Origin of the sequence: Metabacillus sp. YM-086 (assembly GCF_048059995.1) — a bacterium.
Lineage (GTDB): Bacteria > Bacillota > Bacilli > Bacillales > Bacillaceae > Metabacillus > Metabacillus litoralis_B.
This window is the reverse complement of the sequence record NZ_JBLUOI010000047.1, coordinates 1-42,181: the sequence shown is the minus strand read 5'-3', so window position 1 is coordinate 42,181 and position 42,181 is coordinate 1. Positions and strand designations below refer to the sequence as shown.

Here is a 42,181-nt window from a genome sequence, read left to right as displayed (position 1 = left end):
CGCCGCCAGCGTTCGTCCTGAGCCAGGATCAAACTCTCCAATAAAGAGTTGATATAGCTCATAAAAGTTTGTACTATATAGTACGTTGTTTTTGTTAATCGAAATTAACGTTGGCACGCTTGGTTTTGTTTAGTTTTCAAAGATCATTTCATGTCGTTCTCTCAGAAGCGACTTTATTAATATAACATCTTCAAACCGGATCGTCAACTCTTTTTTTAAAAAAGTTTTTTACCGTTAAGAAGAAAATAAGGACGCTGCTAACACTTAAGTAACAGCGACGTTTAATAATATATCACCTATAAAAATTAAAGTCAATATTTTTTCTCAAGAAAATATATACGATGATAAATCCCCTTACCTTTTGTTTGTTTTCTTTCTATAGATATGTATTGCTTCTCAACCAAAAATTCTAAAAGAACACTTAAGTCTACAGAGTAATACTTCAATTCTGGATGTTGATATAGCTCATCGAAGTACCATGAATCTTTTTCAGACATAACAGTTAAAATATGTGCTGCACCAATTTCTATCTTAGAATGAATTAGGAAATCACTTGCTAAGAATAGTAATTCTAATCTTTTCTCTAGTGATTCTTCACTTTCCACTAATTCCTTATACAATTTATAAATTTGCGGTTCTATTTGTTTTACCTGGTTCCATACCGTTACCTCAGGATAGTATCCCCTATCAATCACTTCAAGTCTTGCTAGATGATGTAACGCGTGAACAACATGATTATAAGTATCTAACAGTTGCATTGATTCGAAGAACTCCTTACCCTCCAGATATCTTCGAACCAACTTAGCAAATTCAATACCGATTTTCATTTTCCTTTCACTAAAAGGAAATGTTTTTAGTCGGTCTATTAGTTCTATTATGTATTCATTACGATCAAAAAGAATTTTTCCGTTCAGGATCCAATCTACAATCCTTCTATTTGTACCTAACAGGATGGACTCGTTCAGGTCATCTTTCGTCATCACCGTTAAAGATGCTTTTTTTTCTTCATATTCATAATGTTTAACAAATAAAGCCTGTTCAGCTTCATTTACGATAACCAGGAGAGCTACATCTAAATTATCAGTTAAAGGGGAGGTTTGATTCCGCTTTTCAATCATGATAATGGCTAAAGTATTGGTATGACTTGCTCGTTCTTGATAAATAGGACGGAGAATATTTTCCATCAATCTTCCTCCCTTATATGGGCTTTACTAAATGTTTCTACATCTCATTGTCAAAACCCTTTACTTTCAGAGTCACTTTAAAAAAACAAGTTTTTATGTAAATTTAGTAAACAATTTATCTATTATATAACCTGTGCTATATTTAAAAAAGCGCAAGTATCTTATGACCAAAAGAGGCTTGTTACTTATATCTTTCACTTTAAAGGTGACATTTGCAAACGAACTTAAAAATTAATCTATTCTAGGAGGTCAAAATGGCTCGTAAATATACTAGTAAAATAAATAAAATAAGAACCTTTGCTTTAAGCTTAATATTTATAGGGTTTATTATTATGTATATCGGGGTATTTTTCCGAACAAACATGTGGGTTATGACGATCTTTATGATGTTAGGTATGCTTTCGATTATTGCAAGCACCGTTGTTTACTTCTGGATCGGTATGCTCTCGACAAAAGCCGTACAGGTCACATGTCCATCATGTGGGAAACCGACAAAGATACTTGGTCGGGTAGACATGTGTATGTATTGTAAGGAACCTTTAACATTGGACAAGGATCTTGAAGGAAAAGAGTTTGATGAAAGCTATAATAAAAAGAGTTTAAACAAATAAAGAAGAACGGCTTAAATATTAATGAATTAAAAGACAAGAAATGACCATCAAATTGCACACACTGCATTGATGGTCATTTTTATTTATATAAAGAGTTTCCTCTTCAAAAAATATGCGTATGGTTTCATACCACCTATCCTATATAAAAGCATTCACATTCCTCTTTTGCGTATGCTTTTTACCCCTTTTTACTTCAAAACAATACGCAAATGGATAATTATCACATTCCCTACCACTTTTATTATCATTTTCCCCTTTTTCTGTATTTTACGTATGATTTCATTCACCTATCTATACAAAAACATTCACATTCCTTGTTTGCGTATGCTTTTCATCCCTTTTTACTTAAATACAATACAAATGTGGCCCACTTTCCTTTAATAGGGTTATTTCATATCTCGCGAACGTAAGCAAAGCCCATTTCTCCAATACGACTGACTGTTAAAACAAAAAAACAAGCTGTCCAAAAGACCAGCTTGTTTAATGTGTTTCTTTCTTTTCACAACTACTGCACACACCGTAAATCTCCATTCGATGGTGACTTACATTAAATCCCGTTACATGTGCAGCTAACGCCTCAACTTCATCAAGTCCTGGGTAAGAGAAATCAACAATCTTTCCACATTTCTCACAAATAACGTGATAGTGGTCTGACGTTACAAAATCAAAACGACTTGATGCATCGCCATACGTTAATTCCTTTACAAGTCCAACTTCACGAAATACCCTTAAGTTGTTATAAACTGTGGCAACACTCATATTAGGGAATTTTCCTTCTAACGCTTTATATATATCATCGGCTGTAGGGTGTGTCATGGAATCGACTAAGAATTCAAGTATAGCATGACGTTGAGGTGTAATACGTACTCCTGTTTGTTTTAAGGCATCCAACGCATCTTTTAATTGATGTTCAGACATTCGCCATGCACCTCACTTCTAAAAACATTCTTACTTTATAATCTTTATAATTAGTGTACATTGTGAGAATCTCTTTTGTCAAACTTTCTTTATATAAGAGTATTATTTACCAACAGCTTTCATTCATTCTCTTTGTCCTAATATCTTTTCTCTAATGCTATGATATTTTCCATGCTTGTTAATTGATGATGACAATAGTACTGAAGGTTTCTATGAAAGATCACCATTACTCTAGGCAGATAATTCTTTGTAATCCCTGAGAGATGAGGCGTAACCGTAACATTTCCCATCTCCCAAAATGGGTGGTCCTCAGCTAAAGGTTCTTTTTCAAATACATCTAGCACCGCATGTTTAATTCTATTTTCGTTAAGTAATGGAATGAGGTCATTCTCAACAACTACATCTCCTCTTCCAATATTAATAAAAACAGAATCTTGCTTCATCTTATAGAAAAAGTCTTTATTTAAAAGCCCCTTTGTTTTCACAGTGCTCGGAAGAACAGAAATCACAAAATCTGCTTCTGCTAGAGGAATTGAAATTTCATCCATACTATAAGCACTGTCAAAACGCTCTACTTTTCTTCCATCACTGTTGACGCCTATAACTTTCATTCCGAACGCTTCACATAGTTTAGCCGTTTGAGTCCCAATTGCACCGGTACCTATAATTAAAACAGTTTTTCCGTATAGCTCTTCCATCCTAACTCGTCTATTCCAGTTATGTTGCTTTTGATTTTCAATTAACACCTCAGCTTGCCTTGAAACCTGTAGCATCATGGATATACAATATTCGGCCATCGGTATAGCATGTACCCCTTTAGAGTTTGTTACAGTAATATTTCGCTCCTCAAGAATAGCGAACGGAAGTCGGTCAATCCCAGCGGAAGCAACCATAATCCATTTTAGATTATCAGCAGCTTTAATATGCTCCTCAGTCAAATCCTCTCCATAGGTTAAGATCACTTCAGCTTCTGGTATAAGACCCTTTGCTTCATCTATCTTTTTATCATGATGAAACGTGATATCCGGAAAGCTCTGAGAAAGTTCGTCTTTTAAATGATCTGGTAATTTCACAGTTGATAGTATTTGCACACTGAAATCCCCCTTTATGTATTAAAACTGTTATGGTTCGTGTTTCCTAATAACATAAAAAGAGTGCGGAACACGGGTCCGCACTTCAATCCGGCGCTAACATTTGAGGAGGTAATGCCTTCCCTAATACATTACGCTCTAATTCCTATTTTGGCTGGACGTTTGCCTTACCTTTTAAAAATAGGCTCATACTTTTCACTTAAGATTCTCCTGGTTCAATCCCTCGAGTTCAGGTAACACAAATTGTCCATCTTTACGGATTAACACATCGTCAAAATAAATCTCTCCTCCACCGTATTCAGGTCTTTGTATTAAGACCATATCCCAATGAATGGCTGATTTATTTCCATTATCCGCTTCTTCATATGCTTCACCCGGTGTAAAATGCAGGCTTCCACATATCTTCTCATCAAATAAAATATCTCCCATCGGCTCCTCAATAATAGGATGAAATCCAATTGCAAATTCTCCTATATATCTTGACCCTTCGTCTGTATCTAATATTTCATTAAGCTTTTCTGTTTGATCTGCAACAGCTTCAATGATTTTTCCATTTTCAAAGGTCAGCTTCACATCTCGGAACGTTGTACCATGATATGGACATGGTGTATTAAAGGAGATTGTTCCATTTACTGAGTCCCTAATTGGAGCTGTGAAGATCTCTCCATCTGGAACATTCGCTTCACCTGTACAAGGTACAACCGGAATTCCTTTAATGGAGAAGCTTAAATCAGTTCCAGGACCCGTTAGGCGTACACGGTCAGTTTTTTCCATTAACTTCTTCAGCGGTGCAACGGCACTTGCCATTTTCTCATAGTCTACTGTACAAACCTCAAATAAGTAGTCCTCAAACGCTCTTGTACTCATTCCCGCTTTTTGCGCCAACCCTTTAGTAGGGTAGTTTAATAGAACCCATTTACGGTTATTCACATAGAATTCTGATACTGGCTTCATGATTTCACCGCGTAACCGGTGTTTTTCCATTGGAATATCAGCCATTTCAGCATCATTTTCCTCGCCAATAATAATAATGACTGCATCAACATCTTTGTAAACTTGCATTTGCCAGCTAGCTTGCGTTTCTAATTGCTCTCTTTGATAATTTTTAGCTAAATGTAATGAAATTTCATCATCAAAAAGATCAACATAAGGGTATGCTCCTAATGAATACGCTTGATCAATTAACTCTGTTATTAAAGGCTTTGTGTTTAGATGACCACGTATTAATACCTTTTCACCTTTCTTCACTTTTACCGAGTGATTCAGGAGCACTGAAGCCAGGTTTGTTATTCTTTCATCTCTCATATGGACACCTTCTACTTTTAAATTTTCGTTATGTATTTTCAGCTCTGATCGATATCCATGTTTACCAATCTTAAGCTTTAACTTCCTGTATGTAATTCAAGGCTTCTTGAACATGATCCTTCACTTTAACTTTTCTCCATTCTTTTATGATTTTCCCTTCAGGATCTATAATAAAAGTGGAGCGCTCAATTCCCATATATTCTTTGCCAAAGTTCTTCTTTAGCTTCCAAACTCCAAAAGCTTCAGCTAGTTTATTTTCATCGTCTACTAATAGTTGAAAAGGAAGATCATGTTTTTCTTTAAACTTTAGATGTCTTTCTTGTGGATCTGGACTTACTCCCAAGATGACAGCATTCAAATCTGAAAAGCTTTGATGTTGATCTCTAAAATCACAAGCCTCCGTTGTACAACCTGGTGTCATGTCCTTTGGATAAAAGTATAATACAACGTACTTACCTTGATAATCAGATAACTTAACCTTTTCTCCGTTATCAGCTACTAACTCAATATCTGGTGCAGTGTTTCCAACCTCTATAGTCATATTTATCCCTCCAAGAAGTGTTTGTTACATTAAGCGTAACCAACTTTAGCCTTTCGTACAACTATTAACTATTTTTCGTTCCCAATAACTGTACGAGCTAAAAAAACAGCTGGAAGGATATAACCTATTAACGCCTCTAGGACAGCTAGAAAACGTCCCACTCCTACAGGAACAACATCACCATAACCAACGGAAAATAACGTAACCGCACTAAAGTACAAAGAGGTTAAAAGATTATCAAAGTAACCATCAGAGATTGGCATTCCAACTTCGTGAAGAACCGGAATATTGCTTTGAATACAAATCAAATAAATCATGCCAAATCCAATCAGTAAAGAAAGATAAAGATATGTAATCATAATAATTGTTTCAAAAGAGAGGAAATTTCTTTGAAAGCAAATGATAACAACACTTTTAAAGCTCATAAATATACAAACAGCAATACATATACAAAATATAAGTCCCACATTGCTCCCACCCTACTCAAGAACACACTTTGTACAATATATACAAGCTTCACGAACGTTATGAGAGAAAACTAAAAGGGCCAGACAAACAATGTCTGACCCTTCTAATATATTTAGTTTCCAGCACCTCTATATCTTTTAACTCCTGCGTTCCAAAGAAAAACAGAAAGACAAAAAAAGACAATCCCCATGACAGGAGTAAGAAATGAATACACATACCACTCATCTTTTCCAAGGAAAAAGGCTGCAGGATAAACCCCCACAAAGGCAAAAGGTAAAATCCACGTTAACACAAACCGAATAACGGCATTATAAATATCAACAGGGTAACGACCATAGTTCCCGATATTGTACATCATCGGCATAAGAGATGTTCGTGCATCTGACCAAAAGCCAATACTCGCTAATGAAACAAAAATACCTGCATAAACGAGTGCACCACTAATCACAAATAGAATAAACAAGATAAAATCATACCACTCAAAGCTTAATCCGAGCTGTACAGACGCATATCCCATAATAATAATTCCTGTGATTGCTCCAAAAAGTGACTCAAGCTCCATTCTCTCAAGAATAACCTGAAAAAGACTATGAATTGGTCTAGTTAAAATTCTATCCATCTCACCTTTTACAATATATCTTTCGTTAAAGTCCCAAATATTAAAAAATGCCCCAAACACCGCAAAAGGAACTAAGAAAAACCCATATATAAAGATAATTTCATCCCTGGTCCATCCACTTAAAAATTGAGTATGACCAAATACAACGAGGATAAAGACCAAGTTTGTTACTTGAAAAAGCATATCAGATAATAGCTCAACAACCATGTCCGCTCGGTATTGCAACCTTGTTTTCATATATTGTCCAATATATTGTGTGAACATTGTAAAGTAAAACATTCCCTCAACCTCCCTGTATGATCATTCGTTTTTTTGCTAATAACCAGAGAATTTGAATTGGAAGAAGTAACACAAGTGCCCAAAATCCTTGTAACAATATCGATTGCCATACTTCATTTCCTGTAATACCTTCCGTAAAGATCATGCTCGGAATATAACTAATTGCTTGAAACGGAAAATACACCATAATGTCTTGAGCCCACATTGGATAAAAGCTTATAGGTAGTAAAAGTCCCGAAAACAGATCAATAATAACCCGCTTCGCTCTCATTAATCCATCATTATTAAAAAGGAAAAAAGTTAGCATACCTGTTATTAAGTTAATTTGGGTATTCACAATAAAACTAAAGATTAGTGAGCTCGCAAACAAAAGCCATGTTGTTCCATTTGATGAAAGCTCCAACGGGAAAACAAGTGCAACAATGACCATTCCTGGTACTGAGAAGAAAAATAACCGAAAGACACCCTCACCAAATGCCTGCATTGTTTTCATGCCAAGATAATTATACGGCCTAATAAGCTCCACTGCCACCTTACCTTCCTTGATTTCAAGCGCAATCTCACGGTCAATATTATTAAAATAAAAAGCTCTTGCCATCCAAGAAACCGCGACATAAGTAGTCATTTGAATAGCAGATAAACCCTCAATTGACTCTTTACCACCGTAAATCGCTGTCCATAAAAAATAGTAGGCACCAATATTAATGCTATAAATTAAAATTCCACTGTAATAATTTGTGCGATAAGCAAGCATCATTAAAAAGCGAATTCTGATCATTTCAATATATTTATCCATTATGTCACCTCAGCTTGAAAGAGCCTCTCCCTTTTCATAAATGTTTCGAATAACCTCTTCTGTTGAGATTTCATTTACACTTAAATCTTTAATCTGATGTGTACCAACAACCCGACCAATTAATTCTGACATTTGTGCTTCTTTATCGCTTACAAGTGCTGTCCAAACATTTAGTTTATCTCCTTTTTGCCATTGAACATCAAGGTCCTGCGTTATAAAGGTTAGCTGATCCTGAACGATTTCTTCTGCAAACTGGAATTCTATTTGTTTTCCTTCTCCCCAGTGAGACCTTAATTTAGCTAAAGCTCCATCATATATGACACTACCTTCATCAAGCATGATGACACGTTCACATAACGCCTCGATGTCTGATAAATCATGTGTAGTTAGAAGAATGGTTGTTTTATATTTTTCATTCATTTCTTTTAAGAATTGACGGATTTTCAATTTAACTAGAACATCTAGACCGATTGTTGGTTCATCTAAAAATAAAAGTGGTGGATTATGAATAAGTGCAGCTGCTAATTCACATCGCATTCTTTGACCTAGTGATAGTTTCCGTACAGGTTTATCTAGCAATGGCCCTATATCTAAGGTGCTGATAACATGCTCCATATGCTCGTTATAATCTTTGTCTGATACTTTGTACACTTTCTTCAACAGGCGAAATGACTCCTGAACCGCAATATCCCACCAAAGCTGTGATCGTTGTCCAAACACAACCCCAATCGACTGTACAAACTGTTCACGTTCTTTATGTGGATTCATGCCGTTTACAAGCACCTGACCAGAAGTTGGCGTTAAAATGCCCGTTAACATCTTAATAGATGTTGATTTACCTGCCCCATTTTCACCGATATAACCAACCATCTCACCCTGACCAACAGTAAATGTCACATCATTCACTGCCGGGATGGTTTTATATTGTCTATTTAACAAATCACGAAACGCACCCTTTAAGCCTTGACGGCTGGAGTACGATTTAAATTCTTTACGTAATTGGTTTACCTCAATAATATTTGTCATTTTCGTCCCCTCCAAATTTGACCACAACTTATTAGTCTATCTAAAAACAACCATTTCAACAAATGGTATGCATTGGAATCTATTATAATCTGACGTTTTTTATATAGACAGATTTCATGATAGAATAAACAATGTTCCAAGTTTGATACATACTAGGAGGATAAAATGGAATTTACGAAATCACATGAATTACATGAAGAAGCACTTAAACATATTGTTGGCGGAGTGAACTCTCCATCACGTTCTTATAAAGCAGTTGGTGGCGGCTCTCCAGTTGTCATGGAAAAAGCAAACGGAGCCTACTTTTGGGATGTTGACGGAAACAAGTATATAGATTATTTAGCTGCATACGGGCCAATTATTACAGGACATGCTCACCCACATATAACAAAAGCCATTTCAAAAGCGGCAGAAAACGGGGTCTTATACGGTACACCAACTCCTCATGAGATTACATTTGCTAAGATGCTTAAAGAAGCTATGCCAGCTATGGATAAAGTTCGATTTGTAAACTCAGGCACTGAGGCTGTTATGACGACAATTCGTGTTGCTCGCGCTTATACTGGTCGAGATAAAATTATTAAATTTGCCGGATGTTACCACGGACACTCTGATCTTGTACTTGTTGCCGCAGGCTCAGGTCCTTCAACATTAGGAACTCCTGACTCTGCAGGTGTTCCTAAAAGTATTGCTTCAGAAGTTATTACAGTTCCATTTAATGAAATTGAACCTTTAAAAGAAGCATTGGACAAATGGGGAGACCAAGTTGCTGCAATTTTAGTTGAGCCAATTGTAGGGAACTTCGGAATTGTTGAACCTAAACCTGGATTCTTAAAAGAAGTGAATGAGCTAGTTCACAACGCAGGTGCGCTTGTTATATATGATGAAGTGATCACCGCTTTTCGTTTTATGTATGGTGGTGCACAAGACTTTTTAGGTGTATATCCTGACTTAACCGCTCTAGGTAAAATCATCGGTGGTGGGCTTCCAATCGGCGCTTATGGTGGAAAGAAGGAAATCATGGAACAAGTCGCTCCGTTAGGGCCAGCCTATCAAGCCGGCACAATGGCTGGTAACCCAGCATCAATCCTATCTGGTATTGCTTGTTTAGAAGTACTTAAGCAAGAAAATGTTTATGAAAACCTTGATGAATTAGGTGCCATTCTTGAAAAAGGTATATTAGCTCATGCTCGTACATATAATATTCCGATAACAATAAATCGTTTAAAAGGTGCATTAACGATTTATTTCACAGAGGAAAAGGTCACGAATTATGAGCAGGCAGAAGATACAGATGGTGAAATGTTTGCCAGGTTCTTCAAACTTATGCTTCAGCAGGGAATTAACCTTGCACCTTCAAAATATGAAGCATGGTTCTTAACAACTGCACATACAAAAGAAGATATAGAAGCAACTTTAAAAGCGGTAGAGGTTGCGTTCAGCAAGCTATCATAAAGTAAACGTGAAAGACAGAGTACATGAGTACCCTGTCTTCACTTTTCTTTTACCATTTTTCAGAATAGATGAACGTTTTAAATTTATGTAAAAAAGGGAAAGTGCATCTTGTAAATAGCACTAAATCGCTGTATAGTACGATATTGATTAAGTTCAAGAAAGGAATGTCATTAAACATACATGAAACTAGGTGCCCGTATCCTAAAAACAGGGATCGCTATTACACTTGCTTTATTTTTAGCAACTGTCCTACAGTTACCATCTCCGGCCTTTGCCGGTATTTCGGCTATATTCGCGATACAGCCGACAATTTACCGTTCTTATTTATCTATTATTGAGCAAGTTCAAGCAAATGTTATCGGCGCAGCGTTAGCAATTGGGTTCGGTCTAATTTTTGGTTCCCATCCGTTTGTTATCGGACTAACAGCGATCATTGTGATTGCAATAAATTTAAGACTAAAGATTGAAAGCACAATACCTGTCTCTCTTGTTACTGTTATCGCGATTTTAGAAAGTCCTGGTGAAAATTTCATTGAAGTAGCATCCATTCGCTTTTTCACAGTAATGCTCGGAGTATTGGCTGCTTTTATTGTCAATCTGGTATTTATTCCGCCTAAATATGAAACAAAGCTTTACAACCTTGTCACATCTAATACAGAGGACATTATTAAATGGATTCGAGTGAATTTACGTCATGCTTCAGAACATACTGTATTAAAAGATGATATTGAAAAATTTAAAGAGCAAATGATAAAGCTTGACCAGCTTTATTTAAATTATAAAGAAGAGCGAAACTATTTTAAGAGAGAAACCTACTCTAAATCAAGAAAACTAGTGCTATTCCGCCAGATGATCGTCACAACAAATCGAGCTTTAGATACCTTGAAGAAACTACACCGTCTTGAAAATGATCTCCATCATATGCCCGAGCACTTTCAAAAGGTCCTTGTTAAAGAATTGGATCATTTGTTGTATGTTCACGAAGAAGCATTACTTCGATTTATAGGTAAAACAAAAACAATTCAATCAACTGAGTTGTTAGAAGAAGATAAATTTAATAAACAACATTTAATGGATGCTTATATGGAGCTTCAACAAAATCAAAATTCCACTTACTTTTTTCATCTATTACCACTCGTTTCGACGATTATTGATTATAGTGAACAGCTTGAACACTTAGATACGCTTATTTACAGCTTCCACAGCTATCATAAGCAAGACAATGAAATAAAATTATCAGAAGAGTAGGGTTAGCAGATGCTGACCCTATTTTTTATTTAGAAAGTATAAAAGCACAACCTCCATAAGAAGATTGTGCTTTCACTAATCTAACTGTTGTATTTGAAATAATTTATAGTAGTGACTTTGCTTATCCATCAACTCTTGATGTGTTCCTTCTTCTAACACGTTACCATCCTCAATCACGACAATTTTGTCAGAATGAGTAATTGTTGACAGGCGATGCGCAACAATAAAGGTTGTACGTTCTTTCGCAAGGTTCTCAAGTGCTTCTTGAATAAGGTGCTCACTTTCTAAATCAAGCGCTGAGGTAGCTTCATCTAAAATAAGAATTGGTGGATTTTTCAAAAACACCCTCGCAATGGATACCCTCTGCTTTTGTCCACCGGATAATTTAACTCCTCTTTCACCAACTTTAGTATCATACCCGTTCGGCAACTTTGTAATAAAGTCATGAGCATTGGCTGCTTTTGCTGCTGCAATAATCTCCTCTTCAGATGCCCCAGGCTTACCGATCAGAATATTCTCTCTCACAGTATTACTAAACAAGAATGTATCCTGAAGCACCATTCCAATTTGTTCTCTGAGACTTTGCGCCTCATAATCTCTAATATCAATTCCATCAAGTAAAATACTTCCACCTGTTACATCATAAAAACGTGGAAGTAAGCTAACAAGAGTTGATTTACCTCCTCCACTCATCCCAACAAGTGCAAGCGTTTCACCTTTTTTCACCTTCAAAGATAACCCTTCAATAATAAGCGCTTCATCTTCCTGATAGCGGAAGGATATATTCTGAAATTCAATTTCACCTTTAACTCCATCTGCCTTTTTAGCATTTGGTTTATCCACCACTTCATACGGCACATCAATAAATTCAAACACGCGATCCATAGAGGCAAAGGCCTGAGTTAAAGTGGTTGAAGAATTAATTAGCCTGCGTAACGGATTATATAATTGTTCAATGTAAGCGATAAACGCAACCATTGTTCCTATTGTTAATTGCCCTTGAATAACTTGATACCCAGCAAAAGTGATAACAATTAACGGTGCAATATCAGTTAACGTGTTAACTATGGAAAAGGTTTTGGCATTCCAGCTAGTATGGGTAAGAGCTTTTTCAAGAAAATTGGCATTTTCCTTCGCGAACTGCTTCTGCTCAAAGTCCTCCGTTGCAAAGCTACGTATAACAGGCATACCCTGAACACGTTCATGTAAATGCCCCTGAACTTCTGCAAGAGCCTGTGAGCGAACTCTTGTTAAGTGTCGTAATCTTCCGTAAAAGTATTTAACAGACAAACCATAAAGCGGAAAAAGAACAATAGAAACCAATGTTAGCTTAACATTCATTGAAAACATAATACCAACAGCAATAATGATCGTCACAACATCAAGCCAAACATTCATCAAGCCTGTTATGACGAAATTCTTTGTTTGTTCTACATCATTTATAACCCGTGAAATAATTTCTCCAGCCCTTGTATTGGCATAATATCGCAAACTTAACTTTTGAAGATGGGTGAAAAGCTGATCTCTTATATCATATAAAATTTTACTTGCCGTCCATTGTGCATAGTATTGCCGATAGTACTCGACTGGTGGACGAATGACAACAAATAAAACAAACATAAAGCCCATAATGGTTAATAATTCTTTTGTTTTTTCTGCTTCTGTGCCGTTCCCGCCAATGATATTATCCACAACATGCCTAATTAACAGCGGCAATAATAACGGAATAGAAAACTTAATAACTCCAATAATAATCGTCCCTATAATTTGTAGACGATAAGGCTTTACAAAAGCCAAGTATCGTTTAACTACCCCCAAAAAAATCCCCCGTTTCTACTCTAAAGCCAAACATTCGGTTCACGACTAAAGCTGGTCACATTATGTCTTACTTGCATTGATACTCTTTCATCCAGCTCAATATGAATCGTTTTACAATAATTAAAAAGGCTGACCCTATGAGTCACCCTTATTACATTTACTATTTTACGTATGTTAAATATCGTTCATACCACTCGTCAATAAATTCAGGTGCAAACGGACCTTTTTTCTGTCGAATCCAACGAAGTAATGTTTCGAGGTTTTTTCTTAAGATGAGATCAATAACTTCTGGATAATTCATTAGCTTACTATGCTGTTCATATTCATCTTCATCCAAAATCGTATATGTCATATCTGGATAAACCTTCACATCAAGATCATAGTCAATATACTTCAAAGCTTCATCATCCCATACAAAAGGCGAGCTAATATTACAGTAATAATATACTCCATCTTCTCTAAGCATACCTATAATATTAAACCAATGTCTGGCATGAAAGTAGCAGATCGCCGGCTCTCTTGTCACCCATGTTCTACCGTCTGATTCCGTAACAATTGTTCTGTCATTCCCACCAATGATACAGTGCTGAGAACCCTTTAATACAGTTGATTCTTCCCAGACTCTATGAATGTAGCCATTATGTTTATAACTATGAATTTGAATTTTGTCTCCTTCCCTGGGAAAGCCCACTTTTCTCCCCTTCTTTCGATTGGTTGCTTCGTGAAATCTATTTCACAACGTCTTTACCTTATATAGTTCCTTTCATTATAACGTTTGTCAGGGAAAAAGGAAAATAAAAGAGTTATAACTGTAAGGTGATATACTGCTTTTCAGGTTCGTATTAGTATGCTAAGGAGTAGCTGGAAAGCTTTATTTTTCTAATAAGGCTTATTCATTTTCAGTTTTTGCCGTTCATACACTTGATGAACGACACTCCTCTCCCTTCTCGTCTTCGTTTTGTCGTTCATACACCTGATGAACGACACTCCTCTCCCTTTTCGCCTTCGTTTTGTCGTTCATACACCTGATGAACGACACTCCTCTCCCTTTTCGCCTTCGTTTTGTCGTTCATACACCCGATGAACGACACTCCTCTCCCTTCGCCTTTGTTTTGTCGTTCATACACCCGATGAACGACACTCCTCTCCCTTTTCGCAGTCGTTTTGTCGTTCATACACCCGATGAACGACACTCCTCTCCCTTTTCGCCTTTGTTTTGTCGTTCATACACACGATGAACGACACTCCTCTCCCTTTTCGCCTTTGTTTTGTCGTTCATACACCCGATGAACAACACTCCTCTCCCCTCCAGAAGCAATAAAAAATCCAGCATAAATAAATGCCGGAATCGGAGTTAATTATTTTATTAAGATCATGAAACAGTCTCAAACTTTTGATCTTCGTAAGATTGAATAACCTCTTCTGTTTGTCTTTCAAAGACTTGTTGAATTTTATTTAATTCTTCTTTCATTTGTGCGATTTCATCATGAATGGATTGGAGTTTAGCTTCGTCTTGTAGGGCAGCTAGTTGGGTTTTTATATCCTGACATCTTTCAATTTCTGACTGTAGATATAATAATTTATCCATGGTTTTTAATTGCTCACCTACTAGTTGATCAAAATTCATGTTTATTCTCCTTTCAATAGAGACTCATAATCACTTGTGTATATTAAATTCTTCATAAATTTTTTTGATCCTTTGACTAGTTATGTAGAGGAACCGAAACTTTTGTCGTTTTAGAAAAAATCATCCCCGATGATCTGAAGCCTTCCTAGCTTAAGCACAAAAGAAAAGACACCTCTCCACACTGTGGGAAAGGTGTCTTAGAGCCTTAGCTAATTAAGAGTTTTGGTTTTTGTTAGCTTCAGCTTGTTGGTTTTGTTGTTTTACTTGTTGTACGTTAGTTTCGCTCGCAAATTCAGTACCAAATTGACCTGCACCAGCTTGGCCACCTTGTGCACTTTGAGCGTTTTGTTGTTTTACATGTTGGATGTTAGTCCCTGATGCTGTTTTACCAGCTTGGAAATTGTTTTGTGCCATTCGATATCACCTCCACGAAATATAGATTGTCCTAGAGGTGAATTTAATATCCAACATATTTCAAAAAAAATTAAAATTAAATTTTTACTTAAAATCTCGCTTTTAGGGCACACGTTTCAGCCTAAACGAGTAAAGAGCGCCCCCCATCAACAATAAGAGTTTGACCTCTGATCATCGACGCTTTGTCCGTTAATAAAAACTCAATAGCATTAACCATATCTTCTATTTCAACCATTCTTCCTGCTGGAGTATTCTCCCTAGCATCCTCCAATAGCTCATTACGATTCGGGAAATGCTTTAAAGCATCTGTGTCAACAGCTCCACCTGAAACGGCATTAACAATAATGTTTTTCGGAGATAATTCAACAGCTAAATATCTTGTAAGAGCTTCTAATGCTGCTTTCGAAACACCAACTGTTGTGTAGTTTTCCAAATATCTAATCGAGCCAAGTGAGCTTGTACTAACAATGAAGCCCCCACCATTTCTCTCCATTAGCTTAGCCGCTTCTTGTGCACAGAAAAGAAGAGCTTTACTATTAATGTTCATTGTCCAATCCCAATGACTTTCTTCTAATTCCATTGCAGGCTTTTGAACACCTGATGCTGCATTATTTACAAATACATCAAGTCTGCCAAATTCCTCATCAATTTGTGAAAATAACTCTTTTATTTTTTCCGGCTTTCCTACATTAGCCTTAACCGCAATAGCTTTTACACCCAATTTTTCAATTTGTTCAACTACCTCTAATGCAGCTGTTTTGCTTCGTGCATAGTTCACAACAATGTTATAACCTTTTTCTGCCAAACGAATGGCTACTGCTTTTCCAATCCCTCTACTACTACCTGTAATAAGTGCTACTTTATTTTCTTGGGTCATTTTGTCAACTCCTTAAAATTAAACAATCGAATAGATGTTATTATTGTATCAGATAATATAATGAAACTTCTATGAGATAGAAGTCTTGCTTCAATCGAACACATCTCGTCAATTAGAGGAGGATGTTTATGTATGTTGGTCGTGATATGACTGAATTATCGATGATGTCAAAGAAAGAGTGGAAAAAAGAAGAACTTGCCCACTTCCACCATTCTCTTCAACAAATGGTTCCTTATCTTAATGTTGAAGGACAAACCATTCACCGCGAAATTATTGAAGAAATTGAAGCTCGTGGTGGCTTAAAAAGAAATGAAGCTGATTATACTCATGGAACAAGAGTTCAATATGATTAAAACCTTTCGGGTCTGACTAAGATTTGTCAGACCCAAGGTATATCTTATAAATTTTTTGATGTGATACAGGAAAGGCATACTTTTCTAGCTCTTTTTCTGTTACAGCAATAAGTTGGTCATTTGGAATGTTGTTCACTTTCCCAATATAAATAGATATATTCCAAATTAAATGCGAAAAAACATGCTCTACAGTACCAGATAACTCTGAAAGTTCAACATCTGCACCATAAGTTGAAAGTAAAAACTCTTGGAGTTGCTTCCTATAAGTATTACCTGCTTCTTGTTGAACTTCCATATTTGGATATTCCCAAAGGTTAGCTAACAAGCCTGTAGATGACCTTTTATGAATATATAATCTTCCATCATGATCATATAAAACAGCTGCCGCCATTTGAAGCGGTTTTGGTTTCTTTTTCTTACTTTTAATCGGCAGTTCTGCTTGAACCCCTTCTTCAAAAGCAGAGCAATGTTCCCTAACAGGACATAAAAGACATGAAGGGGAAGTTGGTGTGCAGATTAGTGCACCTAGCTCCATCACTGCTTGGTTGAATGATGAGGGATCTTCCTTTGATATTATCTGATAAGTTGCCTCATCAAAAATCTTCCTTGTTTTCGGTTTTGCAATATCTTCCCAAATCGATAAAATTCTCGAGAAAACTCTCATCACATTACCGTCGACAGCTGGTTCTGGAATATTATAGGCAATACTAAGAATTGCTCCTTTTGTATAAGGACCTACTCCTTTTAGCTTAGAAATTTCTTCAGAAGTATTTGGGACAATACCCGAATAAGATTCATTCACTTCTTTAACAGCTGCATGAAGGTTTCTAACCCTCGAGTAATACCCAAGTCCTTCCCAGGCCTTTAATACTTCTTCCTCATTTGCAGCAGCCAATGCTTCTATTGTAGGAAATTTATCGATAAATGCATTAAAATATGGAATAACAGTATCTACTCTTGTTTGCTGAAGCATAATCTCTGACACCCAAATTTTATATGGATCTTGGTCTTTACGCCAAGGTAAATCCCTTTTTTCAGCTAAATACCAGGTGATCAAATCTTGTTGAAATTCTTGAATCGAAAAATCTTTTAATTTATTTTGTAGTTCATTTACCATTAGATTTTTCCTCCAGATGTTAAATTACAGGTTATTCGGGAAAAGATAATAATAAGACTATTTATTAGAGGCTCTCTCCCTAAATGTAGGACAAGACTTATTATTATATAACGAATTTAAAAATCAAGAGAATTATTCACATTGGACAATTTTGTCACATATAAATTCAAGGAATCTTTAAGGATTTTTCTCTCAAAGAGATCTTCCTCTTGAGCCATTACAAGGAGGTACATGATTTTGGATACAGGAACTCATGTGGTTATGGGAATAGCCTTAGGTGGCTTAGCCACTCTCGATCCCGCAGTTGGAATAGATAACCCAACTGCACAAGCTGTTATGTTCGGAACAATTATCGGATCACAAGCTCCTGATCTTGATACAATATTAAAGCTTAGAAACAATGCAAAATATATAAGAAACCATAGAGGGATTACCCACTCCATTCCTGCTATCTTACTATGGTCATTTTTAATTACTGGATTGTTAACAATTTTTATTCCTGAGAGTAATTTACTCCATTTGTATCTTTGGACCTTACTCGCTATTGTTCTGCACGTTTTTGTGGATATATTTAATGCGTACGGAACACAGGCACTCCGTCCATTTTCAAAAAAGTGGATTGCCCTTGGAATTATCAATACATTTGATCCGTTTATCTTTTTTACACATGTAGTAGGAATCATTATTTGGGTGTTAGGTGGTCATCCAGGCTTCACCTTTCTAACTGTTTATGCCATATTGATTGCCTATTATATCATTCGTTTTAGCATGCAAAGAAATATTATCCACCGATTGCATAAGCTCATCCCAAATATAGAACAAATCATTATTTCACCTACAATGAGGTTCAGACAATGGCATATTGCCATTATGACGGATAAAAACTTTCACGTTGCCAGATCTGTTAATGAAGAAATCATTATTTTAGATGAATTTGAACGTGTACCTGTACCGCAGACTGATGTGATAAAGGCTGCTGAAGAAGATGATAATATTTCTGCCTTTTTATCTTTTTCTCCTGTGTATCGTTGGGAGGTTGATGAATTTACTGATCATTATGAGGTAAGGTTTATTGATTTACGATATCGAAGTAAAGGGTATTATCCCTTTGTAGCAATTGTTCAGCTTGATCAAGACTTAAATATCGTCAGCTCCTATACTGGCTGGATTTTTAGTGAAGAAAAATTACGAAAAAAATTGGAGCTTATACCTGAATAACGATTGAAAGGCTGACATCATGTCAGCCTTTCTTATTTAAACAAACGTTTAATTAATGCTTTAGATAATCATCATTGTTCAATAAGTGACTATATTTAGGGTTTGTTGCTATGAAATCGTGAAGTTTGTCGCCATAATGGGTAATTAACTGTCTAACAACCTGTTCGGTCATTTCTTTTCCTTTGTAAGTTCTACCTGCCTTTGCTTGGGTAGATTCGAAATCTTCCCATAACAGCTCCACCCATGTTCTTGCTTGTGCATACGAAAGGCTATTGTTTTTACTTAATAACTCATTTGTTAACCGCTCAAAGTATTCTTCCATTATTATCACCTCTAGGTAGGATTCGTTACTAATATTTAGGCTCTATAGGACCCATACTATAAATACGCTTCAATGATTGAAGCAAATGATGAATGGAGGGGATTGTGTTGCGTAACAAAGAATCAGGATTCCCAAATATGAATAACAACAAATTTGAAGGCGAACCAAGAGCGAAGGATGAGTTTGCATCTAAGCGAGCAAACGGCACGATCAATACTCATCCACAAGAACGAATGAGAGCATCTGGTCGACGTGAAAATCCTTATTCTTAATAAACACAATCATATTTTTTAATCAAACAGTGAATGGGGCTGACAAGTATTGTCAGCCCTTTAATAACATTGATATTGGCAGAGCTTCTTCATGTTCTGGTGAAGCCAACCGATACCCCCATGCAAAGATTCCATTCATATAATTTATTTTAAAGAATTCACCAGGTGCACCATCAATTTCATAAACTTCTTCAGACTTAAATTCATTTGGATCTAGAAGATATGATTTTGCCATAGTAATTTTCCGTTCTAAAACAGCAAACTCATTAACAATCCCTAACTGCTCTGCTTTCCTTGCTTTTTCCTTTAATGTTGCAATTTCACTTTTTAATTCATATTCAGTCATTTCACTATAACGCTTAGTATTCACAACCATTTCCCCTTGCTCTAATTATTCACTTAAAAACTTTTCAATTAATTCTATCGCAAAACCTTTTCTATATAAAAACTGCTTCATTTTCATTTTGTAGTGATAAGGATCTTCATTTTGATATTTTTTCTGAGCCTTTTCCGCATGCTTAACTAACGCTAACCACTCTTCAGATTCATCTTGCTCATAGTCGACTTCCTCTAACGCAGTTGAAATGATATTATAGGAAAACCCTTTTCTTAGTAGATGCTGCTCGATTTTTTGCTTAAGCTGAATCGTTGAAAGTTTATTATTTTTTTTCAAAAGTTTTTCAGCATGAGCAACGGCCTCTTCAATCTGCTCATCTTGATTATATTCCTCCAAGACCTGTTCTACTATAGATTGTCCAATTCCTTTCATAGCCAATTCACGAGTTAATACAGTAGGACCTTTCCCATTTGTTTGCTTCTGGGTCCGCACATAGGCTAGTGCAAATTCAAAATCATCTACATAGTTAAATTCTTTTAATTTAGCGATGACTTCCTTTATTACCGATTCATGATATTCCTTTTTCGCCAAATGATCCTCTACTTCTTTAACTGAGCGCATACGATAACTTAGGAACTCTAACGCCTTATTATAAGCCTTCTTTCTATCATCACCATATTTTATCTCAACGATATCAAATTCATCTAGTTCTTTGCCTTTTTGAAGATTATGTTTTATTAAAATGTCTTGATCAACGCTAAAAGCATACTTTTCCCCCGTACCATCATCGAGGAAAATATTGTATCTTTCATCAGATTGCTTTTGTGTAGTAATTTTTGTAATAATTGCCATGCTAATCACCTACTCATAACTTGTTATAACACATTCAAATGAGGTTATTTTTAAAAGAAAGGGTATAAATGAAAGAGATACGTTACTTTAACATATTTATAAAAGGAGTTGATTTTATGAAAATTGCCATTTCAGGTGGAACCGGCTTTGTCGGGAAGCATCTAGCCCAACATTTTTTAAGCAAAGGATACTCTGTTTATATTTTAACACGAAGTAAAAGAACTTCTTCAGAAAAAAACCTGCATTATGTTCAGTGGTTATCAGAAAGCTCAAATCCAGCTTCCGCTTTGGAAGGTGTTGATGTAGTAATTAATTTAGCTGGTAAAACAATTAATACGAGGTGGACAGAAAAAGTAAAAAAAGAGATCGTAGATAGTCGCGTCGAGTCTACTAAAGCCATATATTCTATAATAAATAGCCTTAAACAAAGACCGTCTGTTTTTATAAATGCAAGTGCAATTGGAATATACGGTACCTCTGTAGAACAAACTTTCACAGAGACATCTACCACCAAAGGAACAGATTTCCTAGCAAAGACTGTTGAGGTTTGGGAAAAGGAAGCGAACAAAATGAACGAGCTTGGTGTAAGAACCGTATTAACAAGATTTGGAATTGTTCTTGGAGAGGAAGGAGCACTACCAAAGATGGTTCTGCCTTATAAAATATTTGCAGGAGGTCCTCTTGGCTCCGGTGGGCAGTGGGTGTCTTGGATTCATATCGGTGACCTGGTTCATCTTATCCACCATATTATCCACACACCAAAGATTACAGGACCCGTAAATGCAGTGGCTCCAAATCCAGTTCAAATGAATCAGCTTGGAAAAACAATTGCAAAAAAACTACAACGTCCACATTGGTTACCAGCTCCTTCATTTGCATTAAAAGCTGTATTAGGTGAAATGAGTCTCTTACTATTAAAGGGGCAACGGGTGTTGCCTGAAAAGGCCTTAACAAGTCATTATCAATTCATATATCCCTCTCTTGATAAAGCGTTGAGCGACATATTAAAATCTCAATAATGCAGCCTTGTCTGAAGGCTGCACAAGATAAAAACTTATTTTTAAAAGAAAGAGAATGAAGCCACCTATGAAATCTACACTTTTTAAACAAGCAACAGTTTATCCTGTTGTTTCACCAGTTTTGTATGAGGCAGATGTTTTAGTTGAAGATGGTAAGATAGCCGCGATTGGCAAAAATATAGAAACAAATGGAGAAGCAGAGATTATTGTATGTAAAGACAAATTTCTTTTCCCTGGATTTATTGATGTGCATACACACCTAGGTCTTTATGATGAAGGTACTGGCTGGGCAGGAAATGATGCTAATGAAACAATTGAGCCTCTCACGCCACATATCAGAGCGTTAGATGGAGTACATCCATTAGACCCAGCCTTCAAGGATGCAATAAAGTATGGCATCACAACAGCTCATGTTATGCCTGGCAGTGCTAACGTTATAGGTGGTACAACCTCTGTTATTAAGACATTTGGGATTAATATTTCTAAAATGGTTATTCAAGAAACAGCTGGCTTAAAAATTGCTCTGGGAGAAAATCCGAAGCGTATGCATAGCCACGGGAATAAAGAATCCATTACCCGAATGGGAATTATGGGGATGCTTCGTGAAGCATTCTACAAGGCAAAGTATTGTGATGAAAAAGAGGACTTTCGCTCTATCTCAATAAAAAAGGCCTTGCGACGTGAAATACCAGTTCGTATTCACGCTCATCGTGCAGACGACATTATGAGTGCGATTAGATTCGCAGAAGAATTTAATCTAGATTATCGGATTGAACATTGTACAGAAGGACATTTAATTGCTGAAGAATTAGTAGGCAAAGGAGTCAAAGTCTGTGTTGGACCTACTTTAACTAGAAAGTCTAAGATTGAATTAAAAAACAAAAGTTGGTCAACCTACCAAGAGCTTTCCAAAAGAGGTGTAGAAGTTTCCATAACAACCGATCATCCTTATACCCCGATTCAATACCTTAATCTTTGTGCAGCATTAGCTGTTAGAGAAGGGTTTAATGAGCAAAAGGCATTAGAAGGAATTACTATCACAGCTGCACGTAATTTAAGAGTTGCAGATAGGGTTGGTAGTATTGAAATTGGTAAGGATGCAGATTTGGTGGTTTGGAATACTCATCCTTTTCATTACTTAGCGAAACCTGAACTCACCATGATTGATGGGAATATTGTCTATAAAGAAAGCTAGTAAGCTTGACTTGCGTGCAATAGCAAAAACAGGACAATGATATTTTCACATTTAACAGATAAAAAATGACAAAGAAATATTATACCGATATCATTTTCCCCTCATTCTCTTTATGATAACACAGTTATTTTCACTGCTCTTTAGTAAAGGGTTAAACCGTGTTATTTACTATGCATTGTTGTCAGAATATTTTACCAAAACTCAAAAAAGGTAAGTATATCAACAACTATTTTAAGATACAAAAATTTTTTTTTGAATTCGACAAAAAAGGAGTATCTTTTTCATATAAAATGCCGTATTATACTCCATGGAAGTAACATTAAAAGTGATTTCACCATTGTCTTCACTTAACGAAATGCAAATATGAACAACTAAATCTAGTAGTGGGAAGGCAAATGGTGCGCCACCAGCAATACTGGTTCTAGTGGGTTCGATTCCCACCCCGAAATTTTTTGAATGTAAGGCAACATAAAAAATTTCGAGGGTGGAGACGACCATATCACGTGGAGTCTGCCCTCAGGTTGGAGGGGTCCAGATGCTAAAAAAACGTGATATTTATGATAGTCAAGCACTTTATGAACACATGATTCACCCAGAAGTCTTCCCTTTTGTGCGTCATAAAGCAAATTCTTTTGAAGAATATTTATTTCTAACTAAACAAACGATTGAGGCTGAAGAACGAGGTGAATTGATTTCACGTACCATTTTAGATGAATGGGGATCTCCAATCGGCACAATTAGCTTGTTTGATATTCAAGATAAAGCTGGTTTCTTAGGAACCTGGATTGGAAAGCCATATCATGGCAAGGGCTACAACAAACTTGCAAAAGATGCGTTTTTCAATGAACTTTTTTATGAACTAGATATTGAAACGATTTTCTTAAGAATTCGCAAACAAAATATTCGCTCAACAAAGGCTGCAGAGAAGCTTCCTTACGTAGTAAATGCGAATGAAACAAGAGCACATTTGCTTGAACAAATAAATAACGGCGAAGATATTTTTAACCTTTTTGAAATTTCAAGAGACCAGTATACAATTTACACATATCACAATGCTTCTGAGGCTGAAGAACAACAACTTAAGGAAGCTTAATTATCCACAGGTGAAATTCAAATGAATTTCACCTGTTTTGTATTTTTTTCCTACTTCTGTATGAATAAACTTGATGATGTCAAAACTAATCATGAATACTACATTTTGGAAGGATGATTATGATGGCATCAGAAAAAAAGAAAAGAGATAAATCAAAAAGTACTCTTTCAAGCATGCAAGAAGTAACATATTCTCGTGAGTTCAAAAATGCTGATCGAGCTGGTGGATACATAAGTAAACAAAGACACTAACTTCCAACATGAAATGATGAAAAAAAGCCATCCTAAGTTTGAACAAGTTGTTCAATATCTTTAGGGGGGCTTTTTTATGGGCAGAGGTCATAAACATAATCATAAAGCACGAGATAAAAACTCTTCATCACTTCCACAAACACCTAAAAACTTAAAAAGAGATGGGATTGACGAGGAATTTTCAAGAGAATTAGCTGACCAAGACGATATTGAAGCTCAAGCAAGAGCAAAAGCAGCTGATCAAAGACAACGCGCTAATAGAAATTTATAATACGTATGCTGAAAAGGAAGTGGGAATCTCCACTTCCTTTTCTTTTCGTGGATAATTTGTGGATATTCCAACACAAAGACTGTGGATAATGTGGATAAACCTGTTAGTATCTTTATTTACAATACTCTTTTATCCACATATAACTGTTTATATTCTAAAAATAACTAATACTCACTATGTGGATAATGTGAATAAATTAATTCAGTTAACAATCATATGCCTATTAACATATACTGCAATGTAGTCGTTTGTATAAAAATAAGACAGGGGTGTTAATAGTTGGCATACGAGATTACACAGGATTATATTCGTACTGGAAACTCCCGCTCTGGACAACGTATTGGTACAGTTCGCTTTATTGTTAGCCATGATACAGGCAATCCAGGCTCTACTGCTTATGGAAACCGCAACTACTTTGATACTCAGCAACCATCTGCTTCTGCCCATACCTTTATTGATGATAAATATATTTTAGAAATCATTCCTTTAACTGAAATTGCTTATCATGTTCGTTCAAATGTAACAACTGATAACAGGCTATATGGTGCAAATGCCAATAGTGCTGCAATTGGAGTGGAGTTATGTCATGGAGGTACAATCAATTTTCAAGAAGCATATAATCGCTATATATGGTACCACGCTTATCTTTGTGACAGATTTAATTTAGATCCTAATTCAGATATTGTTGCACATGCTACGCTTGACCCAACAAGAAGAACTGACCCAATTGGGATATTACGTAGTAACGGTATTTCTTGGTCCATGTTTATTGAAGATGTATCCGAAGCACTTAGTAACTTTAATGGTGCAGCACCACCAAATGAACAAACTGAAACACCTCCTACTCCAGTAGTAAAAGGAACATCTGTTACCTTACCAATTGGTGAAGGGAAATCTGGCTCATTTGTTAGAGATATTCAACAACAACTAATCAGAGCGGGTTACCGTTTACCACGTTTCGGCGCAGATGGAATTTATGGTGATGAAACAGAAAAGGCAGTCATGAGATTTCAAAGAGATTTCAATTTAGCTGTTGATGGATTAGTCGGACCAAATACACTATCTAAATTACAACAAGTAAATCAACAAAGAATATCTGCACCCGATTTCCCTCTACCATCAGGGATTCTCAGACGTGGAAGTGAAGGAGAAGGGGTTAGGCAGGTTCAACGTGCATTGAAGGAAATCAACTTTGATCCAGGTCCAATTGATGGTATATATGGCCCTAGAACAGAAGATGCAGTAAGAAGATTTCAATTAATGTACGCAGCTCTTGCAGATGATGGAATATATGGCCCAAACACAAGAAAATATATACGAATGGAATTAGAGGATTAGTTCATTAAAAAATGAATAACAAACCAGATTAGAACATAAAGTATTACTACATCACAGAATAAACAACAGGCTAAGAAAGCACGTTGCTCATATAGAGTGGCGTGTTTTCATTTTTTATAAAAAAGGTTCTGAATAACTTATTTCTTCCTTAACATCAAAAAAGATCTAACAACCAAGTGTTAGACCTTTTTCTTACTCTTATACTTCAGCCAATTCTCCTCGATATAGCTCATTTTTTCTTACAGTAATGTTTAACTCCTTTGCCAGCTTCCTTAACTCCCTTTCTTCCCGTTCTGTTACGATTGAAACAACAGTTCCTGAAGCCCCTTGTCTTCCTGTTCTTCCAGATCTATGCACATATTGAGAGCTTGTAGATGGTAAGTCATAATGAATAACATGAGTAAGTTCTGCTATATCTAAACCTCTTGCAGCAACATCTGTTGCAAGTAAAAGGCCTTGCTTTTCAGTACGAAGACTTTTTAACGCTGCTTCTCTCTCCTCTTTTTTAGTGTCACTATGCAAGAGGTGAACATCCACTCCTTTATAGTCGAGTTTCTCACCTAATACACTTAAATTACCAATATCCTTTACAAATCCTAATGCTTTCATAGGAATATTCTTCACGAGCTTTTCCAGTATGAGTGCTTTTTCTCTTTGTTCACAAACAAGGTAAACATGATCAACTTTTCCAGTTGGTACTTCTTCCTTTCCAACCTTTATAATCTCAGGATCCTTTTTCATTAGATCTCTTGCTTTCGATTCTGTACTTTCATTTAAAGTGGCTGAAAAAAGTACTACTTGTCTTTCATTAAGAGTTGTTTTCACAATATCTTGTATTGTTTTTTTGTGTTCAGGAATTAAAAGCTGATCTCCTTCATCAAGAACAATTGTCTTTACTTCATGCATTTTCAATTTTTTCATTTTAATTAATTCATAAATTCTTCCTGGGGTCCCAAGAATGATTTGTGGGCTCTTTTTTAGTTTATCTACCTGTCTTTTTATATTAGCTCCACCAATAAAGGAAGCACTAGTTATTTCACTGCCTTCTGACCATTTCTTTACTTCGTCGAAAATTTGCATAACAAGTTCTCTCGAAGGAGCTAGTATCACAACTTGTGCCGCTTTTCTGTTCACATCAATTTTGTTTAATAATGGTAGTACATATGCTAACGTTTTCCCTGTTCCAGTTGGGGATTCGGCAACCACGTCTTTTCCTTCAAGTATTTGTGGAACAGCTTTAAGTTGAATCGCCGTAGGATTCTCAAATTCTGCTTTTGACCAATTAGATTGAATAAATGGCTCAAGCTCTTGTAAAAAATTCTCTAGTGTCATAAGTGTAACTCTCCTTTACATTTACCGCTTTATGTAACTATTATGATTAGACTGTTTGTGCACACACATTCAGTTGATCTCATTATTTAAAAAGTAATAATAATCGTATTATTCCCTTTTTAGCTATCATTTAAAAAGTCAGTATTATAAGTATAGCCTTTTTTCCCTGAAGAGAAATAACCATTCGTCATATTTCCCCAGAAATAATTTTATTTCTACAAGATTTGCTTTTTATCATACTCATACATTATCTTTCTAACTTTTTCTTATCTTTTTATGTATAGAAATCTCTTAATAAGGGAATAGTAATATTACATCCCCCCCTTTACTATATATTGAAAAAACCTCCTTATGGGGGTTTTTTCGTTTTGCTCCTGAACATCTCTTTTTATTTAATTCTTATAAATTTTATACTAGATTTTAAGTCTACATGAAATGATGAGAAGTCCTTCCTAACAAATGTCGATTTGCGGACATCCCTATCCATATTTCTTTCCAAAATGACAACTTCTTTATTTTTTTCCTATTTTATGTTTACATCACATCAATATAGGGTAATACCCCACTAGCATCAATAAAAAACTCCATACTAACAGTGTTCGATTGAGCATTTATATAGGAAATGATTATGACTTAAGAAAAGGTGGGTTATCCAATGGTTAAGGAAATTCAAATTAAAAAAATGAATGAAATTAACGACGAATTAGCAGCCATTTCAAGTGAATGTGAACGTGCTTTCTCGGAATGGTTTCATGATCGAGGTAATTCAAAACTATTAAAAGAATATCGCTCACTTCTCGGTAAACGTGAAGACATCATAAAAGAATACAAATCATATCTTATTATTAACTAAACATAATAAATTCATTTATTACTTACTATACTTGGCTAACAAGAAAAGGTTCTTGTTAGCCAAGATTAATTTTTACTTAATATAACTACTTTTAAATAATTTCCTTCTTTAAACTCTCGAGAAGTTCTAAAATCAGCTGGTAAACTAAATTCCTCAAGAATGGTGTAAGCTTCTCTACTTTCTTTAAAAGCCTTATCAATAAACCCTTTAAATTTCTTCATACTAAATGTACTACAGTTGGATGAAGCCACAATAATCCCTTTTTTAGCGGTAATTTGAATTGCTTGCTTTAATAAATCAGGATAATCCTTTCCAGCGCTAAATGTATGTTTTTTAGAGCGGGCAAAGCTAGGAGGATCTAGTATGACCATATCGTAATTCAGCTTCTTTCTAACAGCATATTTAAAGAAGTTAAATACATCCTCTACTATAATATCTTGTGCCTCATAATCAATTTCATTTACACTGAATTGTTCTATTGTTTTTGCTTTGCTTCGGTTAGCAAGGTCAACACTGGTTGTTTTAACAGCGCCTCCGAGTGCAGCAGCAACAGAAAAAGCCCCTGTATAAGAAAAGGTATTTAATACATGCTTCCCTTTTGCATACTTATCACGTATGGCTTTTCTGACATCCTTTTGATCCAAAAATACGCCGACCATTGCGCCTTCATTCAAATAAACGGCAAATTTAATACCATTTTCTTTCACAATAAGAGGGAAATTGGCTCTTTCTCCAATAACAAAGTCATCATCCTCAATATATGTTCCCTTAACATCAAATCTCTTCTTTTCATAAACACCTTTGAAATCCACAACTTTTTTCATGGCTTCCATTATGTCTTTTTTAAAGTGATAAATTCCTTCACTATACCAGGTGATTACGTAATAACCATCATAATGATCAATCGTTAATCCACCAATTCCATCACCTTCTCCATTAAAAACCCGAAAAGCTGTTGTATGTTCATCTTGATAAAATGACGAACGAGCATTTATAGCTATATTTAATTTATTCTCAAAAAAGGATTGATCAATCGCTTCTTGTTGGTTATTGGTTAAAATCCATCCTCTACCTTTGTTTTGTATACCATAGTATCCTTTAGCTAGGAAATGATTGTTTTCATCAAACAAATCGAGAATGGCTCCCTCTTCTTTTAAAGCATTTATATTTTTGATGGCTTCTTTATTGATTAATGGATATCCTGATCGAAATTGATTAACAAAATTAGATTTTATTTGGAGTTTTACTGTTTTATTCATCTACTCACACCTATTTTAAAATTTCCGTCAAACGAATCTATTCCATCATACCGATCTTTTTACAAAAAAGAAAACCCCTCTTAAAAAGAGGGGGCAAGAAACTATCTTTATACCCACCACATTTGTGATGGCTGCTCATTAATTAAGACAGATTTTAAGTTTGTAACAGCACGCTCAAAGCCTTCGTCGATAGACATGATTGGATCTTCATGTTCAATACTTACAACATAGTCATATCCATAAGTACGTAGAGCACTCATTATGTCATTCCACTCTGTTAGACTGTGACCACAACCAACGGATCTGAACGTCCAAGCTCTTGTCTGAACTTCACCATATGGCTGCATATCTGTTAATCCATACATATTAACATTATCTTGGTCAATATAAGTATCTTTTGCATGGAAATGATGAATAGCATTTTCTTTCCCTAAAATTTTAATTGCTGCAACCGGATCAATTCCTTGCCACCAAAGATGACTTGGATCCAGGTTTGCACCAATTGCATCACATGTAGCTTCACGAAGCTTTAGCATTGTATATGGTGTATGTACTAAAAATCCACCATGTAACTCTAAGCCAATTTTCACATTGTGCTCTTTCGCATACTGTCCTACTTCTTTCCAATATGGAATTAACTTCTCTTCCCATTGCCACTTTAGCACATCGCCATATTCATTTGGCCAAGGAGTAACAGGCCAGTTCGGATGTTTTGCTCCCTCATGGTCACCAGCAGTCCCTGAAAATGTATTAACAACAGGTACATTCATTAACGATGCAAGTTTGATTGTTTTCTTTAGTGTTTCTTGAGAATCTTGAGCAAATTCCTTATCAGGTGAAATTGGATTACCATGACAACTGAATGCACTAATAACTAAATCACGTTCTTGTAGTTTCCCTAAGTACTCATTACGTTTTTCTTCACTCTCAAGTAATGCATCCAAGTCACAATGAGCTCCACCTGGATAACCACCAGTTCCAATTTCAACTGCCTGCAAACCGGAAGCTTTTACTCGATCTAACATATCCTCAAAAGATTTATCATTAAAAAGTACTGTAAAAACACCTAATTTCATCGAAAGTCCTCCTTTATTATTCTCTTTACTCATGAATATCTAGAGGCATCTAGACATTCATGAGTTTACCTCTTCATTATTTTGACTCTGCTGATTGATAGATTCCATCAATAATTTGAGAAACCTGCAGAGCTTCTTCTGGTTTTACAACAAGCTCAGCTCTTCCTAGACAAGCATCAAGAAAGTTCCTAGCCTGAGATAGACCAGGATCATCCTCACCAGAAATCCAAGCAGCCTGACTGTTTATAAGCATGTCATCTTTCGCCGCATAAAACTCCAGAGGAAAAACACTTAATCCACCATCAACGCCTGATATACTTACGTGCTCTTCATCATCCAATATATTTGCAGCCCATGACGTTTCTAGTAATAAAGACGCACCATTTTCAAACTTAATGTATGCTGTGACATGGTCATCTACATTAAATGTTTCATGGTCAAAGCTACCCCATTGATTAACCGAATTGGGTTGTTTGCTTAATGCATTGTACGTACTGCCATTTACCTCAACGTACTTTGGACTTCCCATTAACCAAATAGCCAAATCTAGTAAGTGACATCCATAGTCAATTAAGCTACCTCCACCTTGGAGTGACTTATTTGTAAAAACACCCCAGCCAGGCACCTTTCTTCGTCTCAAAGCTCTTACTCTTGTTACAAGTGGCGTACCGACATCTCTCATCATTTTCTTTGCTGCCTGTGAATTTTTCATAAAACGATAATGATAAGCAATCGCTAACACTTTATTTGTTCGTTTTGAAGCTTCAAGCATCGCTTCACATTCTTCTGCTGTAAGTGCCATTGGCTTTTCACATAGAACATGAACTCCTGCTTCAAATGCTGCAATTGTCATTTCAGCGTGAAATTTATTCGGCGTACAAATAACGACAGCATCAACATGTTGAAACATATCCTGATAGTTTTCAAATACCAGCTCAATTTTAAATTTATCTGCTGCTTCTTGTGCTCTTTCTTTGTTAACATCACTTACAGCTGTAATTACACAATCCTCAAAGCTTTGAAAAGCTGGGATATGTCGGCCTTGTGCAATACCACCGACTCCGATTATTCCAATCTTTAGTTCACTCATTTTCATCACTCAAATACTTTTGCAATTGTTTTTGTTTCGTTTGATTTAAGTGCAGCAATAATAACAGCTAACGATTTCATACCTTCTTCTCCAGTGATTAGAGGCTCTTTGTTTTCAACAACACTTGAAATAAAATGATCAATAACATGTGAAGAGTTTTGACCACCTTCATCGTTTGATTGAATTTTTCCAAGCTCATACTTTACTACTTCACCATTTGTATATTGAACAACTAATGAATAAGTTGGATTATCCTCTAAACGAATAATTGCCTTTTCACCATAAATAATTGTTGAGTTATCTTCTTTTGCTGTGTAGGACCAGCTTGCTGCAAGTGTTCCAATAATGCCACTTTCCGTTTTAAGGGCACAAACAGCCGTGTCATCAACATCTGCAAATTCTTTAGCTGATGTCTCAATGAATGCTCCAACCTCAACAATTTCTTCACCTAGTAAATAGCGCATTAAGTCCGTTTTATGAACACCTAAATCACCCATTGCCCCGATATAAGCTTTTTCCTTTTCAAAGAACCAGCTATCTCTTCCATCTTGGCTCCAGCCCTCTGGACCAGGATGTCCAAATGCAGTTCTAAAGCTGTAAATTTTTCCAATAGAACCGCTTTCAATTAATTCTCGAGCAATTTGATGTGAACGTACAAAACGCTGATTATGAGCAATCATTAGTTTTTTATCATTTTTCTTAGCCGCTTCAATCATTGCATCTGCTTCCTCTTGAGAAGTTGCCATTGGCTTTTCACATAATACATGAAGTCCATTATTTAGAGCTTCAATTGTTACAGGCGCGTGTAAATAGTTAGGTGTACATACACTAACAACATCTACCTCTCCACTATGGATAAGCTCTTTATAATCAGTAAATGCTTTTGCACCATATTTATTAGCAATTTCTTTTACACGATCTTCTACAATATCACACACAGCCACTAGCTCTACATGTTGATTTGAAGCATATTCAGGTAAGTGACGATACTGAGCAATACTACCACAACCAATTACACCAACTCTTAATTTTCCCATTAATAATTCCTCCTAATATGTGTAATGAATTTTTCTTATTTTTTATAAATTACTTAGCTGAGATTGTTTCTAATGGCTTAGCATTTCCATAAACAGGACGTTTACGGTTAACAGGCTTTACATATTTAACAGCATTTTTAATTACAGTTTGTATTTGCTCGTTATGGTATGTTGGGTATGTTTCATGACCTGGACGGAAGTAGAATATCTGACCATTACCACGTTTAAAAGTACATCCACTTCTAAAGATCTCTCCACCCTCAAACCAGCTTGTAAAGATCAACTCGTCCGGTGCAGGAATATCGAAGTGCTCACCATACATTTCTTCTTTTTCGAGTTCAATATACTCTCCAATTCCTTCTGCAATTGGATGACTAGGGTCTACAACCCAAAGTCGTTCTTTATCATCAGCTTCACGCCATTTTAAATCACAGCTTGTTCCCATTAATTTTTTGAAAATCTTAGAAAAATGTCCTGAATGCAACACAATAAGTCCCATTCCATCTAGCACTCTTTGCGCAACCTTTTCGACGATTGAGTCCTCTACTTCATCATGTGCAAGATGCCCCCACCAAACGAGTACATCAGTATTTTCTAAAACCTCATCTGTTAGTCCGTGCTGCGGCTCATCTAATGTAGCCGTTTTCACTTCATTGTTGTCTTGTTGTAGAAAATCAGCAATTGCACCGTGGATTCCCTTTGGATAAATCTCGCTAACTACGGGATTTTTCTTTTCATGTCTGTTTTCATTCCATACTGTAACTTTAGTCATTGTATTCATCCTAATCTAATCGTATTTTTTATCATGATGTTATTGTATATCATTTATCATATTCAAATTTTTACTAGTTATCTGTTAAACTTATCTCTTGAATACAGCTTCATTTGTTACATCTAAAACAATGAAGTTAGTGAACCGGTTAACAAACCATATCTATTTCTCCGATTAGATGAGCTCACCTCCTTAAATGTCTGACTTTCCTTTAGTCGAATCCCTGACAACGAGTTCAACAGGGAGCATAATCTGCTCAGGGTGTACATCCTCACTTTCAATCACAGTGATACATGTTTCTGCTGCAATTGATCCTTTTCGAAAAACATCCTGACGTATTGTCGTTAAGCTCGGTGAAGAAAATTTACTAATCATCAAGTCATCGAATCCAACAATTGCATAGTCTTCAGGAATTCTTTTTTTATGATCGTTAAGTGATTTAATGATTCCTAATGCAGTAATATCAGAAGAGGTAAAAATAGCTGTTATATCTTGTTTTTTCATTAATTCCATTCCAATGGAATATCCATTTTCAAAGGTATTTAACTTTCCTTCAACAACCATTTCTTTATTAAAAGGAATACTAGCTTCCTTAAGAGCCCGCTTAAAACCTAAAAAACGTTGGCCGTCTACCGCACTATCTATCTTTCCATTTGGTATAAAGCAGATTTGAGTGTGACCATTATCGATTAAATGCTTTGTGCCCAAATATCCACCTAGCTCGTCATTGATGCGAATATTATGGTATGCATCAGCATACTCCTCAAACGAATCGACAAACACTAGCGGAATAGATAGCGGTTTCATTTTTTCGAATACATTAAGAGGAAACTTGCCTAAAACCAAAAGGGCATCTAAGTTTCGCTTCATGATCCAGTTTTTGCATTCCTCCGCTTTAGAGATACCGGAGATAACAAAATCATATCCATTTTTTCGACAAGTATATTCAACACCACTTAACAATTCGCTAACATAAGGATTTTCCTTTAAAATCGGTGCTAATGTATCTTCAACTAATGGCATAATCACACCAATCATCTTAGACTTTCTTTTCGATAAACTGATCGCGGTAAAATCCGGTTGATAGTTTAATTGTTCAATAGCCTGTAATACACGATCTTTCGTTTCCTCTGATACCTTGTTTACTCCATTGAGTACGTAGGACACCGTAGCAGCCGAAACTCCAGCGTGTTTAGCTACATCACGTATTGTCATTTTTTGATTCATATTGCCTCCCGGTTAAACGGTTAACTTATGATGTCATTATATAATGTTGGGTAAAAAAAGATCAAGGGTTATATAAAAAATTTTATTCTTATTGCTAAAAATTAAGTACTGCTTCAATATAAATTATTCCATTAAAAATCTTAAATCTACTATGTATAAAAATAGTAAAAATGGCAAAGATGATACTATTAACTTAGTAGATTGCGAGGAAATAAAAATGATAAAAAGTTTTATACCAGCTATCTTATTAATCTTTTTTACCTTTGTAGGCTTTAGTGTTTACTTTTTATATCAATTAAGTCTTTTCACTTTGAAGGTAATGGTCTATACGATTTAAAATGTACTCTACATATATTCCTAGGAAGATGCACATGCTAATCATGGTGTTTATTACACCAATAACAACGATGTGGGGGAAAATGACATGAATATTCGTGAAGGATTAATACCAACTGCATTAGGTTCAGCTGTTACTGCTACTGGATATGCATTAAAACAAAGACGCGGTTCTAATAAAATGGTCGCAAATACTGTTTTTGGTTTTGGTCTTGCCCACGTAGTATTAGGTGCCATTGACCTTGTCCAACATCGACGTTAACAATAAAGGTGAGCTAATTACGGCTCACCTTTTCCCTATTCTATTGCATTTTCAGGGCTATACAATTGAAGCTCTAATTCAGTTTCTTTTCCCATAGCAAGATTAGCAAGCTCTAAACCAAGAAATGGACCACTCGTTAATCCCGAGGCTCCCAACCCATTTGCTACTAATAAACCATCATACCCTTGTATTGGACCAATAACTGGGAGAAATCCAGGTGTAAATGGACGGAATCCCACTCTTGTTTCTACCATAGAGCTTTCATCTAAACCTGGTGCTACCTCAAGAGCTTTACTTAATATTTCATAAACTCCACCTGCTGTTACACGAAGGTCAAAACCAACATCATCCTCATGTGTTGCACCTACTACAACCCTACCTTCTTCAAAAGAAAGAATATATTGATTGTTAGGTGGCATCACGACTGGCCAAGAGCTTGTATCTACGTTCTCGATATGAAGATGAATAATTTGTGCTTTTTGTGGCTTAACGATAAAGTTTATCCCTAATGGACTTAATAACTCCTCTGACCAAGCACCACCGGTTATAATCACTTGATTAGCCTCAATAACTTGTTTATTAACACGAACCCCGGTAATATGCTTTTTATCTTGAACTAATGAAACAGCATTTTCTTCAATAAAAGTAGCACCGTTCTTTTTTGCTGCCCTGACTAATGCTGAACGAAGTGCTCTTCCATTGACCCGTGCTCCCCCACTTACATGAACAGAACCGTATTCTGATGATAGGGGTGGAAATAAAGACTGTGTGTCTTCAGGTGATAATATGTTAATTTCACCGATTTCCGGTGCATCTTCTCTTCGTTTAGCAGCTCGTTCTGCCATTTTTTCAAGCTTTGCTGGATCTTTATGCAAACTAATTGCTCCGACTTTGCTATAACCTGTTTCTGTTTCACCATCATCTTCTAATTTCTTTATTAATTCCGGATAATAGCGAGCTCCACCTTTGACCATTTGATACCATGCTTTGTTCCGTCGTTGAGACAACCATGGACAAACAATACCAGCAGCCGCATCTGTAGCCTGTCCCTTATCTTTTCTATCTATAACAGTAACTTGAGCACCAGCTTTAGCTAAATGATAAGCAGCTGATGCACCGAGAATTCCCGCTCCAACCACGATATAGTTCTTCAATTAATACACCTTTTTCTGCATCCTTTTTTAATTATTTTACCCTAAGTTTGGTGTAGGACTCAATTCGAGTAATTATAAAGGGCAATTTAAAAGGTGTGTATTAGATACACACCTACTTTGTCTCTTCAATATCAATAAGTTAAAACAGTCCTTACAGTTAAAATAATGAAAGTGAAAAAGCCTACTTGATTTTTGATCATTTCGCCAGCTCCTTTACCTTTTGTTTTTGTTAATTTCAATATACAGAAGGTAAAAGATGTATTCCACATTCATGTTATAAAATGTAACATTAATTTCCAGAAAATTTTAAATTTAATTTATTCACCATTCTTCTCGCCATCTCTTCCCCTGCGGCAACCCCTGATAGAAATGCACTCTCAACCCGTGTTCGCCCACTACGATCATCTTTATGTAAAAACACATCACCAGCCAAAAATAAGGGGAATGTTTGTTCAAGATCTAAGAAAGGATGTTTTATTGTTGAAGTCGCTTCTGAGTATCTCCACCTCTTTAGCTGTAGCTCTATGATTTTTTCTTTCTGTAAAACAGGCTTTAAGCTCTCTAGAAGAAGTGCCTTAATTTCATGATCTTCTAAATGATAATGATTTTTTGCCCATTGCCCTGTTGTGTATATACTAAGAGTTGTAAGACTTGAAATTCCCTTTTTCTTATGATCAACAATGCGGTCGAGTCCATCAGGCAAGTTTTCATTAAGAATTCCTACCTCTGGGAGAGTAGATGAAGTAGGTAAAGATGCTAATAATACAAAGCAAGGATGATACGTAACATTTTTTAGCATCTTATTAAACCTATGATCTATTTCTAAATTATGAAGCAATTCTACTGATTGTGGTACTGGCGCAGTTATGATCACCGCTTTTGCAGCAATTTTTGTGTGACAATCAGTTAGTAATAAGTAATGATCCTCGGCATTTTGAATGTTAATAACTTTTGTATTAAATATCACTTCCAGGTTTTCACCAAGTTTTTTTACGAGACTGTTCATTCCATTATTACTTTTATAACGTGAGTAGGTTTTGCCGAACCATTTGCTTACGAAATCATTTTTCTCCCACTCTTCCACAAAGGATTGGAAATGCTTTGTTCGTACTGTAAAGAATTGAGCACCATGATCAACCCTGCCTTCTCCAATACGTCTTGTTGCCATTCTTCCTCCAAGACTTTTTCCTTTTTCAATGACCAACACATCATCTACACCATTTTCTTTTAAAGTTCTAGCAGCCATTACACCTGTTAGACCACCACCAATAATGACAACATCCCTTAACACCCTATCTCCCCCTTTAGCTAACGTTCAATTATCTCCATTCTAAGACCATCCTTTATTCGAAGGGAAACAAGTGGATCAGGTATAGCCTGTTCACCTTCAATATGTCGAAATTTATACTTTCTTCCTATAATCGCTAATATTAAGACCGTTTCCATAACGGCAAACTTATATCCAATGCAGCTTCGGGAGCCCCCTCCAAAGGGAAAATAAGCAAATGGAGGAATGTTCTCATTAGATCCACTCGCAAACCGATCAGGCTGAAACTCCTCTGGATTTGGGAACATCTCATGATTACGATGAATGGCATAAGAACAAATCATAAAAGTGCTTCCTTCTTTAAACGTCTCCCCTAATAACTCCACATCTTTATCTGCCTCTCTGTATATAAGCCAAGCAGGTGGAAACAGCGAAGTGCTTCTTTCATCATTTGCTGAGTATATGCTAGCTTACTATAAACCTCAAATGGTGATTCTTCCAATAAAGAAATAGCATCAATCTCTTCATGAAATTTACGTTCTACCTCAGGGTTTTGACTTAGAGCATAAAAAATCCACGTTAATAAATTGGCTGAGGTTTCATGACCTGCAAGGAGCATTGTCATCATTTGATTCCGTATTTCTTCATCAGATATTCTTTCACCTGTAGCAAGTGTTGTATCCAACATCATCCCAACCATTGTCTTTTGGTAGTTTTCCGGATTCTCCTTCGCTTGCTTGATAATTTCATAAATCATGTTTTCAAGCTTACAAATCGCCTTTTTATGTATTTTATGTCTTTTTGTTGGAACATTTAACGGTAAAATAACAGGAGACAATAAGGTGTGGGCAGTTTGCTCAATCGTTTCACTAACCGCTTTTGCAAGCAGCTCTTTGTTTTTCTCTAAATCTGTTGCAAACATAACTTTTGAAATAATTACTAATGTTAACTGCATCATTTCATCACTTAGGTTGCAATTCTTTCTATGATGAAGCGTTTCAACAAGCTTCTTCGTTTCCTCAACCATTGTCATCGCATAATGATTTAAACGTTCTTTATAGAAAATCGGCTGGTAATAGTTTTTTTGTCTTCGATGCTCTTCCTTTTCAGTAGTCAGAAGTCCATCACCAATCGTTCTCCTTAATACTTTTGTTGTCCGTCCCTTTCGAAAAAAAGAATCCTTTGTCACTAAGATCTCCTTAACAAACTCAGGTGAATTAACAATAAAAGAGGGTTTAAATCCTGTTCGTAAAGAAACAATATCCCCCTTATCCAACATGTTTAAAAAGGAAAAAAGGGGGTCTTTCTGAAATTCAATAAAGTTTTGAAGTCGTGGGGTTGTAACGTCCTTTAATCTACTCATATGAGAATCTCCTTAAATAAGTGATTTCTTTTTATTGTATCTAACTTATGAAAAAAAAATAAAAGACAATGTGCTACATATTGTCTTAAACTTCCAGAACATATAGGCCTTTATCGAATAGACTATAATAACTATTCAGTCGAAAGGATGGCTACTATGCAGAATCCTATGGGTTTTTTCAATCAAAAAAATGGCTTTCCCTTTCAGGCAATGCCCCAGTCACAGTTTAGTCCGGAGAATTTGCTTGAATTAAAAAAGATGGTTAAGCAATATCACTCCATTTTAAATGATGATTTTTGGAGTAACATCCATGGATTAGGTACGAGTAAACGAAAGGAAATTCAGTTAATACCAGTTGAAATTTGGGAAAGTGAACATAACATTTACCTATCAATCATTTGCCCCGGGTTAAAAGAGTTGAATCATGCGAAAGTCTTTTTTCAAAATGATCAGGTGTTAACATTAAAAATAAAGCATCAATCAGTAAAGCCTGCGGGTGCAGATACTTTACTCTCAAGTGATCTTCCACAAACAACATATGAAAGAGAAATCTTTCTCCCTAAATCAGTAATGACATCAAATTATTCTTCTAGCTATGAAGACGGGATCCTCACCTATGTATTGAAAAAAGCTGAAGATCATGAGTCAGATTTAGAAATTCCATTTGATTTTTAACAAGGGAGGGACTAAGTATTCCAAAAATTGAAATCAATATCGGAAACTTCAAAGTATATAGTATTGCTGGAACGTCTTCTTTAGTTGTTGGTAAGGGATATTATCATGAATTAACAAGTCAAACAAAAACGACAAATGGTGTTGGAAGTGCATATGGAGATGGTTCTTACATTAATATGAGTCCATATCAATCACAAGTTAACGACCCTGATATGAAGGTGAAAAATAACCAAAGTCATTATCCTTATTACGCTCCCTCTTATGTGATGAATCCATATTATTTGCCACCTTATCCCCCCTACCTATGTGTATATCCCGTATATAAATAATTCACTTGCTCAGGTTAGGACTGCAGGTGAATTATTTATTTTCAGTTAATAATTACAAAAGACTATAACCATCAAAAGACTATAAAAAAAGTACACCTTGTTTTAAGTGTACTAAGAACTCTGTATCAATCTTCTAATCCCAAAGATGATTGCGCTATAGGCATCATTGTATCAACACCATCTGGATCAAAAACATTAGAAGCAATTGGCTGAAAGTTATTAAAATCAAAATCTCCAAATGTTTGACCGGCAATTAAGTTATTTTTAACCTGACTTTCTAATGATTGATAAAAAGATTCCCCAACTGAAAATGCTGCGTTTGTTTCCATTTGGTTTATTTTTACCCCACCAAAAAAGATTATACCTACTGGTTCATTATCACCAAATACCATACTCCCACCACCTTTTTAAAAAGTTAGATAAACTTCTAGAATTCCGTTGTTATAAGTAAAATTGACATTTTTCTTATTCACCTTTTTAGGAATCTTAATTCTACGGTGAAACGGACCTTGATAAATTTCCTGCAAGATAATATTCTTATTGTTTTCAGGAACTACTGTTACAACTTTCCCTTTGATCTCAAGATCATCATGCTCACTAAAGGATACCTGTAAATTTTCCTTTTTTACCCCAGGAAGGCTAAGACGAATATAATACCCATCACTCGTTTCAAACAAATCAACCCTTGGAGAGCGAATTTCCTTTTGACTATTATTCTTTATTCTTGAGTTTCTTCTCATTCCGTACGGTTTCTTATTGCCTTCGTAATACATAATGATCCCTCCAGTCGAATAAGAATTATATAGTATATTCAGTGACATCAAGAAATGTGAAATAAGGAGTGTTCTTGATGCATTCCAACTCTTCTAATCAAGATCTTATCCATCAGATGCAACAACAGATTCATTATATGCATAAATATATTCAACACTTAAATCAATATATTAATCAACAGAATGTATATGAATATTACATTCAAGGCTTAAATGTCGGAAAAGTCACAGGAACTCTTCAGTTAGGACAGCTCATCAAAAATGAGCTAAAGGATCGTGATGGACTCCATCGCTTTATAATCGGTGAAATTAACATCAGAGAAATAGAGGGTACGGGAACAGTTGGCCTTGGAGTAATGGAAAAAGAAGATGCAAAACAGCCACCAAGTGAAAATGATGAGGAGCTTAATAAGCTTTATGAAGAATTAAAAATACAATTACATATTGAAGAAGTTCCTGCTTTTTTAAAAAGTATTGAGATAGGCACATTAACAAAGATTCAAACTTGGATGGGGAGCAACTTGAAGTTAAATGAAACATTAACAGCTTTTTATGAAAATATTTTATTTATCTTAAATGAAAGAATTAATCCTGTTATTAACATAGCTACTCCATCACTATCTGAAGATACATATATTGAACTTGCTGATGAAATTGAAATTCAAGCAAAGTCCTTATTTGTGATTTCAACTTTATTACAAATCATATCACCAGGATATATAGAGAAATATAAAAATAGATCCCATTTTAATACTTTTGAACAAGCGGAATTAGATCAAACGGAAAAACCAGTCACATCTCAGCAGATTATAGAAAAAATCAAAAAAGGTTTTAGGTTGAAAAATCTCCCCTTTGTCATTGAAGAGGAATTAGATGAGTCCCCCGAAACCTTGAGATATTTTTTTCATCATATTGTCCAGCCAATCGTTGAATCTGGGGATGCTGCACTTTACATTGGTAACATTTTAGCCCTAATTATCAAGAGTACTGGGGAATTTTCAGAAGAGGAAATTGATTTAAACATTGAAGAACAAAGCAATCTTTTTTCACAACTAATCAATTTTTTAGATGAGTATATCAAACATATCTTGCTTGAATACTTATTGTTACAGATTTAAGAATTCATTAGTAAATAAAACTTCTTTCAATATTTAAACACAAAAAAACTAACCTGTTTACGGTTAGTTCTGACTTTACGCGCCTTAGAGGATTCGAACCTCTGACCGACGGCTTAGAAGGCCGTTGCTCTATCCTGCTGAGCTAAAGGCGCATTATATATATGTATTTCTGGCGGAGAAAGAGGGATTTGAACCCTCGCGCCGCTTACACGACCTACACCCTTAGCAGGGGCGCCTCTTCAGCCTCTTGAGTATTTCCCCACATAATAAAAATGGCTCCGCAGGTAGGACTCGAACCTACGACCGATCGGTTAACAGCCGATTGCTCTACCACTGAGCTACT

45 protein-coding genes, 2 tRNA genes and 3 pseudogenes are annotated in these 42,181 nt (G+C 35.8%); 18 read left to right on the top strand and 32 right to left on the bottom strand.

Annotated elements, in window-relative coordinates; translation table 11 throughout:
* Positions 1-311: 311 nt before the first annotated feature.
* Entirely contained in the window at positions 312-1,184 is an 873-nt protein-coding gene (locus ACEWK1_RS18405) for a nucleotidyltransferase-like protein (RefSeq protein WP_121664495.1), read from the bottom strand.
* 254 nt (positions 1,185-1,438) lie between these two features.
* Between ACEWK1_RS18405 and ACEWK1_RS18400 the strand changes: the two genes are divergently transcribed.
* Positions 1,439-1,795 (top strand): YgzB family protein, encoded by a 357-nt coding sequence (locus ACEWK1_RS18400; RefSeq protein ID WP_098798600.1) that lies wholly within the window; start codon positions 1,439-1,441, stop codon positions 1,793-1,795.
* A 480-nt stretch (positions 1,796-2,275) separates the two neighbouring features.
* On the opposite strand, the gene perR is transcribed toward ACEWK1_RS18400, so the two are convergent.
* From perR to ACEWK1_RS18360, 8 genes are all read right to left on the bottom strand, one after another.
* Positions 2,276-2,713 carry a peroxide-responsive transcriptional repressor PerR gene (gene perR, locus ACEWK1_RS18395; protein WP_098798599.1) on the bottom strand — a complete coding sequence of 146 codons (438 nt, stop codon included), beginning with the start codon at positions 2,711-2,713 and terminating at the stop codon, positions 2,276-2,278.
* Positions 2,714-2,850: 137 nt separating this feature from the next.
* Positions 2,851-3,804 (bottom strand): D-2-hydroxyacid dehydrogenase, encoded by a 954-nt coding sequence (locus ACEWK1_RS18390; protein WP_212138747.1) that lies wholly within the window; start codon positions 3,802-3,804, stop codon positions 2,851-2,853.
* Between the two features lie 195 nt (positions 3,805-3,999).
* Positions 4,000-5,109: an aminopeptidase gene (locus tag ACEWK1_RS18385; protein ID WP_121664492.1), complete on the bottom strand. Its 1,110-nt coding sequence runs from the start codon at positions 5,107-5,109 to the stop codon at positions 4,000-4,002.
* Between the two features lie 70 nt (positions 5,110-5,179).
* On the bottom strand, positions 5,180-5,650 hold the full coding sequence (gene bcp, locus ACEWK1_RS18380) for a thioredoxin-dependent thiol peroxidase (RefSeq protein WP_121664491.1): 471 nt from the start codon (positions 5,648-5,650) through the stop codon (positions 5,180-5,182).
* A gap of 68 nt (positions 5,651-5,718) precedes the next feature.
* Positions 5,719-6,117, bottom strand: a complete 399-nt coding sequence (locus ACEWK1_RS18375) for a potassium channel family protein (protein ID WP_212138746.1) — start codon at positions 6,115-6,117, stop codon at positions 5,719-5,721.
* A 113-nt stretch (positions 6,118-6,230) separates the two neighbouring features.
* Complete coding sequence (locus ACEWK1_RS18370; RefSeq protein WP_121664489.1) at positions 6,231-7,016, bottom strand: ABC transporter permease; 786 nt, start codon at positions 7,014-7,016, stop codon at positions 6,231-6,233.
* Positions 7,017-7,020: 4 nt separating this feature from the next.
* Complete coding sequence (locus ACEWK1_RS18365; protein ID WP_121664488.1) at positions 7,021-7,812, bottom strand: ABC transporter permease; 792 nt, start codon at positions 7,810-7,812, stop codon at positions 7,021-7,023.
* A 9-nt stretch (positions 7,813-7,821) separates the two neighbouring features.
* Entirely contained in the window at positions 7,822-8,838 is a 1,017-nt protein-coding gene (locus tag ACEWK1_RS18360; protein ID WP_121664487.1) for an ABC transporter ATP-binding protein, read from the bottom strand.
* Between the two features lie 165 nt (positions 8,839-9,003).
* Here ACEWK1_RS18360 and ACEWK1_RS18355 point away from each other — a divergent pair, with 165 nt between their 5' ends.
* Positions 9,004-10,293 (top strand): glutamate-1-semialdehyde 2,1-aminomutase, encoded by a 1,290-nt coding sequence (locus tag ACEWK1_RS18355; RefSeq protein WP_212138745.1) that lies wholly within the window; start codon positions 9,004-9,006, stop codon positions 10,291-10,293.
* A gap of 180 nt (positions 10,294-10,473) precedes the next feature.
* Positions 10,474-11,541 carry an aromatic acid exporter family protein gene (locus tag ACEWK1_RS18350; protein ID WP_212138744.1) on the top strand — a complete coding sequence of 356 codons (1,068 nt, stop codon included), beginning with the start codon at positions 10,474-10,476 and terminating at the stop codon, positions 11,539-11,541.
* Between the two features lie 75 nt (positions 11,542-11,616).
* On the opposite strand, the gene ACEWK1_RS18345 is transcribed toward ACEWK1_RS18350, so the two are convergent.
* The 5 genes from ACEWK1_RS18345 to fabL form a co-directional block, all read right to left on the bottom strand.
* A complete protein-coding gene (locus ACEWK1_RS18345; RefSeq protein WP_212138743.1) occupies positions 11,617-13,359 on the bottom strand; it encodes an ABC transporter ATP-binding protein in 1,743 nt (580 codons plus the stop codon).
* Between the two features lie 160 nt (positions 13,360-13,519).
* Positions 13,520-14,050, bottom strand: coding sequence for a DUF402 domain-containing protein (locus tag ACEWK1_RS18340; RefSeq protein WP_121664483.1), 531 nt, complete (start codon positions 14,048-14,050; stop codon positions 13,520-13,522).
* Positions 14,051-14,731: 681 nt separating this feature from the next.
* Positions 14,732-14,986 carry a YgaB family protein gene (locus ACEWK1_RS18335; protein WP_098798587.1) on the bottom strand — a complete coding sequence of 85 codons (255 nt, stop codon included), beginning with the start codon at positions 14,984-14,986 and terminating at the stop codon, positions 14,732-14,734.
* 213 nt (positions 14,987-15,199) lie between these two features.
* Positions 15,200-15,400, bottom strand: a complete 201-nt coding sequence (locus ACEWK1_RS18330; RefSeq protein WP_121664482.1) for a gamma-type small acid-soluble spore protein — start codon at positions 15,398-15,400, stop codon at positions 15,200-15,202.
* Positions 15,401-15,521: 121 nt separating this feature from the next.
* Entirely contained in the window at positions 15,522-16,277 is a 756-nt protein-coding gene (gene fabL, locus ACEWK1_RS18325; protein ID WP_121664481.1) for an enoyl-[acyl-carrier-protein] reductase FabL, read from the bottom strand.
* 128 nt (positions 16,278-16,405) lie between these two features.
* Between fabL and ACEWK1_RS18320 the strand changes: the two genes are divergently transcribed.
* A complete protein-coding gene (locus ACEWK1_RS18320) occupies positions 16,406-16,630 on the top strand; it encodes a hypothetical protein (protein ID WP_098798584.1) in 225 nt (74 codons plus the stop codon).
* Positions 16,631-16,646: 16 nt separating this feature from the next.
* Here ACEWK1_RS18320 and mutY read toward each other — a convergent pair whose 3' ends face one another.
* Complete coding sequence (gene mutY, locus ACEWK1_RS18315; protein ID WP_212138742.1) at positions 16,647-17,747, bottom strand: A/G-specific adenine glycosylase; 1,101 nt, start codon at positions 17,745-17,747, stop codon at positions 16,647-16,649.
* Positions 17,748-17,984: 237 nt separating this feature from the next.
* On the opposite strand from mutY, the gene ACEWK1_RS18310 reads away from it, so the two are divergent.
* Complete coding sequence (locus ACEWK1_RS18310) at positions 17,985-18,965, top strand: metal-dependent hydrolase (RefSeq protein ID WP_121664479.1); 981 nt, start codon at positions 17,985-17,987, stop codon at positions 18,963-18,965.
* 52 nt (positions 18,966-19,017) lie between these two features.
* Here the strand turns inward: ACEWK1_RS18310 and ACEWK1_RS18305 are convergent, their stop codons facing one another.
* On the bottom strand, positions 19,018-19,287 hold the full coding sequence (locus ACEWK1_RS18305) for a YfhJ family protein (protein WP_121664478.1): 270 nt from the start codon (positions 19,285-19,287) through the stop codon (positions 19,018-19,020).
* Between the two features lie 107 nt (positions 19,288-19,394).
* On the opposite strand from ACEWK1_RS18305, the gene ACEWK1_RS18300 reads away from it, so the two are divergent.
* Positions 19,395-19,559, top strand: coding sequence for a small, acid-soluble spore protein K (locus ACEWK1_RS18300; RefSeq protein WP_121664477.1), 165 nt, complete (start codon positions 19,395-19,397; stop codon positions 19,557-19,559).
* Between the two features lie 52 nt (positions 19,560-19,611).
* Here ACEWK1_RS18300 and ACEWK1_RS18295 read toward each other — a convergent pair whose 3' ends face one another.
* A complete protein-coding gene (locus tag ACEWK1_RS18295; protein ID WP_396653938.1) occupies positions 19,612-19,929 on the bottom strand; it encodes a YfhH family protein in 318 nt (105 codons plus the stop codon).
* Between the two features lie 21 nt (positions 19,930-19,950).
* Positions 19,951-20,748, bottom strand: coding sequence for a recombination regulator RecX (gene recX, locus ACEWK1_RS18290; RefSeq protein ID WP_121664475.1), 798 nt, complete (start codon positions 20,746-20,748; stop codon positions 19,951-19,953).
* Between the two features lie 116 nt (positions 20,749-20,864).
* Here recX and ACEWK1_RS18285 point away from each other — a divergent pair, with 116 nt between their 5' ends.
* The 7 genes and pseudogenes from ACEWK1_RS18285 (at position 20,865) to ACEWK1_RS18255 (ending at position 25,915) form a co-directional block, all read left to right on the top strand.
* Complete coding sequence (locus ACEWK1_RS18285) at positions 20,865-21,767, top strand: TIGR01777 family oxidoreductase (RefSeq protein ID WP_212138740.1); 903 nt, start codon at positions 20,865-20,867, stop codon at positions 21,765-21,767.
* A 67-nt stretch (positions 21,768-21,834) separates the two neighbouring features.
* The gene (locus ACEWK1_RS18280) at positions 21,835-22,962 is read left to right on the top strand and encodes an amidohydrolase (RefSeq protein WP_121664473.1); all 1,128 of its coding nucleotides are present in this window, start codon (positions 21,835-21,837) and stop codon (positions 22,960-22,962) included.
* 535 nt (positions 22,963-23,497) lie between these two features.
* Positions 23,498-24,055 carry a GNAT family N-acetyltransferase gene (locus ACEWK1_RS18275; RefSeq protein WP_121664472.1) on the top strand — a complete coding sequence of 186 codons (558 nt, stop codon included), beginning with the start codon at positions 23,498-23,500 and terminating at the stop codon, positions 24,053-24,055.
* 122 nt (positions 24,056-24,177) lie between these two features.
* Positions 24,178-24,306, top strand: a complete 129-nt coding sequence (locus tag ACEWK1_RS18270; RefSeq protein ID WP_098798575.1) for a YfhE family protein — start codon at positions 24,178-24,180, stop codon at positions 24,304-24,306.
* Between the two features lie 76 nt (positions 24,307-24,382).
* Positions 24,383-24,577, top strand: coding sequence for a YfhD family protein (locus ACEWK1_RS18265; RefSeq protein ID WP_121664471.1), 195 nt, complete (start codon positions 24,383-24,385; stop codon positions 24,575-24,577).
* 279 nt (positions 24,578-24,856) lie between these two features.
* A pseudogene (locus tag ACEWK1_RS18260) lies at positions 24,857-25,378 on the top strand (N-acetylmuramoyl-L-alanine amidase family protein); the annotation flags it as partial.
* 78 nt (positions 25,379-25,456) lie between these two features.
* A complete protein-coding gene (locus tag ACEWK1_RS18255; protein ID WP_373995131.1) occupies positions 25,457-25,915 on the top strand; it encodes a peptidoglycan-binding domain-containing protein in 459 nt (152 codons plus the stop codon).
* A gap of 198 nt (positions 25,916-26,113) precedes the next feature.
* On the opposite strand, the gene ACEWK1_RS18250 is transcribed toward ACEWK1_RS18255, so the two are convergent.
* A complete protein-coding gene (locus tag ACEWK1_RS18250; RefSeq protein WP_121664469.1) occupies positions 26,114-27,247 on the bottom strand; it encodes a DEAD/DEAH box helicase in 1,134 nt (377 codons plus the stop codon).
* A 655-nt stretch (positions 27,248-27,902) separates the two neighbouring features.
* On the opposite strand from ACEWK1_RS18250, the gene ACEWK1_RS18245 reads away from it, so the two are divergent.
* On the top strand, positions 27,903-28,100 hold the full coding sequence (locus tag ACEWK1_RS18245; RefSeq protein ID WP_098798571.1) for a hypothetical protein: 198 nt from the start codon (positions 27,903-27,905) through the stop codon (positions 28,098-28,100).
* Between the two features lie 65 nt (positions 28,101-28,165).
* Here the strand turns inward: ACEWK1_RS18245 and ACEWK1_RS18240 are convergent, their stop codons facing one another.
* The 6 genes from ACEWK1_RS18240 to ACEWK1_RS18215 form a co-directional block, all read right to left on the bottom strand.
* Positions 28,166-29,359, bottom strand: a complete 1,194-nt coding sequence (locus tag ACEWK1_RS18240; RefSeq protein WP_212138739.1) for a class I SAM-dependent rRNA methyltransferase — start codon at positions 29,357-29,359, stop codon at positions 28,166-28,168.
* A 107-nt stretch (positions 29,360-29,466) separates the two neighbouring features.
* A complete protein-coding gene (locus ACEWK1_RS18235) occupies positions 29,467-30,435 on the bottom strand; it encodes a sugar phosphate isomerase/epimerase family protein (protein ID WP_212138738.1) in 969 nt (322 codons plus the stop codon).
* A 76-nt stretch (positions 30,436-30,511) separates the two neighbouring features.
* A complete protein-coding gene (locus ACEWK1_RS18230; protein WP_416636549.1) occupies positions 30,512-31,525 on the bottom strand; it encodes a Gfo/Idh/MocA family protein in 1,014 nt (337 codons plus the stop codon).
* Positions 31,526-31,530: 5 nt separating this feature from the next.
* Positions 31,531-32,562 carry a Gfo/Idh/MocA family protein gene (locus tag ACEWK1_RS18225; protein ID WP_121664465.1) on the bottom strand — a complete coding sequence of 344 codons (1,032 nt, stop codon included), beginning with the start codon at positions 32,560-32,562 and terminating at the stop codon, positions 31,531-31,533.
* Positions 32,563-32,611: 49 nt separating this feature from the next.
* A complete protein-coding gene (locus ACEWK1_RS18220) occupies positions 32,612-33,334 on the bottom strand; it encodes a ThuA domain-containing protein (RefSeq protein WP_121664464.1) in 723 nt (240 codons plus the stop codon).
* A gap of 192 nt (positions 33,335-33,526) precedes the next feature.
* Positions 33,527-34,561 (bottom strand): LacI family DNA-binding transcriptional regulator, encoded by a 1,035-nt coding sequence (locus tag ACEWK1_RS18215; protein ID WP_121664463.1) that lies wholly within the window; start codon positions 34,559-34,561, stop codon positions 33,527-33,529.
* Positions 34,562-34,985: 424 nt separating this feature from the next.
* Between ACEWK1_RS18215 and ACEWK1_RS18210 the strand changes: the two genes are divergently transcribed.
* Positions 34,986-35,159 carry an asparagine synthase gene (locus ACEWK1_RS18210; protein WP_098798565.1) on the top strand — a complete coding sequence of 58 codons (174 nt, stop codon included), beginning with the start codon at positions 34,986-34,988 and terminating at the stop codon, positions 35,157-35,159.
* 35 nt (positions 35,160-35,194) lie between these two features.
* Here ACEWK1_RS18210 and ACEWK1_RS18205 read toward each other — a convergent pair whose 3' ends face one another.
* From ACEWK1_RS18205 to ACEWK1_RS18195, 3 genes and pseudogenes are all read right to left on the bottom strand, one after another.
* Positions 35,195-36,313: an NAD(P)/FAD-dependent oxidoreductase gene (locus tag ACEWK1_RS18205; RefSeq protein ID WP_212138736.1), complete on the bottom strand. Its 1,119-nt coding sequence runs from the start codon at positions 36,311-36,313 to the stop codon at positions 35,195-35,197.
* Between the two features lie 289 nt (positions 36,314-36,602).
* Entirely contained in the window at positions 36,603-37,604 is a 1,002-nt protein-coding gene (locus ACEWK1_RS18200; protein ID WP_212138735.1) for an NAD(P)/FAD-dependent oxidoreductase, read from the bottom strand.
* A 17-nt stretch (positions 37,605-37,621) separates the two neighbouring features.
* A pseudogene (locus ACEWK1_RS18195) lies at positions 37,622-38,859 on the bottom strand (cytochrome P450).
* Between the two features lie 240 nt (positions 38,860-39,099).
* Here ACEWK1_RS18195 and ACEWK1_RS18190 point away from each other — a divergent pair.
* Together ACEWK1_RS18190 and ACEWK1_RS18185 are read left to right on the top strand one after the other, a co-directional pair.
* A complete protein-coding gene (locus ACEWK1_RS18190) occupies positions 39,100-39,618 on the top strand; it encodes an Hsp20/alpha crystallin family protein (protein ID WP_212138734.1) in 519 nt (172 codons plus the stop codon).
* Positions 39,619-39,635: 17 nt separating this feature from the next.
* Positions 39,636-39,776, top strand: a pseudogene (locus ACEWK1_RS18185) (spore germination protein); the annotation flags it as partial.
* Between the two features lie 296 nt (positions 39,777-40,072).
* Here the strand turns inward: ACEWK1_RS18185 and ACEWK1_RS18180 are convergent.
* Both ACEWK1_RS18180 and ACEWK1_RS18175 read right to left on the bottom strand, forming a co-directional pair.
* The gene (locus ACEWK1_RS18180) at positions 40,073-40,339 is read right to left on the bottom strand and encodes a spore germination protein (protein ID WP_121664457.1); all 267 of its coding nucleotides are present in this window, start codon (positions 40,337-40,339) and stop codon (positions 40,073-40,075) included.
* Positions 40,340-40,354: 15 nt separating this feature from the next.
* Entirely contained in the window at positions 40,355-40,720 is a 366-nt protein-coding gene (locus tag ACEWK1_RS18175; protein ID WP_162987533.1) for an Hsp20/alpha crystallin family protein, read from the bottom strand.
* A gap of 77 nt (positions 40,721-40,797) precedes the next feature.
* Here ACEWK1_RS18175 and ACEWK1_RS18170 point away from each other — a divergent pair, with 77 nt between their 5' ends.
* Positions 40,798-41,838 carry a hypothetical protein gene (locus ACEWK1_RS18170; RefSeq protein ID WP_212138733.1) on the top strand — a complete coding sequence of 347 codons (1,041 nt, stop codon included), beginning with the start codon at positions 40,798-40,800 and terminating at the stop codon, positions 41,836-41,838.
* Between the two features lie 78 nt (positions 41,839-41,916).
* Here the strand turns inward: ACEWK1_RS18170 and ACEWK1_RS18165 are convergent.
* Together ACEWK1_RS18165 and ACEWK1_RS18160 are read right to left on the bottom strand one after the other, a co-directional pair.
* Positions 41,917-41,990: transfer RNA gene (locus ACEWK1_RS18165), tRNA-Arg, on the bottom strand.
* 18 nt (positions 41,991-42,008) lie between these two features.
* Positions 42,009-42,099: transfer RNA gene (locus ACEWK1_RS18160), tRNA-Ser, on the bottom strand.
* Positions 42,100-42,181: the final 82 nt, after the last annotated feature.

Excerpts from the sequence above, each read along its gene's own strand:
- ACEWK1_RS18170 (WP_212138733.1), top strand. The coding sequence starts at position 40,798 with ATGCATTCCAACTCTTCTAATCAAGATCTTATCCATCAGATGCAACAA.
- ACEWK1_RS18250 (WP_121664469.1), bottom strand. The coding sequence starts at position 27,247 with ATGACACTAGAGAATTTTTTACAAGAGCTTGAGCCATTTATTCAATCT.
- ACEWK1_RS18405 (WP_121664495.1), bottom strand. The coding sequence starts at position 1,184 with ATGGAAAATATTCTCCGTCCTATTTATCAAGAACGAGCAAGTCATACC.
- ACEWK1_RS18220 (WP_121664464.1), bottom strand. The coding sequence starts at position 33,334 with ATGACTAAAGTTACAGTATGGAATGAAAACAGACATGAAAAGAAAAAT.
- ACEWK1_RS18360 (WP_121664487.1), bottom strand. The coding sequence starts at position 8,838 with ATGACAAATATTATTGAGGTAAACCAATTACGTAAAGAATTTAAATCG.
- ACEWK1_RS18400 (WP_098798600.1), top strand. The coding sequence starts at position 1,439 with ATGGCTCGTAAATATACTAGTAAAATAAATAAAATAAGAACCTTTGCT.
- ACEWK1_RS18335 (WP_098798587.1), bottom strand. The coding sequence starts at position 14,986 with ATGAATTTTGATCAACTAGTAGGTGAGCAATTAAAAACCATGGATAAA.
- ACEWK1_RS18265 (WP_121664471.1), top strand. The coding sequence starts at position 24,383 with ATGGGCAGAGGTCATAAACATAATCATAAAGCACGAGATAAAAACTCT.
- fabL (WP_121664481.1), bottom strand. The coding sequence starts at position 16,277 with ATGACCCAAGAAAATAAAGTAGCACTTATTACAGGTAGTAGTAGAGGG.
- ACEWK1_RS18230 (WP_416636549.1), bottom strand. The coding sequence starts at position 31,525 with ATGAGTGAACTAAAGATTGGAATAATCGGAGTCGGTGGTATTGCACAA.
- bcp (WP_121664491.1), bottom strand. The coding sequence starts at position 5,650 with ATGACTATAGAGGTTGGAAACACTGCACCAGATATTGAGTTAGTAGCT.
- ACEWK1_RS18275 (WP_121664472.1), top strand. The coding sequence starts at position 23,498 with ATGCTAAAAAAACGTGATATTTATGATAGTCAAGCACTTTATGAACAC.
- ACEWK1_RS18365 (WP_121664488.1), bottom strand. The coding sequence starts at position 7,812 with ATGGATAAATATATTGAAATGATCAGAATTCGCTTTTTAATGATGCTT.
- ACEWK1_RS18235 (WP_212138738.1), bottom strand. The coding sequence starts at position 30,435 with ATGAAATTAGGTGTTTTTACAGTACTTTTTAATGATAAATCTTTTGAG.
- perR (WP_098798599.1), bottom strand. The coding sequence starts at position 2,713 with ATGTCTGAACATCAATTAAAAGATGCGTTGGATGCCTTAAAACAAACA.
- ACEWK1_RS18175 (WP_162987533.1), bottom strand. The coding sequence starts at position 40,720 with ATGTATTACGAAGGCAATAAGAAACCGTACGGAATGAGAAGAAACTCA.
- ACEWK1_RS18180 (WP_121664457.1), bottom strand. The coding sequence starts at position 40,339 with ATGGTATTTGGTGATAATGAACCAGTAGGTATAATCTTTTTTGGTGGG.
- ACEWK1_RS18370 (WP_121664489.1), bottom strand. The coding sequence starts at position 7,016 with ATGTTTTACTTTACAATGTTCACACAATATATTGGACAATATATGAAA.
- ACEWK1_RS18240 (WP_212138739.1), bottom strand. The coding sequence starts at position 29,359 with ATGAATAAAACAGTAAAACTCCAAATAAAATCTAATTTTGTTAATCAA.
- ACEWK1_RS18215 (WP_121664463.1), bottom strand. The coding sequence starts at position 34,561 with ATGAATCAAAAAATGACAATACGTGATGTAGCTAAACACGCTGGAGTT.
- ACEWK1_RS18350 (WP_212138744.1), top strand. The coding sequence starts at position 10,474 with ATGAAACTAGGTGCCCGTATCCTAAAAACAGGGATCGCTATTACACTT.
- ACEWK1_RS18245 (WP_098798571.1), top strand. The coding sequence starts at position 27,903 with ATGGTTAAGGAAATTCAAATTAAAAAAATGAATGAAATTAACGACGAA.
- ACEWK1_RS18280 (WP_121664473.1), top strand. The coding sequence starts at position 21,835 with ATGAAATCTACACTTTTTAAACAAGCAACAGTTTATCCTGTTGTTTCA.
- ACEWK1_RS18285 (WP_212138740.1), top strand. The coding sequence starts at position 20,865 with ATGAAAATTGCCATTTCAGGTGGAACCGGCTTTGTCGGGAAGCATCTA.
- mutY (WP_212138742.1), bottom strand. The coding sequence starts at position 17,747 with ATGGTAAATGAACTACAAAATAAATTAAAAGATTTTTCGATTCAAGAA.
- ACEWK1_RS18385 (WP_121664492.1), bottom strand. The coding sequence starts at position 5,109 with ATGAGAGATGAAAGAATAACAAACCTGGCTTCAGTGCTCCTGAATCAC.
- ACEWK1_RS18305 (WP_121664478.1), bottom strand. The coding sequence starts at position 19,287 with ATGGAAGAATACTTTGAGCGGTTAACAAATGAGTTATTAAGTAAAAAC.
- ACEWK1_RS18225 (WP_121664465.1), bottom strand. The coding sequence starts at position 32,562 with ATGGGAAAATTAAGAGTTGGTGTAATTGGTTGTGGTAGTATTGCTCAG.
- ACEWK1_RS18270 (WP_098798575.1), top strand. The coding sequence starts at position 24,178 with ATGGCATCAGAAAAAAAGAAAAGAGATAAATCAAAAAGTACTCTTTCA.
- ACEWK1_RS18355 (WP_212138745.1), top strand. The coding sequence starts at position 9,004 with ATGGAATTTACGAAATCACATGAATTACATGAAGAAGCACTTAAACAT.
- ACEWK1_RS18330 (WP_121664482.1), bottom strand. The coding sequence starts at position 15,400 with ATGGCACAAAACAATTTCCAAGCTGGTAAAACAGCATCAGGGACTAAC.
- ACEWK1_RS18320 (WP_098798584.1), top strand. The coding sequence starts at position 16,406 with ATGTATGTTGGTCGTGATATGACTGAATTATCGATGATGTCAAAGAAA.
- recX (WP_121664475.1), bottom strand. The coding sequence starts at position 20,748 with ATGGCAATTATTACAAAAATTACTACACAAAAGCAATCTGATGAAAGA.
- ACEWK1_RS18190 (WP_212138734.1), top strand. The coding sequence starts at position 39,100 with ATGCAGAATCCTATGGGTTTTTTCAATCAAAAAAATGGCTTTCCCTTT.
- ACEWK1_RS18210 (WP_098798565.1), top strand. The coding sequence starts at position 34,986 with ATGAATATTCGTGAAGGATTAATACCAACTGCATTAGGTTCAGCTGTT.